The following is a 53,338-nucleotide window of genomic DNA, read 5'->3' as shown; positions in this document are numbered from 1 at the left end:
ACATCTGCCAGCACCGTCCCGGGGGGACACCCATGACAGCTCCAGCCGAACGCGGGTCGGCCGGGCCCGTGACCGCCCGCCCCGCCTCCGCCGACGCCCTCGCCGATGTCCCCGCCGATGTCCCCGCCGATGTCCTCGCTGACGCCTCCGATGCCTCCGACGGCACCGGCAAGGCCGGCGAGGCCACCGCCGGACGGCTCGGCGCCGGGGCGTGGACGGCGCTCGTGGTGGTCTACGTGGTGTGGGGCTCGACCTATCTGGCGATCCGGATCGCGGTGGAGACCATGCCGTCCTTCCTCTCCGCCGCCGCCCGCTTCCTCACCGCCGGCCTGCTGCTCGTCGGCTTCGTCGCCGTCCGCCACGGCCGGGCCGGACTCCGGGTGGACCTGCGGCAGCTGGGCTCCGCCGCCCTGGTCGGACTGCTGCTGCTGACCGGCGGCAACGGACTCGTGGTGCTCGGCGAGACCTCCGTCCCCTCCGGCCTGGCCGCGCTGCTGGTCGCGGCCGTGCCGCTCTGGATGGTGCTGCTGACGGCGGCCGGGGGCGAGCGGCCCAAGCGCGCCGAACTGGCCGGCGTGCTGCTCGGACTGGTGGGCCTGGCCGTGCTCTCCGCCCCCGCGATCGGGGGCTCGATAGCCCCCGCCGGGGTGGTCGCGATCATCTGCGCCACCCTCACCTGGGCGTTCGGCTCCTTCGCCAGCAAGCGGATCCCGATGCCCGGGAACGTCTTCGCGTCCAGCGCCTACCAGATGCTCGCCGGAGGGCTCGGCAATCTGCTGATCGGGCTGGCCCGGGGGGAGGAGCGCGGGCTGCGCCCCGGCGACGTGTCCACCCGGTCCTGGCTGGCGCTGGCCTTCCTGGTGGTGTTCGGGTCGCTGGTCGCCTTCACCGCGTACGCCTGGCTGCTGCGCTCCGCCCCGCTGACGCTGGTGGCCACCTACGCGTATGTGAACCCGGTGGTGGCCGTGCTGCTGGGCTGGCTGGTGCTGGCCGAGCCGCTGACCGGCCCCACCCTGCTGGGCGGGGCCGTCGTGGTCGCCGGCGTGTGCCTGGTGGTGAGCGTCAGCCGCGGCTCGGGACGGCCCTCGGCCCGGCGGTCCGCCCGGAAGGCCGTCCAGGAGGCAGCCCGGGAGGAAGCCGTCCGGGAGGAGTCCGTCCGGGAGGCCGGCCAGGAGTCCGCCCGGCGGTGAGGCCGGGCCCGGCACCGGCTCACCCGCACCAGGTGGCGAGCAGGGTGCTCAGGGTCACGCCCGGACCGAGCCCCAGCAGCAGGCCGCGGGCGCCGGCCGGCGGGGGTGTGCGGTGGGTGCGGGCGAGGACGGAGAACACGGTGGCCCCGCCCAGGTTGCCCTCCTCGGTGAGGACGTCCCGTGAGTGCCGCAGGAACGCCGCGTCCGCGTCGAGCAGTACCCCGAGCCGGTCCAGGATGGCCGGGCCGCCCGGGTGCAGCACGCCGAAGTCCAGCTCCCGTCCGCCGTGCCGGTCCAGCCAGTCGAGCAGCGCCGGGCCCAGGTCGGTGACCGAGCGGAGCGAGGCCCGGGTGGAGGCGAAGTGGTCGCCCCGGTGGTCCGTCAGCTTGCGGTAGCGGTCGGTGGTGTGCGGGATGGTGTACTCGAAACAGTGCTCCAGCCTGAGCCCGGGCGTGCGCTGCTCGGCCGTGACCACGGCCGCCGCCGCCGCGTCGCCCCAGAGGCCCTTGTAGATCTGGTCCTCCACCGAGGTGCGGGTGTTCTGGTAGAGCGAGGAGAGCGACTCGGCGGCGACCACCAGCACCACGGCGGCCGGGTTCCAGGCCAGGAACCGGCGGGCCGTGAGCAGCACATGGGCGCCGCCCGCGCAGGCCAGCTGGCTCATCGGCAGCCGGCTGATGTCGGGGCGCAGGCCCAGGTTCTGCTGGAGGTGGACGTCCAGCCCGGGCACGGCGTCGCCGGTCGCGCTGGAGACGATCACGCAGTCCACCTGCTCGGGCCGGACGCCCGCCGTCAGCATCGCCTCGGCGGCGGCGTGTTCGGCGGCGGCCAGCAGGTCGCCGAAGGTCGTGGCCTTGCGCTCGGCGGCGGTCCGCTCGGGGGAGGAGACCAGCTCGTAGGGCCGGAAGTAGCGGCGGGTGCCGGGCAGGTTGCCGAGGGCCAGCCGGACGGTCTGGGCCTGCCGGGCCGGGTAGTCGGGGTTGCGGTCGAGGATGTCCTCCCGGATCCGCTCGGCCGTCACGGTGTGGGGACCGAGGGCGAGGGCCGGGCGGGCGACGAAGGCGGGGGCGGACAGGGGGGTGGGGAGAGCGGGAGTGGGGGCCGTGCTGGGCATGCGGATGGTTCCTTGCGGCTGCGCGCGCCGCGTCCGGCCGGACGCGACGGCCGGTCCGGGCGGTCGTGGCGCGCCGCCCGACGGCGCGGCATCCGGCCGGCCCGGGGGCGGCCGGGACGCACCGACCCGTCGTGACAGCGTCCGACCCGTCCGGGCGCCGGCACCGCCACGCTACCCGCCGGACCACCCCGCCGCCGTCCCCGCCCCTGGCCCCGGCCGTCGACCGGGAGACCGCCGGTCACCTGCGCGGATGGTCCGATCGCGCGATCCGGCGGGGTCCCTCAGGGCGGACCGGTCGCGGTCCTTCCGGGCGGACCGGGCAGGGCCGCGTCAGACCGCGTACGGAGGACGCCCGGCCCACCAGTGTCCGGGGGCCTCGGCCTCGCGGCTGGTCCAGAACTCGATGATGCCGCCGACGAACTCCTCGGCCGAGAGCACGCCGTCGCCGTCCAGGTCCAGCCGGCGGAACGCCTCGTCGGCGTCGTCGCGGGAGAGGGCGGAGAAGTGGCCGCGCTGGAAGACGAAGAACTCGCCCGCGTCCACCGTTCCGCTGCCGTCCACGTCGGCGATCGCGAGGAAGGCCTCGGCCAGCGCGCCGAACACGGTCCGCGCGGCCACCGGGTCGTCGGCGAGCGAGCGGGTCGAGGCGACGAACTGGGCGCGGTCGATCGAGGTGGTGCCGACCGGCAGATGGGAGACGTGCAGGTCGCGCCAGATCGCGAGGTAGGCGTCGACGATGCGCTCCTCGGTGCCGGAGCCCTCCGCGTGCCCCAGCGAACGGGCCACCGCCCGGCCCATCAGCACATGGTCGTGCTCGGTCAGCCGGCCGTCCCCGTCGGCGTCGAGGTGGTCGAAGCCGTGGTGGATCCTCGCGAGCAGTTTTTCCTCGGACACGTTTCTCCCGGATCGAGCAGATGCCCTGTCGGACCGTCACAGCGGTCGTTCGCTGCACGCTAACCCGCCCGGTACCGGCCGCGCAGGCGAAGACCCGAACTGTCGGCCGACCGTGCGCGCCCCCGTGGACGGCGCCCCGGGAGCGCGATCCGCTCAGCGCGCGGCGGCCAGCAGCTCCCGGGTGTAGTCGGTGTGCGGGGCGGCGAACAGGCGGTCACGGTCGGTGGATTCGACCAGCCGGCCCCGGTGCATCACGGCCACCCGGTCGCAGAAGTGGCGGACCACCGCGAGGTCGTGGGAGACGAACAGGAAGGCGACGCCGAGCCGTTCGCGCAGTTCCATCAGCAGATTGAGGACCTGCGCCTGGACCGACACGTCCAGCGCGGACACCGGCTCGTCGGCGATGATCAGCCGGGGCTCGGCCGCGAGCGCGCGGGCGATCCCGATCCGCTGGCGCTGGCCGCCGGAGAACTCGTGCGGATAGCGGTCCAGGTGGTCGGCCGGCAGACCGACCTGCTCCAGCAGTTCGGCGGACCGCTGCCGTCGCTCGCCCGCGTCGAGCGCGGTGTGCAGGCGCAGCGGGGTCTCCAGGGTCTGCGCGACGGTGCGGCGCGGGTTGAGCGAGGCGTACGGGTCCTGGAAGACCAGCTGGACCTCCTTGGCGAGCCGCCGCCGCAGCGCCCGGTCGGGCCGGGTGGCGTCCAGGCCGTCGTACCGGACGGTGCCGGCGGTGGCGGGCTGGAGACCGGCCAGCACCCGCGAGGTGGTGGACTTGCCGGAGCCGGACTCGCCGACCAGGCCGAGCGTCTCGCCGGGGGCGATGCGCAGGCCGAGCCCCTCGACGGCCCGCACCGGCTCGGACCGCGTCCCGGGGAAGCGGCGGCGGCCGGGGAAGTGCACCGAGAGGTCCTCGACCTCGACCAGCCACCGCCCGGTAGTGGCCGTCGCCCCGGACCCGGCGGACGTCGCCGTCGCCCCGGAGCGGGAGGACGGCAGGGCGGTCGGCCGGGGCGCGGGCGAGGGGTCGTCGACCGTCGGCAGCGGCGTGCCCGGCACCGAGTCCAGCGTCAGCGCGGCGCCCACCAGGGCCCTGGTGTACGGCTCCCGGGGCGCGGCCAGCAGGGCCGGGGTGGGTGCGCTCTCCACCTCCCGGCCGCCGCGCAGCACGAGGGTGCGGTCGGTGCTGCCCGCGACCACCCCGAGGTCGTGGCTGACCAGCAGCACGGCGGTGCCGTGCTCGCGCTGCAACTCGCCCAGCAGGTCGAGCACCTGGTCCTGGACGCGGGCGTCGAGCGCGGTGGTGGGCTCGTCGGCGATCAGCACATCGGGGTTGTTCAGCAGCGCCATCGCGATCATCACCCGCTGCCGCATGCCGCCGGAGAAGCGGTGCGGGTGGTCGTCCGTCCGGGCGGCCGGGATGCCCACCCGGTCCAGCATCCCGGCGGCCTGCCGGCGGGCCTCGGCGCGGCCCGCGCCGGGGTGGTGCAGCCGGTACATCTCGGCGAGCTGCGCGCCGACGGTGTGGAAGGGGCTGAGGGAGGTCAGCGCGTCCTGGAAGACCAGGGCCACCCGGCCGCCGCGCACCCGTCGCAGCACCTGCTCCCCGGCGCCGACCAGCTCCTGCCCGTCCAGCCGGACCGAGCCGGTGACCGTGGTGGTGCGCGGGTCGTGCAGGCCGAGCACGGCGAGCCCGGTGGCGGACTTGCCGGAGCCGGACTCGCCGACCAGGCCGAGGACCTCGCCCCGGGCGAGGTCGAAGGACAGGCCCCGCACGGCGTGGACGGGTGCGCCGCCGCGCGGGTCGGCGAAGCTGACGGAGAGGTCGCGGACGCTGAGCACCGGCGGTTCGGCGGCGGGCGCGGGCGCGGCGGCGGCGGTCCCGGCGGTGGTGGTCCCGGCGGCAGTGGTCCCGGTCGCGGGGGAGGGGGTCATGGGGAGGCTCCAGGCGGGAGGGCGGCGGGGGTTCAGCCGAGACGGATGCGCGGATCGAGCCAGGCGATCACCAGATCGGCCAGCGCGACGAACAGCACGACGAAGCAGGCGGCGAGCAGCACGGCGCCGACCACGGCCGGCAGGTCCTGCCCCTCGACGGCCTCGGTGGCGAACCGGCCCACGCCGTTCAGCCCGAACACCGTCTCGGTGATCACCGCGCCGCCCAGCAGCGCGCCCGCCTCCAGGCCGAGCAGCTGCACCAGCGGTCCGGCGGCGCCGCGCGCGGTGTACTTGAGGTGCGCCCGGAGCCGGCCGAGGCCCTTGCCGCGGGCGGTGCGGACGTACTCCTCGTCCATCGTCTCCAGCAGCTGGGAGCGCGAGAGCCGGGCGAACACGGCCGAGTTGACGAAGCCGAGGACGATCCAGGGGAGCAGCATGCCGCCCGCCCAGGCGGCCGGGTCGGTGCCCGGCGGGGTGTAGGAGGGCAGCGGCAGCAGTCCAGTGGTATAGACCAGTCCCCATTGGGCGACATAGCCGAGGAAGTAGATCTGCACGCTGGCGCCGATCAGGGTGAAGCCGGAGAGCAGCCGGTCCGTCCGGGTGCCGTGCCGCAGCGCGGCGACGAAGCCGGTGCCGAGCCCGAACACCACCAGGACGGCCAGCGCGCCCGCCGCCAGCGAGACGGTCACCGGCAGGTGGTCGACCAGGGCCTCGGTGACCGGCTGGTGCAGCCGGTAGGAGTAGCCGAGGCAGGGCGCGTCGCAGTGCAGGGTGGAGCCGTCGACGTCCTGGACGTCACGGCCGGCCACGATCCCGGTCAGATAGTCGGTGTACTGGGTGAGCAGCGGCTGGTCCAGGCCCATGCTCGCGCGGACCGCCGCGACCTGACCGGTGTCGCAGCGCGGGCCGCAGGCGGCGCGGGCCGGGTCGGCGGGGGCGGCGTAGAAGAGGGCGAAGGCGGCGGCGGAGACCGCGGCCAGGACGGCGAGCGCCTGGAGGATCCGCCGCAGGGCGAAGGAGAGCATGGTGGCCGGTCCGGGGTCGGTGGGCGTCGGGGCGGTGGTCCCGCCGCGCGCCGCGCGGGGCGGGCGGCGGGACCACCGGGGGTGTGCGGGGTGTCAGGCCTTCAGGTAGAGCCAGGCGAGGCTGACGGACCCGTAGATCGGGTGGACGAACGCGCCGCCGACGTTGGAGCCGCGCAGCTGGTTGACGTTCGGGTAGGCGAACGGCAGCACCGGCAGGTCCTTCATCACCTTCTGCTCCAGCGCGTACAGCTCCTTGGCCTTGGCCCGGGGCTCGCCGATCTGGTTGATCCGGTCGATCTCCTTGTCCACCTCGCCGTTGTGGTAGCGGGCGGAGTTGAGGTCGCTGTTGGCGCGTCCGTCGAAGGAGAACGGGACCAGGGTGGAGGGCGTCGGCCAGTCGACCGAGCTGGTCTCCTCCCACAGGTCGTAGGGGGAGTCGGCGCGGTGCGCCTCGTCCAGCAGCGCCTTGGGGTCGATCGGCTTCGGCACCAGCGTGATGCCGGCCTTGGCGAAGCCGTCCACCAGCACCTGCGCCACCCGCTGGCCGTTCGGGGTGTTGGCGTACGCGTAGGTCAGCGAGGCGGGCGGCTGCGCGGCCTTGGCCAGTACGGCCTTCGCGGCGTCCGGGTCGCCCTCCGGCCTGGCCGGGTTCAGGTCGTACTTCTGCCAGTCGACCAGGGCGGGCGAGCTGAGGGTGCTGGCGAGCTCGCCGGCCCGGCTGCCGCCGAGGACCTGGCGGGCCTGCTGGCGCGGGTAGGCGAGGTTGAGGGCCTTGCGGACCTCGGGGTCGGTCACCCGCTCGTTGTTGATCATGAGGTAGGTGACGAAGGCACCCTGCCGCCCGGCGACGACCAGGTCCTTGGCCTTCGGGTCGGTGTCCACGGTCTGGTACAGCTCGGGGGAGAGCGGGGTCGACACCGTGGTGGCCTCCGCGCCGCCGTCGCGCCCGGAGAGGATCTCCTGGTTGATGTTGAGCGCCTCCTTCCCGAAGGTGAAGACGAACTTCTCCGGGTACTGGCTGCGGATCGGGTCGGTCTCCGCCTTCCAGTGCGGGTTGCGCTCCAGCACCAGCCGGGTGTTCTGGACGTGCTCGACGATCCGGTACGGGCCGGTGGAGAACGGCAGCCGGTCGTAGTCGGTGCCGGTGTCCTTGTCCTTGCGCACCGGCGAGGAGGAGGACTGCGCGGCCATGTACGGCACGTCGGCCTGCGGCTGCGGGAAGTGGAACACCAGGGTGCGGTCGTCCGGCGTCGCGATCGCGGCGAGGTCGCCGTCCTGCGGGCCGGCGTACTTCTTGCGGGCGTCCTCGTAGCTGGCCTCGCCGGTGAGCCACTGCGGCCAGTACGGCGGGCCGACCTCGTAGCCCTTGCCGAAGGAGCGCTCGATGCCGTACTTCACCTGCTGGGAGGTGATCGGCTGACCGTCCTCCCAGGCCACGCCCTCCTTCAGCCGGTAGGTCCAGGTGCGGCCGTCGTCGCTGGCGGTGCCGGTGTCGGTGGCGAGGTCGCCGACCAGCTTGGCCTTGCCGTCCACCACCTGGTACTGGGTCAGCTGGCGGCCCCACAGCAGCGAGGTGTTGTAGGCGGCGCCCGCGTACACCTTCTGCGGGTCGAGGTGGCGGAAGTCGGTGGTGTTGTAGACGTTCACCGTGCCGCCCGCGCGGGCACCGGGGACGGCGGGGGCCGGTCCGGCGCTCTCCTTCTCGGTGCCGAGCGCGGCGGTCAGCGGCGAGGCGTCCTTGGCCGCGCCGCCGGGGCCGGCCGTGGTGGTGGTGCCCGCGCCGGCCGAGCAGGACGTCGCCAGCAGGGCGGTCGCGACGACGGCGAGGGACGGTCTGATCCAGCGCATGGCGAATCTCTCCTTGCCCCGGGGTCTCCGGGGCGGTCGGGTGAACTCTCGGGTGAACAGCGGAAGGAAGGAAGGAAGGAAGGAAGGAAGGGCGGTCGGTCGGACCGCGGCCGGGGACGGCCTCAGCGGGCGGCCCGCGGGTCCAGGGCGTCCCGGACGGCGTCCCCGAGCAGGTTGAAGGCGAGCACGAAGAGCAGCAGCGCGACGCCGGGGAAGAACATGTACGTCGGATCGGCCCGGAACACCTCGGAGCCGCGGGAGATCATCCGGCCCCAGTCCGGGACCGGCTCGTTGATGCCCACGCCGAGGAAGGACAGCACCGCCTCCGAGGCGACGAACGCCGGCACCGCCATGGTGGCGTGCACCAGGAGCTGCGCCCGGACATTCGGCAGGAGTTCCCGGACGACGATGTGGAATCCACCGGCGCCCATCGCCCGGGCGGACTGCACGAAATCCCTTTCCCGGAGTGAGCGGACGGTGGCCCGCAGGGAAAGCGCGAGCGGAATCCAGCCGAACGCGGAGAACACCAGCACCAGTACCAGGAACTGCATCCACTCCGGCTCCGCGGTGCCCGGGTCCACCAGCCGGGACTGGATCACCGGGCTGAGCGCGAGCAGCAGGAGCAGGGTCGGGAACGCCAGCAGGACGTTGGAGAAGAAGCCGAACACCCGGTCGGTGATCCCGCCGAGGTAGCCCACCGCGACCCCGGCCAGCACCCCGAGGGCGGTGGTCACGGTGGCCGAGGCGAAGGCGATCAGCAGCGAGGTGCGGATGCCGTAGAGCAGCTGGGTGAACACGTCGCGGCCCAGGCCGGGCTCCAGGCCGAACCAGAACTCCCCGGAGATGCCGCCGTTCGGCGCGATCGGCAGGCCGCTGTCGCTGAGCAGGCCGGGCGCGTTCTGGCCGTAGTGCTCGGTCGGGTTCTTGCCGTACAGCGCGGCGATCAGCGGGGCCGCCAGGGCGAGCAGCAGGAAGAGTGCCACCACGCCGAGCGCGACGGCCCCGGTGCGGTCGCGGCAGACCCGGCGCAGCAGCCCCGGCGGGGCGGGCCGCACGGGCGGCGCGTCCGATGCGGCGACGTGTTCGACCACTGCCATGACAGGAGTACTCCCCGAATTCCGTGCCGCCCCATGGGTGTGGGTGCACCGACGTACATTTCCGGCGTCCTCCCGGGGGTTTCCCGGGGCGTCGCCGAGCGCCATCAGATCGGACACCGAGGACTTTCCGCAAATCATTCCGAAGGCCTCGGAGAAGCGGTTCCCGGGCTTTGTTTCGGGAATTGTGACGGCTTCATTCCGCCGCAATACAGCCGTAGCACAAGAACGGTCACAAGTGGACAAAAGGTATGCCATGTCCGCTGTCGTCCCGCATTCTGAGATCTCCGCCACAGGCCGTCCGGCGTTGGTACGATTCCGGCGGGCCGCGACTGGCGCGCACGGATGGAATCGACCATCGGGAAGCGGCCCCGTGCCGAATCACGACGCAGTTGCCGAGCGCCTGGGCCCCCGACCTCCCCTTCAGGAGACCGCCATGGCCCCGCAGCCGCACACGGCCGCCACCCCCGCCGCCAACACCGCCTTCCGCTCCGCCCTCGACGTGGTCCGCGAGGTCGAACCGCGGATCGCCGCCGCCATCGGCCAGGAGATCGACGACCAGCGCGCCTCGCTCAAGCTCATCGCCAGCGAGAACTACGCCTCCCCGGCCGTCCTGCTCACCATGGGCAACTGGCTCAGCGACAAGTACGCCGAGGGCACCGCCGGCCGCCGCTTCTACGCCGGCTGCCGCAACGTCGACACCGTCGAGAACATCGCCGCCGAGCACGCCCGCGCCCTCTTCGGCGCCGACCACGCCTACGTCCAGCCGCACTCCGGCATCGACGCCAACCTGACCGCCTTCTGGGCCGTCCTCTCCCAGCGGGTCGAGAGCCCCGCCCTGGAGCGCGCCAAGGTCCGCAACGTCAACGACCTCACCGAGGCCGACTGGGCCGAACTGCGCCGGGAGCTCGGCAACCAGCGCATGCTCGGCATGTCCCTGGACACCGGCGGCCACCTCACCCACGGCTTCCGCCCCAACATCTCCGGCAAGATGTTCGAGCAGCGCAGCTACGGCACCGACCCGGCCACCGGCCTGATCGACTACGACGCGCTGCGCGCCACCGCCCGGGAGTTCCGCCCGCTGATCCTGGTGGCCGGCTACTCCGCCTACCCGCGCCGGGTCGACTTCCGCCGGATGCGCGAGATCGCCGACGAGGTCGGCGCCACCCTGATGGTCGACATGGCCCACTTCGCGGGCCTGGTCGCCGGCAAGGTGTTCACCGGCGACGAGGACCCGGTGGCCCACGCCCACATCGTCACCACCACCACCCACAAGTCGCTGCGCGGCCCGCGCGGCGGCATGGTGCTCTGCACCGAGGAACTCGCCGAGCACGTAGACCGGGGCTGCCCGCTGGTGCTCGGCGGCCCGCTCTCGCACGTCATGGCCGCCAAGGCGGTCGCCTTCGCCGAGGCCCGTCGCCCCGAGTTCCGGGACTACGCCCAGCGGGTCGTCGACAACGCGCAGGCACTCGCCGAGGGGCTGCTGCGCCGCGGTGGCACCCTGGTCACCGGCGGCACCGACAACCACCTCGTGCTCGTCGACGTCTCCGGCCACGGCCTGACCGGCCGCCAGGCCGAGGCCGCGCTGCTGGACTCCGGCATCGTCACCAACCGCAACTCCGTGCCGGGTGACCCGAACGGCGCCTGGTACACCTCGGGTGTGCGGATCGGCACCCCGGCGCTCACCACCCGGGGCCTCGGCACCGCCGAGATGGACGAGATCGCCGGGCTGATCGACACCGTGCTGCGCGCCGCCACCCCGGCCACCACCGCCGCCGGCGCGCCGTCCAAGGCCCAGTACCTGCTGGACCCGGCGGTCGCCGAGGGCGTCGCCAAGCGCGCCGCCGACCTGCTCGCCGGCTTCCCGCTCTACCCGGGGGTCGACCTGGCCTGACCCGCGGCACCCGCCCGGCCGGGGCCACCCGCCCCGGCCGGGCCCGGCCCGGTTCCCCGCCCGCTCCCGGGGGCCGTGCTGATGACAATCGGGTGGTCGGACGGCACTATGGGACGAACCGTTCCCGCGTCGCGCAAGGGTCTCGGTCAACTCCGCGCACAAATTGCCGGGGCCCGAAATTCTTTGCTCCGAGCCCGCGCAACTCCGCTCCGTGGCGAGTAGATTGCAGCGAACTCGGGCACCCCGGACTACGGTCGGTGTCAGGCCGGGTTGCTCCCGTCTGCCCGCACTGCCCTCCGGGCCCGGCCGCGGACGCGGACCGCCCGGACCGTCGCAGGGCCGCAGCGGCCGACCCCGAGTCCGGAGATCGTGCCCAATGGTCGTTCGTACCTGTTAGGAGCCGCCTCGTGACCGACGCCGCACTCAGTTCCGACCAGCAGCGACCTGCTGAACCGGGGGTGCTCGACGACGTGCCCGGGTGGTTCTGGGACCAGGACCGTCACCTCTTCGACTGGTTCCTCGGCCGGCAGGAGAAGGCCGGCCGCTCCGGGGACCTCCTGGAGATGGGCGCCTACCTGGGTCGCAGCGCGATCGTCATCGGCTCGCACCTCCAGCCGGGGGAGGCCTTCACGGTCTGCGACCTCTTCGACTCCGACGCCCCGGACGACGAGAACGCCGCCGAGATGGACATGTCCTACCGCAGGACGCTGACCCGCACCGCCTTCGAGACCAACTACCTCGCCTTCAACGAGCGGCTGCCGGAGATCGTCCAGGCCCCGACCTCGACGCTGGCCGGCGGCCGGGTCGCGCCCGGCGCCTTCCGCTTCATCCACATCGACGCCTCGCACCTCTACGAGCACGTCGCCGAGGACATCCAGGTGGCCCGGACGGCGCTCGCCTCCGACGGCATCGTGGTCCTGGACGACTACCGCTCCGCCCACACCCCGGGCGTCGCCGCCGCCACCTGGGAGGCCGTGTTCAACCACGGACTGCGGCCGATCGTGCTGACCGACAGCAAGTTCTACGGCACCTGGGGCGACCCGGAGCCCGCCCAGCTCGACCTGCTGGCACGCCGCGGCACCCTGCCGCACTGCGACATCAGCAGCGAGTCGGTCGACGGACACCGGCTGGTCCGGATCAGCGGCAGCGACGCGGGGGCCGAACCGTTCCGGGTGTCCCGCCACCACGCCCGGCTGGCCGCCGAGGCTGAGCACCGCGCGGCCGAGGAGGCCTTCCGCGCCGCCGAGCGCGACCGCGAGACGGCCGACCGCGACCTCGCCGACCGCCGCGCCCGCGCCGCCGAACGCCGCCGCCCCGCCAACGTCGCCAAACGCGCCGTCGGCGACCTCCTCCCCCCGGTCGTCACCTCCGCCATCCGCCGCGCCCGCCGCGACTGACCGCCCGGGGCCGGGGCCTCAGGGAGCATCGCCGGGGGTCGCCGTGTCCGGCGCCTCCGGCAGGGGCACGTCCGGGCGCAGTCGGCTGTAGACCGTCCGGGCGACGGCGGCCGGGGGTTCGTGCTCCCAGAACCGCAGCACCGTCCAGCCGTCCTCGGCCAGGTGTCGGGTGGTGTCCAGGTCGCGGCTGACGTTGCGGTCCAGCTTGCCGCGCCACCACTCGGCGTTGGACTTCGGGCTGGTCGCGTGCTCGGGGCAGCCGTGCCAGAAGCAGCCGTCGAGGAAGACCGCGACCTTCGGCCCGGGGAACAGGATGTCCACGGTCCGCCGCGGCAGCCCCGGCACCTTGGCGTTCACGCGGTAGCGCAGCCCCCAGCGGAACAGCAGCCGCCGCACGGCCAGTTCCTGCGCGGTGTCGCGGGAGGCCTGGCGGCTCATGCGGGCCGCGACGGACGGGGAGGAAGCGGCGGGCGAGGACATGCGACCCAGTATTCCGCAGCCCCCCGACAGCGCCGGAGGGGCGCGGCCCCGGGAGCTCCCGGGGCCACGCCCCTTCTGACGTCCGGTGCCGGGCTCAGCCGCGCGGGGCTCCGGCGGGCTCCGCGTCGGCGGCCCGTCCGGTCCCGGCGGCGGTCCCGGCGGCCTCGTCCACAGCACCCGTCTCCGCGGCCAGCTCGAGCTTGACGGCGGCGAGGCTGGGGTTGGCCCAGGCGCTGCGGACGCCCCAGGCGTAGAAGGCGAGCGCGATCAGGGCGACGACCAGCAGGTCCCAGCCCTCGGGGAGATAGCCCTCGCCGCCGAAGTCGGTGGAGCCGGCCCAGGAGACACCGGCCATCACGAACAGGTAGGCGACCATCCAGGCACCGGCCTTGAGGTGCGGCTTCAGCTCGGCGAACGGCTTGCGCAGCTCGTACCAGGCCCAGATCGGCAGACCGGCGGCCATCAGCAGGATGACCTTGCCGGTGAGCGGCCAGCGGGCCCAGTAGAGGACGAGCGAGCCGAAGATCATCGCGATCGGGGCGATCACCGGCATCGCGCGCAGCCGGACCGGCCGGGGCAGCTCGGGCGCCAGGCGGCGCAGCGCCATCACGGCGACCGGTCCGGTGATGTAGGAGATCACGGTGGCCACCGAGACGATCTCGGCGAGCGAGCCCCAGCCGCGGAAGACCGCGAGGAAGCAGAAGGCGACGACCAGGTTGAGCACCAGCGCCGGGCGCGGGATGCCGGTCTTCGGGTCGACCCGGCCGAAGAGCTTCGGCAGGTGGCCGTTCTCCTGGACGCCGTGGATCATCCGGGAGGTGGTGGCGGCGTAGATCATGCCGGTGCCGCTGGGGGAGACGAAGGCGTCCGCGTACAGCAGCAGGGCGAGCCAGTTCAGGCCCCAGGCGATGGCCAGATCGGCCAGCGGCGAGGTGTAGCCGAGGCCGCCCCAGCCGTTGGCCAGGTCGGCGGTGGGAACGGCGCCGAGGAAGGCGATCTGCAGCGCGACGTAGATCACCAGGGCGATCAGGATCGAGCCGATCACGGCCTTGGGCAGCGACTTGCCGGGGTCACGGGCCTCGCCGGCCAGGTTGAGCGGCGACTGGAAGCCGTTGAAGGCCCAGACGATGCCGGAGACCGCCACCGCCGTGAACACCGCGCTCCAGCCGTTCGGCGCGAAGCCGCCGTGGTCGGTGAAGTGCGCGGTGTCGAAGTGCGCCAGCAGCAGGGCGCCCGCGGTGAGGGTGGGGACGACGACCTTGAACACCGTGATCGCCGTGTTGGTCTTGGCGAACAGCGTGATCGCGAACCAGTTCAGCGCGAAGTAGACGAGCAGCAGCACACTGGCCAAGGCCACGCCGCTGACGGACAGCTCCTGTCCGTCGAAGAGGCCCTTGGCCCAGCCGAAGTCCCAGGAGCTCATGTACTGCACCGAGGCGGTGGCCTCGCCGGGGATGACCGAGACGATCGCGATCCAGTTGGCCCAGGCGGCCAGGTACCCGGCCAGCGAGCCGTGCGAGTACTGGCCGTACCGGACCATGCCGCCGGCCTTGGGGAACATCGAACCGAGCTCGCTGTAGGTGAGCGCGATGGTCAGGGCGACGGCCGCGCCGATCACCCAGGCGACGATCGAGGCCGGTCCGGCCAGCCGGGCGGCCCGCTCGGCCCCGAAGAGCCAGCCGGAGCCGATGATCGATCCGAGTCCGACCGCGGTGAGGCTGATGGTGCCGAGCGAGCGGCGGTAGTGCTGATGGGATGCCGTCGTCGACTCGGGCTCACTCACCGTATCGGTCCTCTGTCTCGTCGTGTCACTTTGTTTTCCGGACAAACGGGAAGAGCCTAAGGGGCGAAATCGGGCGAAACCTCAGCTGGACCTCAGATTCACCGCAAAACACCCGATCGTTGCCATCTCGTGTCCGAACCTCTGACCTTCGGCGGGGGCGCGCGGAGACAACCGGCGGGGAGCACGCGGGGCGCCCGGGGGAGGCCCTCAAGGAGCGTCGGGGGAGGCCCTCAAGGGGTGCCGGGGCAAAAAGAAATTCCCCGTGGGAACTCTTGCGAGTTCCCACGGGGAATCGATGGTGTCCGAGGGGGGACTTGAACCCCCACGCCCGATAAAGGGCACTAGCACCTCAAGCTAGCGCGTCTGCCATTCCGCCACCCGGACGGGGTGTGTGCTTCGGGGGCTTTTTGCTCGCCCCCTCGGCGACAGAGAGAACATTACCAGGGTTTCGGAGTGCTTCTCACCTGCGTTTCCCCGGTCGGGATGGTGGGGGGCGGCGGTACGGATCGCTGCTGTGCGCGAACCGGTGGTTCAAGGACGGTAAACGGTCGAGTTGCGGTCGATGAACGATCGGTATCGCTCGGCTCTGGTCCGACACGGGCAAGTTGTCGACGCTGCCACAGCCCCGGGGGTGGCTCTCCTAGCCTCTGTGCACCGAGGGCGCCATGAGCGGAACGCCTGATTCCCGGGGTCGCGGACGAAGGGCGGCTGGACGTGGAGCGGATCAGCGAGGAAGAGACGGCGCCGACGGCGCCGGAGAAACGGGTGACCGCCGCGTCGGCAGTGGCGCGCGGCGGTCCTGTCGAGGGGGTGTGGCGTTTCACCGTGCCCGCCGAGCAGGCCTCGGTCCCACGCACCCGGCACGCCGTGCGGGACCGGCTGCTGGCCCAGGGCATGACGGAGATCCGCTACCAGGAGCTGGTGGACGACCTGCTGCTGATCGTCTCGGAGCTGGTCGGCAACGCGGTGACCCACGCCGCCGAGCTGTCGCCGGAGGTGACCACCGAGCTGGTGCTGCGGGGCGGCTGGGTGCGGGTCTCGGTCGAGGACGGCGACCCGTACCGGCCGAAGGCCCTGGCGGCCGACACCGGGCGGACCGGCGGGCGCGGGCTGCTGCTGGTCAAGAGCGTCACGCTGCAGGCCGGCGGCGTGTGCGACGTGGAGCAGGCCGGGCAGGGCGGCAAGGTCATCTGGGCCTCGCTGCCGCTCCCGCGCGAGGAGCCCTAGGGCGCCGACCCCGGCGGGCGGCAGCCGTCGGGCCGGGAGGCGGGGCCTCGGCGGCCCCGCCCGGAGTGCTCTACCAGTCCTTCCCGGCGATCTCGCGGATCCCCGGCAGCGCGGCCTCGAAGACGGTCCGGAACCACACCGAGAACGGCCGCTCCGCCTCCAGCGCGCGCAGCTCCTCGGCGGTCACGAAGGCGTAGTCGTCCACCTCGTCCGGGTTGGGCCGCACCGGCGCGGTGACCAGACCCACGAACAGGTGGTTCCACTCCCGCTCGATCAGGCCCGTGGCCTCGTCCGGCAGGTCGTAGCGGACCGTGCCCGCCTCGCAGAGCAGCGCCGGGGCGACGCCCAGCTCCTCCGCGGTGCGCCGGGCGGCGGCCACGAACGGCGGCTCGTCGGGGTACGGGTGGCCGCAGCAGGTGTTCGACCAGACCCCGGGGGAGTGGTACTTGCCCAGGGCCCGGCGCTGGAGCAGCATCCGGCCCTGCCGGTCGAAGAGGAAGACCGAGAACGCCCGGTGCAGCCGCCCGGGCTGCTGGTGCGCCCAGTGCTTCTCCGCGGTGCCGATGGTCACGCCCTCGTCGTCGACCAGCTCCAGCAGGATCTCCTCCGGAGTGCCGGCGGCGTCGACGTCCGTCTCGACGTCGAGGCCGGTGTCGAGGCCGGTGTCGAGCCCGGCGGGGGCGGTCGGATCGGTCGGCAGACTCTGGGGCATGAGGCCTCTTTCGGCAGCTTCGGGAGCACGGGGAGCAACCACGGCACGCACCGGTGGCGTCGCGCCCCAGTCTGCCGTACGGGTGGCACGGGCGCGGGGCCCGACGCACAACCCGGCGGCCGGGGGGCGCCCGGCGGCCCGGTACGGGTGTCGGAGTAGCAGAACTGTTCGGAATGTGTTCGATGTGTGTTCGAGCGTCCGGCCGCGTTCTGGCAGGTAGTCGTGGTCGCCTACCATCACATAGGACACCGCGGCCGCATCTCGCGGCCCCGGCGCGCCACCGCCGGTGACCCGGAAGACTCCCGGGGCCGGGCGCGGCCGCGCTCAGCACGACGGATCAGGAGACCCGCATGATCGGCCTCGTTCTGGCAGCCGGCGCCGGCCGCCGGCTGCGCCCGTACACCGACACCCTGCCCAAGGCGCTGGTGCCGGTCGACGGGGAGCGGACCGTCCTGGACCTCACCCTCGGCAACTTCGCCGAGGTCGGCCTGCGCGAGGCGGCGATCGTCGTCGGCTACCGCAAGGAGGCGGTCGAGGAGCGCAAGGAGGCGCTGGAGCGGAAGTACGGCGTCAAGCTCACCCTGGTCGAGAACGACAAGGCCGAGGAGTGGAACAACGCCTACTCGCTCTGGTGCGCCCGTGAGCTCTTCACCGAGGGCCTGCTGCTCGCCAACGGCGACACCGTCCACCCCGTCTCGGTCCAGCGCACCATGCTGGAGGGCAACGCCCGGCTGACCGCCGAGGGTCGCGCGCCCGGCATCCTGCTCGCCCTCGACACGGTGAAGAAGCTCGCCGACGAGGAGATGAAGGTGGTCGTCGACCCGGCCGCCGGCATGCGCCGCATCACCAAGCTGATGGACCCGGCGGAGGCCACCGGCGAGTACATCGGTGTCACCGTGATCAACCCGGCCGCGGCCGCCGACCTCGCCGACGCGCTGCGCGCCACCTACGAGCGCGACCCGCAGCTGTACTACGAGGACGGCTACCAGGAGATGGTGAACCGCGGCCTGCGGATCGACGTCCAGCCGATCGGCGAGGTCTCCTGGGTCGAGGTCGACAACCACGACGACCTGGCGAAGGCGCGGGAGATCGCGTGCCAGTACTGACCCGGCTGGTGCCGTCGCCGCTCTTCGTGGAGATCCGCCCGGGCGCGCTGGACGCGCTCGGCGGCATCCTCGCCGACCAGCGGCTGTCCGCCTCGGGCCGGATCGCGGTGGCGATCAGCAACGGCTCGGGTTCGGTGCTGCGGGCCCGGCTGGAGCCGGCCCTGCCCGGCGCCGACTGGTACAGCGTGGCGGACGGCAGCCTCGACAGCGCGGTACGGCTGGCGGACGAGATCCGCGGCGGTGTGCGCGGCGGCCACTACGACACCATCGTCGCCCTGGGCGGCGGCAAGATCATCGACGCGGCCAAGTACGCCGCCGCGCGACTCGGCCTGCCGCTGGTCTCGGTCCCGACCAACCTGGCCCACGACGGCATCTGCTCGCCGGTCTCCACCCTTGACAACGACGCCGGGCGCGGCTCCTACGGGGTGCCGAGCCCGATCGGCATCGTGATCGACCTGGACGTGATCCAGGGTGCCCCGCCGCGCTTCGTCGCGGCCGGCATCGGCGACATCGTCTCCAACATCTCGGCCTGCGCCGACTGGGAGTTGTCGCACGCCGAGACCGGTGAACCGGTGGACGGACTGGCCGTCGCGATGGCCCGTTCGGCGGGCGAGAACCTGCTGCGGCACCCAGGAAACCTTCAGGATCAGGGCTTCCTCACCGCCCTCGCCGAGGCACTGGTACTGTCCGGCATCGCGATGAACATCGCGGGCAGCACCCGGCCCTCGTCGGGCGCCTGCCACGAGATCTCGCATGCCCTGGACGTGCTGTATCCCAAGCGGTCCGCCCAGCACGGCGAACAGGTCGGCCTCGGCGCCGCCTTCGCCAGCTTCCTGCGGGGCGAGCGCGAGCTGACCGGTCTGATCGTGGAGCGCCTGGCGCACCACGGGCTGCCGGTGACCGCCGCTCAGATCGGCTTCACCGAAGCGGAGTTCACCGAGGCGGTGCACTACGCTCCGAATACCCGGCCGGGCCGTTTCACCATCCTCGAACACCTCGACCTCTCCCCTTCCGCAATCAGGGACGCGTACGCCGACTATGTCCAAGCCGTCAACAGCTGACCGTTCCGCCGCCGGGTCCACGCCGCCGGTCGACCTGACCCGCCGCCCCTCGATCGAGGAACTGCGCGCGGTCATCCACCCGGAGGGCATGCTCCAGCGCCGCAGTGCCGAGCACTGGGCCGGCCGGCTCTACATGCGGCGGATCTCGCTGCGGATCACCCGGGTGCTCTCCACGGTCACGGTGATCACGCCCAACGGCCTGACCTATCTGATGATGCTCACGGGCATCCTGGCCGGCGCCGCGCTGATCGTCCCCGGGATCACCGGCGCGGTGCTGGCGGCCCTGCTGATCCAGCTCTACCTGCTGCTGGACTGCGTGGACGGCGAGGTCGCCCGCTGGCGCCGGCAGACCTCGCTCACCGGCGTCTACCTGGACCGGGTCGGCCACTACATGTCCGAGGCGGCCCTGCTGACCGGCCTCGGCCTGCGCGCCACCGACCTGCTGCACCGCGAGGGCAGCACCTCGCAGTGGGAGTGGGCCTTCCTCGGCACCCTGGCCGCGCTCGGCGCGATCCTGATCAAGTCGGAGACCGACCTGGTCGACGTGGCCCGCGCCCGCAGCGGTCTGACGGCGGTCGAGGACAGCGCCTCGGTGCCGCGCTCGGCCGGTGTCGCCAAGGCCCGCCGGGCGGCCTCGGTCCTCAAGTTCCACCGGCTGGTCGGCGCGGTCGAGGCCTCGCTGTTCATCCTCGCCGCCGGTGTCGCCGACCTGGTGCACGGCGGCCTCTTCTTCACCCGGATCGCGGTGGTGGTGCTGGCCGCGATCGCGATGCTGCAGACCGTGCTGCACCTGCTGAGCATCGTCCTGTCGAGCAGGCTCCGGTGAGCGGCGTGACGGAGACGGGCAGGACGGAGAACGCCGCCACCGCGGACACCGCCGCTGCTACCGGCGCCGACACCTTCCGGCTCGGCGCGGTGATCATCACCATGGGCAACCGCCCGGACGAGCTGACCGCCCTGATCGAGTCGGTCCGCGCCCAGCAGGGCCCGGCCGTCGAGCTGGCCGTGGTCGCCAACGGCGCCCCGCTGCCGCCGCTCCCGTCCGGTGTGCGCTCCGTCGAGCTGCCGGAGAACCTCGGCATCCCGGGCGGCCGCAACGTCGGCATCGAGCTGTTCGGCCGCGACGGCCGGGACGTCGACGCGGTGCTGTTCCTGGACGACGACGGCAGCCTGCCCGGCACCGACTCGGCCCGGCTGCTGCGCGAGGCCTTCACGGCCGACCCGGAGCTCGGCATCGTGAGCTTCCGGATCGCCGACCCGGAGACCGGCGTCACCCAGCGCCGGCACGTGCCCCGGCTGCGCGCCAGCGACCCGCTGCGCTCCTCCCGGGTGACCACCTTCCTCGGCGGGGCGAGCGCGGTGCGCTGCGCGGTGTTCGAGAACGCCGGCCAGCTGCCCGCCGAGTTCTTCTACGCCCACGAGGAGACCGACCTCGCCTGGCGCGCGCTGGACGCGGGCTGGGCCATCGACTACCGGGCCGACGTGGTGCTGCACCACCCCACCACCTCGCCCGCCCGGCACGCCTCGTACTTCCACAACGTGGCCCGGAACAGGGTCTGGCTCGCCAGACGGAACCTTCCGGCCCCTTTGGTGCCTCTATACCTGGGAACCTGGTTCCTGCTCACGCTGGCCCGCCGACCCTCCCCCGAGGCGTTCAAGGCCTGGTGGGGCGGGTTCCGGGCGGGCTGGCGCGAACCCTGCGGTACGCGGCGGCCCATGCGATGGCGTACCGTTTGGCGACTGACCAGGCTGGGCCGACCGCCGGTCATCTGATCCGTCCGGTGGCCGTCCGGTGACTTCCGGTCACCGGACGGCAGGTCGGTCGCCGGGCCGGTGACCACACACCGGCCGCACTCCCCCCGAGATCCGAGTGGATCCCCATCGGCGCAAGGCCGGCGGACCCCCGTCGACCGGCCCGCCCCGACGATCCCGCGCGAAGGATGAATGTGTCGACAGTGAGTGAACCCGTCAGCCTCTCAGCCCCGAGGGGGGCGGACGCGGGCCTGACCCCCAAGCAGCTCGCGGAAAAGTACGGCCTGACGGTGAGCGGCAGAAGGCCCGGCCTGTTCGCCTACTCCAAGCAGCTCTGGGCCCGGCGTCACTTCATCTGGGCCTTCGCCACCGCGCGCCTGGTGGCCCAGTACACCGACGCCAAGCTCGGGCAGGTCTGGCAGGTCGTGACGCCGCTGCTGAACTGCGCGGTGTTCTACCTGGTCTTCGGCGAGATCCTGAAGAACAAGGACGACAACCCGTACTACGTCGCCTGGCTCTGCATCGGCGTCTTCATCTTCCAGTTCACCCAGAACGCGGTGCAGTCGGGCACCCGGGCGATCTCGGACAACCTCGGGCTGATCCGGGCGCTGCACTTCCCGCGCGCCTCGCTGCCGATCGCGTTCACCGTGATCCAGCTCCAGCAGCTGCTGATCTCGATGGTCGTGCTGTTCGCCGTCGTCCTCCTGAACGGCATCGAACCGGGCCGGACCTGGGTCCTGGTGATCCCCGCCCTGCTGCTGCAGTCGATGTTCAACACCGGTGTCGCCCTGATCTTCTCCCGGATCGGTGCCAAGACCAGCGACATCTCCCAGCTGATCCCGTTCGCGATGCGCGCCTGGCTGTTCCTCTCCGGCGTCATGTACAGCATCTCCGACAAGATCAAGGACTGGCCGCCGTTCTGGCAGAAGGTGATGGAGCTCAACCCTGCCTCGGTCTACATCGACCTGGTCCGGCACGCGTTGGCGCCGATCATCTACAACAAGCACGAGAAGGTCTTCCTGGAGTTCCCGCCGCACCAGTGGAAGTACGCGATCGCCTGGGGCGTGGGCATGCTGGTCATCGGATACGTCTTCTTCTGGAAGGCTGAGGAGGAGTACGGCCGTGGCTGACACCGATGTTCGAGGGGCCGACCTGCGCAAGGACCTGGAGGACGCCGTCCCCCGCCGCAAGGTGTTCGACGCCGACGTGGCCCGCGACCCCACCGTGGTGGTCGACGACGTGCACATCGTCTACCGGGTGCACGGGGCGGGCTCCGGCAAGGGCAGTGCCACCTCCGCGCTGAGCCGGATCATCAGCCGCAAGCGGTCGTCCGGCGTCCGCGAGGTGCACGCGGTGAAGGGCGTCAGCTTCACCGCGTACAAGGGTGAGGCGATCGGCCTGATCGGCTCCAACGGCTCCGGCAAGTCCACCATGCTGGCGGCCATCGCCGGTCTGCTGCCGACCGAGAAGGGCGGCATCTACACCAACGGCCAGCCCTCGCTGCTCGGCGTCAACGCCGCGCTGATGAACGAGCTGACCGGTGAGCGCAACGTCGTCCTCGGCTGCCTCGCCATGGGCATGTCGCCGGCCGACGTGCGCCGCCGCTACCAGGAGATCGTCGAGTTCTCGGGCATCAACGAGAAGGGCGACTTCATCTCGCTGCCGATGCGCACCTACTCCTCCGGCATGGGTGCCCGGCTGCGCTTCGCGATCGCCGCCGCCAAGACCCACGACGTGCTGCTCATCGACGAGGCGCTGGCCACCGGTGACCAGGCCTTCCAGGCCCGCAGCAAGAAGCGGATCGAGGAGCTGCGCGCGGAGGCCGGTACGGTCTTCCTGGTCAGCCACGACAACGCGTCGATCCGCGAGACCTGCGAGCGGACCATCTGGATCGAGGCCGGCGAGCTGGTCATGGACGGCCCGACCGAGGAGGTCGTCCGCGCCTACGAGCGCGGCGAGCGCCCGTAGCACCGCACCGGTCCGCGCGACGGGGCCGGCCCCGGGCGGAGACCCGGGGCCGGCCCCTGTCCGTTCGTGCGCCCCGCCCTGGCCCCGTCGTGCCCCGGGTGGCCCGCCCCCGCCCGGGTGAGCGCCCCGTGCGCCGGGTGAGGCGCTCTTCTCCGGCGCGGGCGTCGGTGTCAGGCTGTAGGCGCGGGGGTGGTGTGCCGGACGTGACTCCCGTGATCGGACGCGTGTCCGACTCGGGCCGATCACTTGAGCGGTGTAGAACGGGGGAGTGACAGCAGTGTCGGCTTCGGCCCAGCCCAGTAGTGAGTCCCCGCCCGGAGGCGGCCGCCCGGAACCCGGCCCCGCGGGAGCGGCGACCCTGGCGAAGGCGAGCGCGGAGAACTTCCCGGTCGCCCCGTTCTTCCTGCCCGCCGCGTGGCGCGACGACCTCATGACGGTCTACGGCTTCGCCCGGCTGGTGGACGACGCCGGCGACGGCGACCTCGCCGACCCGGCCGGCACCGCCGCACTGCTCGGCGTCCCCGCGCCGCCGGAGCCGTCCGAGGCCCCCGGACTCACCCCTTCGGCCCAGTCCGGCCCGCCCGCTCCCGACCGGCCCTCCCCGGCCGAAACGGCGTTCCGCCTCGCGCTGCTGGACGGCCTGGAGCGCGACCTCGACCGGGTCTTCGAGACCGCCCTCGACCCCGCCCGCGGCGAGGCCCCCCGGCACCCGCTGCTGCGCCCGCTGGTCCCCCTGGTCGACCGCCGCGGGCTCACCCCGGAGCCGTTCCGCCGGCTGATCGAGGCCAACCGGGTCGACCAGACCACCACCCGGTACCGGGACTACGACGAACTCATCGCCTACTGCACGCTCTCCGCCGACCCGGTCGGCCGCCTGGTCCTGGCCATCGCCGGCTTCGGCACCCCCGAGCGGATCGCGATGTCCGACGACATCTGCCGGGCCCTGCAGATCGTCGAGCACCTCCAGGACGTCGCCGAGGACCTCGCCCGGGGCCGGATCTACCTGCCCGCCGAGGACCTCGAACGCTTCGGCGTCACCGAGGCCGACCTCGCCGCGCCGAGCGCCGGCGCACCCGTCCGCGAGCTGATCCGCTTCGAGGCGGACCGTGCCCGCACCCTGCTCGACCGAGGTGCGCCATTGGTAGGTACGGTTCGGGGGAGGCTTCGACTGCTCCTCGCGGGATTCACCGCGGGCGGGTACGCGGCCCTGGCGGCCGTCGAGGGCGCCGGGTACGACGTACTCGCCCAGCAGGCGAAGCCGGACAAGCGCCGCCTCGCAGCGAAGGCGGCGGCCATCTTCGCGAAGGGAAGGTGAACGCCCGCGTGGCGGCATCACCACTGGCGTCGGCTCCGGTCATGGCGGCCTACCGGTACTGCGAGGCAGTGACCGGACTGCAGGCCCGCAACTTCAGCTACGGCATCAGGCTGCTGCCCGAGCCGAAGCGGCTGGCCATGTCGGCCCTGTACGCGCTGGCGCGCCGGGTGGACGACATCGGCGACGGCGAGCTCCCGGCCGACCGCAAGGCGGAGGCGCTGCTGCGCACCCGCGAACTGCTCGACGAGATCCGGGCCGGCTCCGTCGCGGAGGACGACACCGACCCGATCAAGGTCGCGCTCGCGGACAGCGCCCGGCGCTTCCCGATCGACCTCGGCGGCTTCGACGAGCTGATCGACGGCGTCGAGATGGACCTCAAGGGCGCCGAGTACCAGACCTACGAGGAGCTCAAGGTCTACTGCCGGTGCGTCGCCGGGGCCATCGGCCGGCTGTCGCTCGGCGTCTACGGCTGCGACGACCCCGAGCGCGGCGCCCGGTACGCCGACACCCTCGGGCTGGCGCTCCAGCTCACCAACATCCTGCGCGACCTGCGCGAGGACGCCCTCAACGGCCGCACCTACCTGCCGATGGAGGACCTCGTCCGGTTCGGCTGCCAGGAGGGCTTCGCCCACCCCAGGCCCCCGGTCGGGGCCGACTTCGCCGGGCTGGTCTCCTTCGAGGCGGCCCGCGCCCAGGCGGCCTTCGAGGAGGGCCTGCGGCTGCTGCCGATGCTCGACCGCCGAAGCCGGGCCTGCACCGCCGCCATGGCGGGCATCTACCACCGGCTGCTCGGCCGGATCGCCGCCGACCCGGAGTCGGTGCTGCGCGGCCGGGTGTCGCTGCCGGGCTGGGAGAAGGCGTACGTGGCGCTTTCCGGGCTCGCCGGGGGGCGTTCTTGATTCTTGCCACAGTTCTGTCACGCTGTGTCAGCGGGGAATCACTTATGGGTAGAGCCCTGTTGACCGTTGGGTCGGGCCCGGCCGCACTGACCGCGGATCCGACGGCACTGACCACGGGCGCCCCGGTCACGACCGGACCGGGCGCCGGACGCGAGGGGGAGGTCGGATGACCGGGCGAGCCGACGCCGCGCGCCCGGCCGCCGTCGTGGTCGGCGGCGGCCTCGCGGGCATCACCGCCGCGCTGCGGCTGGCGGAGGCGGGCCACCGGGTCACCCTCGCCGAGGGCCGGCCCCGCCTCGGCGGCCTGGCCTTCTCCTTCCGCCGCGGGGAGCTGACCGTCGACAACGGCCAGCACGTGTACCTGCGCTGCTGCACCGCCTACCGGGGCCTGCTGGAGCGTCTCGGCGCCAACCGGCTGGTCCACCTCCAGGAGCGGCTGGACGTGCCCGTCCTGGGCGTCTCCGGGCCCGCCGACGCGCCGGTCCGCACCCTGGGCCGGCTCGGACGCGCCGCGCTGCCGGTGCCGCTGCACCTCGCGGGCAGCCTGGCCCGCTACCCGCACCTCGGCCCGGCCGACCGGGCCCGGGTGGTCCGCGGCGCGCTCGCGCTGCGCCGGCTGGACCTCGCCGACCCGACCCTGGACGCCGTCTCCTTCGGCGACTGGCTGCGCCGGCAGGGCCAGAACGAGCGGACCGTCGCCGCGCTGTGGGACCTCGTCGGCGTGGCCACCCTGAACGCCAGGGCCGACCGGGTGTCGCTGGCACTGGCCGCGATGGTGTTCAAGACCGGCCTGCTCTCCGACCCCGGGGCCTCCGACATCGGCATGGCCGCCGTCCCGCTCGGCACCATCCACCACGACCGGGCGCTCGCCGAGCTGGAGCGCGCAGGCGTGAAGGTGCTGCTGCGCGCCCGGGTGACCGAACTCAAGCCGGCCGTCCCGCAGCACACCGTCCGACTGGAGGGCGGCGGCGAGCCGCTCACCGCCGAGACGGTGGTCCTGGCCGGCGCCCAGGACACCGCGGCGGAGCTGCTGCCGCCCGACGCGGTGGCCCGCCAGGACCGGCTCGCCCGCTTCGGCACCTCGCCGATCCTCAACGTCCACGTGGTCTACGACCGCAAGGTGCTGCGCCGGCCGTTCTTCGCCGCGCTCGGCTCGCCCGTGCAGTGGGTCTTCGACCGCACCGCGCACTCCGGGCTGGCCGGCACCTCGCTCGGCGCGGCCCACCCCGACGCCCAGTACCTGGCGCTCTCGCAGTCCGCCGTGGAGGACGAGATCGACCTTCCGGTCGCCGAACTGCGCCGCCGCTACCTGCCGGAGCTGGCCCGGCTGCTGCCCGCCGCCGGCGGGGCCGGGGTACTGGACTTCTTCGTCACCCGCGAGCGCACCGCCACCTTCGACCCGGCCCCGGGCACCGCCGCGCTGCGCCCCGGCCCGCGCACCGCCGTCCCCGGCCTGCTGCTGGCCGGCGCGTGGACGGCCACCGGCTGGCCCGCGACCATGGAGGGGGCCGTGCGCAGCGGTCACGCCGCCGCCGACGCGGTACCGGCCGCCGACGGCCGGCCCCGGCCGACCGACCGCGGCGACGGGAGGTGGCCGAGGTGACCGGCACCGCCCTCGCCGGGGACCTCGGCGAGCCCGCCAGAGCGGGTGCCCACCCGCTCGGCCCCGGCGGCGCCACCGCCACCGCCACCGGCCGCGTCGAGCCCGGCCGCACCATCACCGCCAGCCTCGGGCCGTCCCACGCGGCCAGGCACCACCAGGGAGAGGGAACGTACGTGGAGTCACGCACCGGCACCGCCGGCGGAGCCACGGCACATGCCGGACCGGTCTCGGTGCCGGAACTGCTCAACCGCACCCGCGCGCTCTGCACCCCGCCGCTGAGGGCCGCTGTCGCCCGGCTGGCCGCACCCATGGACACCGTCGCGGCGTACCACTTCGGCTGGATCGACCGGGACGGCATGCCGGTCGTGGGGGACGGCGGCAAGGCCGTGCGCCCCACCCTGGCGCTGCTCTCGGCCCAGGCCGCCGGTGCTCCGGCGGAAGCCGGGGTGCCAGGTGGGGTCGCTGTTGAACTGGTGCACAACTTCTCCCTGCTCCATGATGATCTGATGGACGGTGACGAGACCCGGCGCCACCGGGCCACCGCCTGGACGGTCTTCGGTCCGGCCCAGGCGATCCTGGTCGGTGACGCCCTGGCCACGCTCGGTACGGAGGTGCTGCTCGACGCCGCGACCGCGGGCGGCGCGAGCGCCACCGACGCCGCGCGCGCCGTACGGCTGCTCAACACCGCCAGCCGTCGGCTGATCGACGGGCAGGCGATGGACGTCGCCTTCGAACAGCGGGACACCGTCACCGTCGCCGAGTGCCTGGAGATGGAGGGCGGCAAGACCGCCGCCCTGCTCTCCGCCGGTGCCGCGCTCGGCGCCGTCCTGGCCGGGGCCGACGACCGGGTCTCGGACTCGCTCCAGCGCTTCGGCGACCACCTGGGCCTGGCCTTCCAGGCGGTGGACGACCTGCTCGGCATCTGGGGGGCCACCGAGGTCACCGGGAAGCCGCACTGGGGCGACCTGCGCCAGCGCAAGAAGTCCCTGCCGGTCGCCGCGGCGCTCGCCGAGGGCGGCCCGGCCTCCCGCGAACTGGCCGAACAGCTCGCCGACCCCAAGGGGCGCGGCGAGGAGAGCGAGACCGAGCTGGCCGCCCGCGCCCTGCTGATCGAGCAGGCCGGCGGTCGCGCCTGGACCCAGGAGGAGGCCCGCCGCCAGCACACGACTGCCCTCGCCGCTCTGGACGAGGTGCCCATGCCCGATGTGGTGCGCGAGCACTTCGTCGCACTCGCCGAATTCGTGGTGGTACGAGAGAGGTGACGTTACGTTGACAGCAACCGCGGACGGCCGGCTCGACCCTGAGTACGATCCCGAGCCGGTCGCGGTGGGCGGCCTCGCCCCGGCGCTCCTGGGCGCCGGGGAGTGGCAGCCCGAGGGGGCCGCCGCCGCGTCGGCCGACCGGACCGAGAAATCGCAGAACGGGGCCGCCTCCGCCGAGGAGGCACTGGCCCGCGCCACCACCCACCTGCTCTCCCTGCAGAGTTCCGAGGGGTGGTGGAAGGGCGATCTGGAGACCAACGTCACCATGGACGCGGAGGACTTACTGCTCCGGCAGTTCCTCGGGATCCGGACCGAGGAGCAGACCAAGGCCACCGCCGAATGGATCCGCTCCCACCAGCGCGAGGACGGCACCTGGTCCACCTTCCACGGCGGACCGGCCGAGCTCTCCACCACTGTCGAGGCGTACGTCGCCCTCAAGCTCGCCGGCGACGATCCGGGCGCCCCGCACATGATGGCCGCCGCGCGCTGGATCCGGTCGGCCGGCGGGATCGCCGCCGCCCGGGTCTTCACCCGGATTTGGCTCGCGCTGTTCGGCTGGTGGCCGTGGGAACGGCTGCCGGAGATGCCGCCCGAGATCATGTTCCTGCCGAGGTGGCTGCCCCTCAACATCTATGCCTTCGGCTGCTGGGCCCGGCAGACCATCGTCCCGCTGACCGTGGTCTCCGCGCACCGGCCGGTCCGCCCGGCGCCGTTCGCGCTGACCGAGCTGCACACCGACCCGGACGACCCCTTCCCGGTCCGGCCGCTCGCCCCGGCCACCAGCTGGGACGGCCTGTTCGAACGCCTGGACAAGGCCCTGCACGCCTACCACCACCGAGCCCTGCGCCCGCTGCGCCGGCTCGCCGTCTCCCAGGCCTGCCGCTGGATCGTCGAGCGCCAGGAGGCCGACGGCTGCTGGGGCGGCATCCAGCCGCCCGCCGTCTACTCGCTGATCGCCCTGCACCTGGAGGGCTACGAGCTCGACCACCCGGTGATGCGGGCCGGGCTCGCCTCCTTCGACCGCTTCACCGTGCACACCCCGGACGGCCGGCGCTGGCTGGAGGCCTGCCAGTCACCGGTCTGGGACACCTGCCTGGCCACCGTCGCCCTGGTCGACGCCGGACTCCCGGCCGACCACCCCGCGCTGGTCTCCGCCGTCGACTGGATGCTCGGCGAGGAGATCACCAAGCGCGGCGACTGGTCCGTCCAGCGCCCCTCGCTCGCCCCCGGCGGCTGGGCGTTCGAGTTCGAGAACGACACCTACCCCGACATCGACGACACCGCCGAGGTGGTGCTCGCGCTCTGCCGGGTCGCCCACCCGGACCCGGCCAAGGTCGCCGGCTCCGTCGACCGGGCCGTGCGGTGGAACCTCGGCATGCAGTCCAAGAACGGCGCCTGGGGTGCCTTCGACGTCGACAACACCAGCACCCTGCCGAACAAGCTGCCGTTCTGCGACTTCGGCGAGGTCGTCGACCCGCCCTCGGCGGACGTCACCGCCCACGTCGTGGAGATGCTGGCCGAGGTCGGCAAGGCCCGCGACCCGCGCACCCGGCGCGGCGTCGAGTGGCTGCTGCGCAACCAGGAGGCCGACGGCTCCTGGTTCGGCCGCTGGGGCACCAACTACATCTACGGCACCGGATCGGTGCTCCCCGCCCTGGTCGCCGTCGGCGTGCCCGCCGAGCACCCGGCGATCCGCCGCGCCGTCCGCTGGCTGGAGGACCGCCAGAACACCGACGGCGGGTGGGGCGAGGACATGCGCTCCTACGAGGACCCGGCGCGCTGGGCCGGGCGCGGCGAGTCCACCGCCTCGCAGACCGCCTGGGCGCTGATGGCATTGCTCGCGGCCGGGGAGGGGCCGGACGGCCGGGCCAACCCCGCCGTCGAGCGCGGCGTCGACTGGCTGGTGCGCACCCAGCTGCCCGAGGGCACTTGGGACGAGCCCCAGTTCACCGGCACCGGCTTCCCGTGGGACTTCTCCATCAACTACCACCTGTACCGGCTGGTCTTCCCGGTCACCGCGCTCGGCCGCTACCTGCACGGCGGCCCCGCGGCCGGCCGGCCGGCCACCGGTACCGCGCCGATCGGGGCGTCCCGGTGACCGCTGCCCCGCTGCTGGTCCTCTGCGCGCTCGGCCCCGAGGTGTGGGCCCTGCGCGGCGGGGACTGGCGCGGCGCGGCCGGCGGCCCGCCCGTCGTGGTGCGGACCGGCGTCGGCCGGCGGCGGGCCTCGCTCACCGTCAGACGGCTGCTGACCGCCGCCCCCGGCGGCTACGGGGCGCTCGTGGTGGCCGGCTTCGGCGCCTCCGTCGCGCCGGGCATCACGCCCGGCGACGTGATCGTCGCGAACGGGGTCCGCGACGCCGAGGGCAACCACTTCACCGTCGGCTCGGGGCTCGGGCTCACCCGGGCCCTGACCGCGCGCGGCCTGACCGCGCACACAGGCGTGCACCACACCGCCGACCACGTGGTGCGCGGCCTGGAACGGCGCGCCCTGCACCTGCAGGGCGCGCTCGCCGTCGACATGGAGGCCGCCGCCGTGCTGGCGGCCCTCCGCGAGCTGCGGCCCGGCCTGCCCGCGGCCGTGCTGCGGGTCGTCGTCGACACCCCCGAGCGGGAACTTCTGCGCCCGGGGACCCTTCCGGCCGGCGTCCGCGCCTGGCGGACGCTCCGCGCCACGGTGCCCGCCCTGGTCGACTGGCACCTGCGGAACGACCGGGCGGGCCGGGACCGGCCCCCGCCCGCCACCCTCGACCACCACCCCACATCCTCGACGCTCCCTCAGGAGGCGAGCTAGCCATGGCCATGCCGTTGCGCCAGACCGTGCGGGTCGGCACCTACCTCATGCAGCAGAAGCTCAAGCGACGCGACAAGTTCCCGCTGATCGTCGAACTGGAACCGCTCTTCGCCTGCAACCTGGCCTGCGAGGGGTGCGGCAAGATCCAGCACCCGGCCGGGGTGCTGAAGCAGCGGATGCCGGTCGCCCAGGCAGTCGGCGCGGTCCTGGAGTCGGGCGCCCCGATGGTCTCGATCGCGGGCGGCGAGCCGTTGATGCACCCGCAGATCGACGAGATCGTCCGGCAGCTGGTCGAGCGCCGCAAGTACGTGTTCCTCTGCACCAACGCGCTGCTGATGCGCAAGAAGCTGGACAAGTTCAAGCCCTCGCCGTACTTCACCTTCACCGTGCACATCGACGGGCTGCGCGAGCGGCACGACGCCTCGGTGGCCAAGGAGGGCACCTTCGACGAGGCGGTGGAGGCGATCAAGGAGGCCAAGCGGCGCGGCTTCCGGGTGACCACCAACTCCACCTTCTTCAACACCGACACCCCGCAGACCATCATCGACGTGCTCGACTACCTCAACGACGACCTCCAGGTCGACGAGATGATGATCTCCCCGGCCTTCGCCTACGAGAAGGCACCCGACCAGGAGCACTTCCTCGGCGTCGAACAGACCCGCGAGCTGTTCCGCAAGACCTTCGCCGGCGGCAACCGGCGGCGCTGGCGCCTCAACCACAGCCCGCTCTTCCTGGACTTCCTGGAGGGCAAGGTCGACTTCGAGTGCACCGCCTGGGGCATCCCCAACTACTCGCTCTTCGGCTGGCAGCGGCCCTGCTACCTGATGGCCGACGGCTATGTGCCGACCTACCGCGAGCTGATCGAGAAGACCGACTGGGACAAGTACGGACGCGGCAAGGACGCCCGCTGCTCCAACTGCATGGCGCACTGCGGCTACGAGCCGACCGCCGTCCTCGCCACCATGGGCTCCCTGAAGGAGTCGCTGCGGGCGCTCACCGAGACCGTCGGCTCCAACCGGGGCCGCTGACCGCACCCGTCGGCGGACGGCCCACCGGCCGTCCGCCCCGTCCGGCCCGGGGCCCGCACCCGGGCCGGACCCCCCACCCCGCGAGGCCGCGGCCCGACCGCGGCGGTACCACCGCACCGCTCCGAGTCGTGAGGTGAAAGCCATGTCACTGCTCTCCAGCGTCACATCCCCGGCGGACCTGAGAGCCCTCCCGGCCGCCGAGCTGCCCCGGCTGGCCGGCGAGATCCGGGAGTTCCTGATCGACGCCGTCACCCGGACCGGCGGACATCTCGGCCCCAACCTCGGTGTGGTCGAGCTGACCATCGCCCTGCACCGGGTTTTCGACTCCCCGCACGACCGGATCGTCTGGGACACCGGCCACCAGAGCTACGTCCACAAGCTGCTCACCGGCCGCCAGGACTTCTCGGGGCTGCGGACGAAGGGCGGGCTGTCCGGCTACCCCTCGCGCGCCGAGTCCGAACACGACCTGGTCGAGAACTCGCACGCCTCCACCGCGCTCTCCTACGCCGACGGCCTGGCCAAGGCCGCCCAGCTGCTCGGCCAGCACGACCGGCACACCGTCGCGGTGATCGGCGACGGCGCGCTCACCGGCGGCCTCGCCTGGGAGGCGCTCAACAACATCGCCGCCGCCAAGGACCGGCCGCTGGTCATCGTCGTCAACGACAACGAGCGCTCCTACGCCCGCACCATCGGCGGCCTCGCCAACCACCTCGCCACCCTGCGCACCACCCAGGGCTACGAGCGTTTCCTGTCCTGGGGCAAGGGCACCCTGAAGCGCACCCCGGTGGTCGGCCAGCCGATCTTCGAGGCGCTGCACGGCGCCAAGAAGGGCTTCAAGGACGCCTTCGCGCCCCAGGGCATGTTCGAGGACCTCGGGCTCAAGTACCTCGGCCCGATCGACGGCCACGACCTCGCCGCGCTGGAGTCCGCGCTCGGCAAGGCGCGCGGCTTCGGCGGCCCGGTGATCGTGCACTGCCTCACCGTCAAGGGCCGCGGCTACCGGCCCGCCGAACAGGACGAGGCGGACCGCTTCCACGCCGTCAACCCGATCGACCCCTACACCTGCCTGCCGATCTCGCCCAGCACCGGCGTCTCCTGGACCTCGGTGTTCGGCGACGAGCTGCTGGCCGTCGGCGCCGAACGCCCGGACGTGGTGGCGATCACCGCCGCCATGCTGCAGCCGGTGGGACTGGCGAAGTTCGCCAAGGCGTACCCGGAGCGCACCTTCGACGTCGGCATCGCCGAGCAGCACGCCGTCACCAGCGCGGCCGGCCTGGCCACCGGCGGACTGCACCCTGTGGTGGCGGTCTACGCGACCTTCCTCAACCGGGCCTTCGACCAGGTGCTGATGGACGTCGCCCTGCACCGGCTGGGCGTCACCTTCGTACTGGACCGCTCCGGGGTGACCGGCCCGGACGGTGCCTCGCACAACGGCATGTGGGACATGTCGATCCTCCAGGTCGTCCCCGGGCTGCGGCTCGCCGCCCCGCGCGACGCCGACGAACTGCGCGCCCAGCTGCGCGAGGCGGTGGACGTCGCCGACGCCCCGACCGTGGTGCGCTTCCCCAAGGCGACCATCGGCCCGGCCGTCCCCGCGATCGAGCGGGTCGGCGGCGTGGACGTGCTGCTGCGCACCGGGGAGCTGCCGGAGATCCTGCTGGTCACCGTCGGCACCACGGCCGCCGCCGGGCTGGACGCGGCCCGGCTGCTGCTCGCCGAGGGGTTCACCGCGACCGTGGTCGACCCGCGCTGGGTCAAGCCGGTCGACCCGGCCCTGCCGGAGCTCGCCGCCCGGCACCGGCTGGTGGTCACGGTCGAGGACAACGGCCGTGCCGGCGGCGTCGGCGCGGCGATCGCCCAGGCGCTGCGGGACGCCGACGTGGACGTCCCGGTGCGGGTGCTGGGCCTGCCGCAGGAGTTCCTCGGGCACGCCGCGCGCGGGGAGATCCTGGAGGAGACCGGGCTGACCGGTACCGGGGTCGCCGCCCAGACCGCCGCCTTCGCCAAGCACCTGCTTCCGGCCGGTGGACTGCCGGACCGGGGGCGTTCCGACCGGGGGCGTTCCGACCGGGACCTTCCGAACCGGGACCTTCCGAACCGAGGAGCGAACCAGCGCCATGCCGGCTGACCCCGACGATCGCACCGCTCAGCGTCCCGACCGCGCCGCACCGGGCTTCGACCTGGCCGCCCTGCTCGCCGAGCGGGGCAAGGAGCGGTACGAGCTGCAGAGCCGCTACCTGAATCCGCAGCTGGCCCGGATGCTGCACACCATCGGCTTCGACAAGTACTACGAGCGGGCCCGGGGCCAGTACTTCTACGACGCCGAGGGCAACGAGTACCTCGACATGCTGGCCGGCTTCGGCATCTTCGCGCTGGGGCGCCACCACCCGGTGGTCCGCTCGGCCGTCCAGCAGGTGATGGACCTCGACCTGCCGGACCTGGTCCGCTTCGACTGCTCGCCGCTGCCCGGCCTGCTCGCCGAGCGGCTGCTGTCGTACACGCCGGGGCTGGACCGGGTGTTCTTCGGCAACAGCGGCACCGAGGCGGTCGAGACGGCGCTGAAGTTCGCCCGGTACGCCACCGGCCGCCGCCGGATCCTGTACGCGGACCACGCCTTCCACGGGCTGACCACCGGCTCCCTGTCGGTGAACGGCGAGAACGGGTTCCGCAAGGGCTTCGACCCGCTGCTGCCGGACACCGCGATCCCGCTCGGCGATCTCGGGGCGCTGGCCAAGGAGCTGAAGCGCGGTGACGTCGCGGCGCTGATCGTCGAGCCGATCCAGGGCAAGGGTGTGCAGGCGCCGCCGCCCGGCTGGCTGCGGGCCGCCCAGGACCTGCTGCACGAGCACAAGGCGCTGCTGATCTGCGACGAGGTGCAGACCGGGATCGGGCGCACCGGCGAGTTCTTCGCCTACCAGGACGAGGATGGCGTGCTGCCGGACCTGGTGTGCGCGGCCAAGGCGCTCTCCGGCGGTTATGTGCCGGTGGGGGCGACCCTCGGCAAGGGCTGGATCTTCGAGAAGGTGTACTCCTCGATGGACCGGGTGCTGGTGCACTCGGCCAGCTTCGGTTCCAACGCGCAGGCGATGGCGGCCGGGCTGGCGACCCTGGAGGTGATCCGGGACGAGCAGGTGGTGGAGAACGCCCGCAAGGTGGGCGACTACTTCCGGGCGCGGCTGACCGCGCTGGTCGACCGGTACGAGCTGCTCGCCGAGGTGCGGGGGCGCGGGCTGATGATCGGGATCGAGTTCGGGCGGCCGAAGTCGTTGAAGCTGCGGACCGGCTGGACGGCCCTGCAGGCGGCCCGCAAGGGGCTGTTCGCCCAGATGGTGGTGGTGCCGCTGCTGCAACGGCACCGGATCCTCACCCAGGTGTCCGGGGACCATCTGGAGGTGATCAAGCTGATTCCGCCGCTGATCATCACCGAGCGGGACGTGGACCGGTTCGTGGAGGCGTTCACCGAGGTGATGGAGGACGCGCACCGGGGGAGCGGTCTGATGTGGGACTTCGGGCGGACGCTGGTGAAGCAGGCGGTCGGCGGCCGCTGAGTTCGCGCGGACGCGTTTCGCGGGTTTCGCGGGGTGGGGGCGGGGCGCCCGGGGCGCCGGCTCACAGGGTCGCCGGGTCGCCGGGTTCCCACCCCGCGGGAGACCGCGGGTCAGAGCTCGGTCCGGCGGCGCCGGACCACGATGACGAGATCGACGGCGGCGAACAGGGTGAGGATCCCGCAGGCCACGGCGAAGCCGGTGAGGGTGCCCTGGCTCGGCGCACCCATTTCGGGGGCGTTCGCGGCCCAGACCGCGAACCCCGCGGTGGCCAGCGCGAACAGCGGGGTGAAGGTCAGCGAGAGCAGGTAGCGCAGCTTGAGGTCGCTGCGGGCGGTGGCGGGTTCGGTGCCGCTGTGCCACCGCCGCGGGGTCGTGGCGGGCATCCGCGGTCACCTCCCGGTCCTTGCCGGTTCGTACGGGCGGTCCTCGTACAGGCGGTCTACGATTCCAGCGTACGTCCGCTGGGCGAGCCGGGGAGGGGCGATGACGGACACGGACGCGGAGGGTTACGCGGGGCTGCGGATCGAACGGGCCGAGGAGCTGGCCCGTCGGCACGGGTGGGCCTCGGTGCGGGTGCTGCCGCAGGGCGCGGCGATGACGATGGACCACCGGGAGGGGCGGCTCAACCTCGCGGTGCGGGACGGGGTGGTGGTGCGTAGCTGGGAAGGCTAGGGCGTGTCTGTCCTGTGTCCTTCACTGTCCTTCACTGTCCTTCGCGGTCGTTCGCGGTCGTTCGACGGATGGTCGGGCGGTAACCCCACAAATGGCCCCGAGGGCATTACCGGAGGCATTCTGAATTCCGCCGCAAAGGCGTTCTCCGATCATTCGAGGCCGCTACGGGACGCTCTGGAGACGTTTTCGGATCGAATGTCCGTATGGTGTTCGTGTGCCTCTTCCCAAATCCAGGCAAAAAAACACGGGGCGGGAGACCGGCCGAGCCGGTTCCCACCCCGTGGTAACCCTGCGTAGGTTCGCCGGTTCAGTCGAGGGGGCCGCCGGCCACGTAGACCACCTGACCGGAGACGAAGCCCGCGCCCTCGCCGGCGAAGAAGGCGATGGTGTTGGCCACGTCCTCCGGCTCGCCCACGCGCCGCACCGGGATCTGGGTGGCGGCGGCGGCCTTGAACTCCTCGAAGTCCATGCCCACTCGGGCCGCGGTGGCGGCCGTCATGTCGGTGGCGATGAAGCCGGGGGCGACCGCGTTGGCGGTGATGCCGAACTTGCCGAGCTCGATGGCCAGGGTCTTGGTGAAGCCCTGCAGACCCGCCTTGGCGGCCGAGTAGTTGGCCTGGCCCCGGTTGCCCTGGGCCGAGGAGGAGGAGAGGTTGACGATCCGTCCGAAACCGGCGTCGACCATGTACTTCTGGACCGCCCGGGTCATCAGGAACGCGCCGCGGAGATGCACGTTCATGACCGTGTCCCAGTCGGATTCGGTCATCTTGAAGATCAGGTTGTCCCGCAGCACGCCCGCGTTGTTCACGAGCACGACCGGGGCGCCGAGCTCGGCGACGATCCGGTCGACCGCGGCCTGCACCTGGGCGGCGTCGGAGACGTCCGCGCCGACCGCGAGGGCCCGGCCGCCCGCGGCGGTGATCCGCTCGACGGTCTCCCGGCCGGCCGACTCCTCCAGGTCGAGCACGGCGACGGCGTAACCGTCGGCGGCCAGGCGGACGGCGGTGGCGGCGCCCAGGCCGCGGGCGGCGCCGGTGACGACGGCGACCCGCGGGGAGGTGGTCTGCTCGGTCATGCTCGGTCTCGTCTCTCTCGGAGGTCCGCGGACGTCGGAGCGAGTCCGCGGATGTCGCTCGGGTGTCGACCGGGGATCGCCCCGGTGACCGGTCGGACGCGGTTCCGTTCCGGAACGCGGTACTCAGGGAACTCCCAGGAACCGTACGGCGGGCTCTCGGGTTCCGCCGGGCCGATCCGGAGGGCGGATCCGTCCGGGTGGCCATACCCTACCGGCGGGTAGGGAGCGCGGCCAGGGCGAAGGCGCAGGTGACCGAGGGTAAGGACCGACCGGTCGGCTTTCTCCTGCGAACGGGTTACCGGCGGGTCGGCACGACGAGTAAATATGCCAATGTTGCCGAACCTGCGTCTACTATCCGCCCCTGCCTGCCAGCGAGGGCCTGCCGTTTGTATAGTGTCCGCCAGCAGCCACCGGCTGCACGGCTGGAGCGCCCTCCCTCACAGCGGGACGCCCACTCGCCGTTACTGCCCCACCCGGGTGTCCCACACACACCGGGTGTGACATCGGGACGGATACATGGTGCTGGGGGAGATCCCGACGACCCGCGTGTCCGCGCGACTGCAGCAGTCGCCCGGACACCTCATCCGCGTTGCACAGCAGGTCCACACTCGACTGTGGTCCGAACATGTCGGGGCCGATCTCACGGCCCCGCAGTTCGCGGTCCTGTTGGTTCTCGCCCTCGAACCGGGCGCCGACCAGAGGACCGTCGGCGAGCGTGCCTCGCTCGACAAGGCCACAATGGCCGAGATGGTCGCCCGGCTGGTCCGGCGCGGCCTGGTGCTGCGGCGCCGAGACCCGGCCGACGGCCGGCGCAAGCTGCTCGCTCTCTCGCAGAGCGGTGCCCAGGCTGTTCGCGAGGCCACCGGCGGAGTGGTCCGTGTGCAGCGCACGCTCTTCGAGCCGCTCACTTCGGAGGAGCAGCTGGAGATTGTCCGTGTGATGGCCAAGATAGCCAGACTGGAGCCGGCCCAGGTCGCCGTCCTGACGGACGCGCGACCGATGCTGGACGCCCAGAGGGCGATCGGCTACCTGATCAGGGTGAGCCAGCAGGTGCACACCAAGCTCTGGTCGGAGCACGTCGGTTCGGAGCTGACGGCGCCGCAGTACGCGGTGCTGGACGCGCTCGAGCTGGAGCCGGGCGCCGACCAGCGCACGGTGGGCGAGCTCGCTTCGCTGGACAAGGCCACGATGGCGGAGATGGTCAGCCGGCTGGTCCGGCGCGGCCTGGTCCAGCGTCGCCGCGACCCCTCGGACGGGCGGCGCAACCTGCTGTCGCTCTCGCCGGCGGGTCAGGACCTGCTGCACCGCTCGTCCGCGGGCGTGGCCCAGGTCCAGCGGTTGCTGCTGGCTCCGCTGGAGGAGCACGAGCACGAGGCGGCGCTCGCGCTGATCGCCAAGGCGGCGCGGCTGTAGGCGAACGCCTCGGCCGTCCGGCAAAACGATTCGCCATCCGGTCGCTCCGCGGTCGTCCGTCGCTCACCCGTCGGCCGACCGTCCTCGACCGTGGGCCGTCGGCCCCGGACCGGTGACGGTTCGCGGGTCAACACGGCGAAGGCCGCCCTCCCCGATGCGGGAGGGCGGCCTTCGCCGTTGACGCGCGGGCGGTGCCGCCGGTCCGGTCAGTTCCAGTCGAATCCCTGCGGGTCCGGGCCGATCCGGGTGCCGGTGGTGACGCCGGCGATCGCGGCGAGGTCCTCGGCGTCCAGCTCGAAGCCGGCGACGTCGAGGTTCTCCTTGATCCGCGAGGGGGTGACCGACTTCGGGATCGCGATGATGCCGCTCTGCAGGTGCCAGCGGAGCACCACCTGGGCGACGGTGCGGCCGTGCTTCTCGGCGATCCGGACCAGGGCCGGCTCGGCGAGGAGGTCCTTGCCCTGGCCGAGCGGGCTCCACGCCTCGGTGGCGATGCCGTGCTCGGCGTGGAAGGCGCGCAGCTCCTCCTGCGGGAAGTACGGGTGCAGCTCGACCTGGTTCAGCACCGGGACGAGCGAGGACTCCTCGGCCAACCGGGTGAGCTGCTCGGTGCCGAAGTTGGAGACGCCGACCGACTTGACCCGGCCGTCGGCGCGCAGCTGCTCCAGGGCCTTCCACACATTGGCGTAGCTGCCGTGCATCGGGCGCGGCCAGTGGATCAGGTAGAGGTCGAGGTACTCCAGGCCGAGCCGCTCCAGGGAGGCGTCGAACTCGCGCAGCACCGCGTCGCGGCCCTGCTCGCCGGACCAGTCGCGGGTGCCGGAGTTCCACAGCTTGGTGGTGATGTAGAGGTCCTCGCGGGCGATGCCGCCGGACAGCGCATCGGCGACGGCCTTGCCGGTGCCGGTCTCGTTCTCGTAGATCGCGGCGGTGTCGATGGAGCGGTAGCCCGCCTCGATCGCGGCGCGGACGGCGGCGGTGGCCTCCGCGTCCGGCACCTGCCAGACCCCGAAGCCGAGCTGGGGGATGAGGTTGCCGTCGTTGAGCTCGAGGCTCGGGATGTTGCTCACGGAAGGAGTGCCCTCTCCTGGTCGTCCACGGTTCCTAGGGGGCAACCGGCGGGGGTGCCGGATTTGTTCCCCGGTCCCGGAGAAATTTTCCGACGCGCGCTACCGGCGCTTGCAGCAGCCTACGGGGTGGGTCCGACGGGCGGAAAACCTGTTGCGCAGATCACATCCGGGTTGGCAGTCTCGCTGCCATGACCTCCTGACCGACCCACGGCCGTGACCCTACCGGCCTCCCCCCTCGCCCTCCGCCCGCGCCGCCTCCAACGGAGCGTCATGCTGCTCAAAACCCTCCCGCTGGCCGACCCCGGCCGTCCGGAACTCTCCTCACCGCTCGGGTTCCTGCGCTGGCTCCAGCGCGGCCAGCGGCGCGGGCAGGTGCTCGCCACCTGCTGGTCGCTGCTGGAGATGGGCTGCCAGGCGGCCCTGCCGCTGCCGGTCGGCCTCGGTGTCCAGGCCGTCGTCGACGGGGACTCCGGCGCCCTGTGGCGGGCCGGCGTGCTCGCCCTGGTGCTGGCGGCGGTCTCCGCGGTCGGCACCGTCCTGCTGCACCGTCAGGCGGTCTGGAACTGGATCCACGCCGCCTGCCAGGTCCGGCAGCTGGTGGCCCGTCAGGCCTCCCACCTCGGCTCCGGGCTGTCCCGGCGGATCGCCACCGGCGAGATCGTCGCGGTCGGCAGCGGGGACGTCGAGAAGATCGGCTGGTACGTCGAGCTGGTCGCCCGGCTGCGCGGGGCGATCGTGGTCTGGCTCGGGGTGAGCGCCGCGGTGCTGGCCACCGAACCGGTGCTCGGGCTGGCCGTGCTGCTCGGGGTGCCGGTGCTCGCGGCCTCGGTCTGGCCGCTGCTGGGGCCGTTCGAGCGCCGCTACACCGAGCAGCGCGCGCTCGGCGGCAAGGCGACCGAGCTGGCCGCCGACACGGTGGCCGGACTCCGGGTGCTGCGCGGCATCGGCGGCGAGGAGCTCTTCCTCGACCGCTACCGGGCGGCCTCCCAGAAGGTCCGCGCGGCCGCCGTCCGCTCGGCCCGGATCTGGTCCCTGATGCAGGCCCAGCAAGTGCTGCTGCCCGGGCTGTTCGTGGTCGGGATCACCTGGTACGGCGCCCGGCAGGCGGCCGAGGGGCGGATCTCGATCGGCACCCTGGTCGCGGTCTACGGCGCCACGGCCTTCCTGGCCGCGCCGCTGCGGATCCTCGGCGAGGCGGCGCACGCCTGGAGCGTCGCCAGGGTCTCGGCCGGGCGGGCCGTCCGGGTGCTCTCGCTCACCCGGACCGACGGCGCCGGGACGAGCGGGCTCGCCGATCCGGCGCGCTCCGACCTGTACGACCCGGTCACCGGGCTGACCGCCCGGGCCGGGGAGCTGACCGCGGTGGTCTGCGGCGACCCGGACTTCGCCGGGGCGCTGGCCGAGCGGCTCGGCGGGCACGTCCCGGTGGCCGAGGGCGGGCAGCCGGAGCCCTCGGTCCGGCTCGGCGGCGTCGAGCTGGACACCGTCCCGCTGGCCGAGGCGCGGGCCGCCGTACTGGTGCACGACAAGGAGCCGGTGCTGCTCTCCGGCACCCTCGCGGCGCTGTTCGACATCCCCGCCTCCGGCCGGGTCGAGCCCGCCGAGGCGCTCGCCGCCGCCCGCGCGGAGGACGTGCTCGACGCCCTGGTGGACGGCTCGGCGGGCCTGACCGGCCGCGGCGAGGCGATGCGGGCGGAGATCACCGAGCGGGGCCGCTCGCTGTCCGGCGGGCAGCGCCAGCGGCTGGCGCTGGCCCGGGCGCTGCTGGCCGACCCGCCGGTCCTGGTGCTGGACGAGCCGACCAGTGCGGTCGACGCGCACACCGAGTCCCGGATCGCCGCCGGGCTGCGGAAGAACCGCGAGGGGCGCACCACGGTGGTCCTCGCGACCAGCCCGCTGCTGCTCGACCGGGCGGACCGGGTGGTGCTGGTCCGGGACGGCCGGGTGGCCGCGAGCGGCTCGCACCGCGAGCTGATGCGCGGCGAGCCGGCCTACCGGGCGGTGGTGACCCGCGAGGAGGAGCCCGCGTGGGTCGGGCCGGGGGCCGAGGTGCCGGCGCGGGTGGGGGAGCGGTCATGAGGCGCCGCCGCCCGGCCGGGGTGCGCCCCGACGCCGCGTCCCGGTGGAACCGTCCGATCCCGTCCGAGCCGAGGAGTGACGCATGAAGCCCCCCGTCCAGCAGGAGCAGGGGCCGGCCACCACGCTGCCGGTCGGCTCACCGGCCGCCGTGCGCGGCTACCTCCGGGTGCTGGCCCGGCGCCACCGCGGGGCGTTCTCGGCGGTGGTCGGGCTGCACACGGTGGCCACCGTGGCCGGGCTGGTCGGGCCGTGGGTGCTCGGCACGCTGGTCGAGTCGCTGGCCACCGGCACCGCCGGGTCCACCATCACGGTGGCCGTGGCCTGGTACCTGCTCGCGCTGGCGGTGCAGTCCGCGTTCACCTGGTGGTCGCGGCTGCGCGGCGCCGTGCTCGGCGAGCGGGTGCTGGCCGACCTCCGGGAGGACTTCCTGGTCCGCTCGGTGGCGCTGCCGACCGGTGTGCTGGAGCGGGCCGGGACGGGTGACCTGGTCTCCCGCGGCACCACCGACATCGACCGGCTGGACAAGTCGGTGCGCGAGGCGGTGCCGGAGCTGGCGGTGGCGATCGTCTCGCTGCTGCTGGTCCTCGGCGCCCTGGTGGTCACCTCGCCGCTGCTCGCGCTCACCTCGCTGCTCGGCCTGCCCCTGCTGCTGGCCTCCTCCCGCTGGTACTTCCGGCGTGCCCCGCAGTCCTACCGGAACGAGTCCGCCGGGTACGCGGCGGTGAACTCCGTGCTGGCCGAGACGGTGGACGCGGGCCGGACGGTGGAGTCGCTGCGGCTCGGCGAGCAGCGGGTCCGGCTGACCGACCGCAAGCTGGCGGAGTGGATCGCCTGGGAGCGGTACACCCTCTGGCTGCGCTCGGCGTGGTTCCCGACCATCGACGCGGTGTACACCCTGGCGGTGCTCGGTCCGCTGCTGCTCGGCGGGCTGTTCGCGCTGCGGGGCTGGATCTCCGTGGGCCAGCTGACCACCGGGGTGCTGTACGCGCAGGCGCTGGTGGCCCCGGTCGACCTGATCCTGCGGTGGTACGACGAGCTGCAGATCGGGCAGGCCTCGCTGGCCCGGCTGGTCGGCGTGCACGAGGTGCCGATGGCGGAGAACGACGACGAGGCCCGGCCGAGCGGGCGGCGGGTCGAGGCGCGGGACGTGCGCTTCGGCTACCGGGAGGGCGCCGATGTGCTGCACGGCATCAGCCTGGACGTCGCGCCGGGCAGCCGGGTGGCCCTGGTCGGGCCGTCCGGGGCCGGGAAGTCCACGCTGGGCCGGTTGCTGGCCGGGATCTACGCCCCGGGCCGGGGCAGTGTGACCCTCGGCGGGGCGGCGCTGTCCCGGATGCCGGCCGAGCGGGTGCGCTCCGAGGTGGCGCTGGTCAACCAGGAGCACCATGTGTTCGTCGGGACGCTCCGGGACAACCTGCTGCTGGCCGCGCCCGGGGCGGACGACGCCGAGCTGCGCGGGGCGCTGGACGCGGTGGACGCCGGGGAGTGGGTGGACGCGCTTTCGGCCGGTCTCGACACCGAGGTCGGCTCCGGCGGCGCCGCGCTGACGCCGCCGCAGGCCCAGCAGCTGGCGCTGGCCCGGCTGGTGCTGGCGGATCCGCACACCCTGGTGCTGGACGAGGCCACCTCGCTGCTGGACCCGCGGGCCGCCCGGCACCTGGAGCGTTCGCTCTCCCGGGTGCTGGAGGGCCGTACGGTGATCGCCATCGCGCACCGGCTGCACACCGCGCACGACGCGGACGTGATCGCGGTGGTCGAGGACGGGCGGATCAGCGAGTACGGCAGCCACCCGGAGCTGGTGGCGGCCGGCGGTCCGTACGCGGCGCTGTGGCGGTCCTGGCGGGACGAGGGGTGAGACCGCACCGCCGACGGAGCACGGTCGGCGGCGCATGACGGAGAATCACGGAGCGTGACGAGAGGTGACCCGGCGCGGGGCGGGGTTGCCCCGTGCGGGTTACTCCCGGGCGCGTGGCCGGGCAAACCCTCCCATTCGCCCGCAGACTGCACGGGTGACCAAGATTTCGGACGGCGCCTCCGGCACCAAGCGCAGTGAGATCGGTGGGATTCCCACCCGGTACATCGGGATCGGCGTCATCGTCGTCCTCGCGGTGTGGTTCCTGTTCGCCAACCTCGACAAGGTGCAGATCCAGTTCTGGGTGTTCACCGTGACCGCTCCGCTCTGGATCGCCCTGCTGGGCACCCTGATCGCCGGCGGGGCCCTCGGCTGGCTGCTGAAGGGGCGGCGCGGACGGTGAGCACCGCCGAGCCGCCACCCGGGCCCGGACCGGCTTCCGGCCCCGGGCCCGGCGGCTTCACCCCGCTGATCGAGATGCGCGGGGTCAACAAGCACTTCGGTGCGCTGCACGTGCTCCAGGACATCGAGCTGACGATCGGCCGCGGCGAGGTCGTGGTGGTGATCGGGCCGTCCGGCTCCGGGAAGTCCACGCTCTGCCGGGCCGTCAACCGGCTGGAGCCGATCGAGTCCGGCACCATCCTGATCGACGGCCGGCCGCTGCCCGAGGAAGGCAAGGGGCTGGCCCGGCTGCGGGCCGACGTCGGGATGGTGTTCCAGTCCTTCAACCTGTTCGCGCACCGGACCGTGCTGCAGAACGTCTCGCTGGCGCAGATCAAGGTGCGCGGACGGGCCAGGGCCGAGGCGGACGCCAAGTCCAGGGCGCTGCTGGAGCGGGTCGGGCTGGCCGACCAGGCGGACAAGTACCCGGCCCAGCTCTCCGGGGGCCAGCAGCAGCGGGTGGCGATCGCCCGGGCGCTGGCGATGGACCCGAAGGCGCTGCTCTTCGACGAGCCGACCTCGGCCCTGGACCCCGAGATGATCAACGAGGTGCTGGACGTGATGCGCCTGCTGGCGCACGAGGGCATGACCATGGTCGTGGTGACCCACGAGATGGGCTTCGCCCGCTCCGCCGCCAACCGGGTGGTCTTCATGGCGGACGGCCGGATCGTCGAGGACCGCGCGCCGGAGGATTTCTTCGGAGCCCCGGAGAGCGAGCGCGCCCGGGACTTCCTCTCCAAGATCCTGAAGCACTGAGGCCCGGCCCGTGAAGAAGACCGTCACCCTGCTGGCCGCGGCCCTGCTGCTGGCCGGCTGCGGCAAACCCGGCACCCCGCCGCCCAAGGGGCCGCAGCCCAGCGCGCTGCCCAGCTACCAGGTGGCGACCGGGAACCCGGTCACCGGCTCCCCGACCCTGGACGGCGCCCGGGCCCGGGGGCACCTGGTGGTCGGTGCCAAGGAGGACCAGCCCTACCTCGGCCAGAAGAACCCGGCCACCGGCGTGTACTCCGGCTTCGACATCGAGATCGCCAAGATGGTCGGCGCCGACCTGGGCTTCGGCCCGGACCGGATCGAGTTCCGCACCATCGCCTCGGCCAACCGCGAGACCGCGCTGCAGAACGGCCAGGTCGACTACTACGTCGGCACCTACACCATCAACGACAACCGCAAGAAGCTGGTCGGCTTCGCCGGGCCGTACTACCTGGCCGGGCAGTCGCTGCTGGTGCGCAAGAACAACAAGGACATCAACGGACCGCAGGACCTGGACGGCAAGAAGGTCTGCTCGGCGGCCGGCTCCACCCCGTACCAGCGGATCCAGAAGCAGTACCCGAAGGCGGAGCTGATCGGCTACGACACCTACTCGGCCTGCGTGGACAACCTGATCACCTCCCAGGTGGACGCCGTCACCACGGACAACACCATCCTGATGGGCTACGCGGCCAAGGTGCCGGACGAGCTCAAGGTGGTCGGCCCGCTGTTCTCCCAGGAGCCGTACGGGATCGGCACGCCCAAGAACGACACCGTGCTGCGCGGCGCGCTCAACGACGCGCTGGCGCGCCACGAGGAGAACGGCGACTGGAAGAAGGCGTACGACGCGACCCTCGGCCTGTCCGGGATCCCCGCGCCCACCCCGCCGCCGATCGACCGGTACTGAGGGAGGGCCGGGCTGTGAAAACGCTGACCGACAACTGGTCGACCTACTGGGAGGGCTTCCTCGGGACGCTCTCGCTGTTCGCGGTGAGCGCGGTGCTGGCCCTGGTGCTCGGGGTGCTGATCGCGAGTTTCCGGGTCTCGCCGGTGAAGCCGCTGCGGGTGTTCGGCACCACCTGGGTGACGCTGCTGCGCAACACCCCGCTCACCCTGCTGTTCTTCATCGTGGTGCTGGGCCTGCCGCGCTTCGACATCACCCTGCCGTTCTTCACCTTCGCGGTGCTCGCGCTCGGCTGCTACACCTCGGCCTTCGTCTGCGAGGCGATGCGCGCGGGCGTGAACACCGTGCCGGTCGGCCAGGGCGAGGCGGCGCGCAGCCTGGGCATGACCTTCGGCCAGACGATGGGGCTGGTGGTGCTGCCGCAGGCGTACCGGTCGGTGGTGGCCCCGATCGGCAGTGTGATGATCGCGCTGGCGAAGAACACCGCGATCGCGGGCTCGTTCAGCGTCACCGAGCTGCTCGGCACCTACCGGACCATCAACGAGCTGGGCTACAGCATCGTCTGGACCTTCGTCTGGATCGCCGTCGGCTACCTGATCATCACCCTGGCCGTCAGTGTCGTGTTCAACCTGCTGGAACGACGAGTGGCGGTGTCGCGATGACGGTGGAATCCTCGGCGCTCTACGACATCCCGGGCCCGAAGGCGCTCGCCCGGCACCGGCTGTACGGCGGGATCGCGCTGCTGGTGATCGCCGCGCTGCTCGGCTGGATCGTCTACATGCTCTTCCACACCCAGCAGTTCACCGAGTCCAAGTGGATGGCCTTCGAGTACAAGGGCGTCCAGGAGCTGCTGCTGCGCGGGCTCGGCAACACCCTCAAGGCCTTCGGCTGGACGGTGCTGTTCGCGCTGCCGTTCGGCGCGCTGTTCGCCGCCGGGCGGCTCTCCGACCACCGCGCGGTGCGGATGCTGTCCACGCTGGTGGTGGAGTTCTTCCGGGCCATGCCGCTGCTGGTGATGATCTTCTTCATCTTCGTCGCGCTCAAGGTCGCGCCGCTCTGGGCACTGGTGGCGGGACTGGTGCTCTACAACGGCTCGGTGCTGGCCGAGGTGTTCCGGGCCGGGGTGCTGGCGGTGCCCAAGGGGCAGAAGGAGGCGGCCTACGCGCTCGGCATGCGCAAGACCCAGGTCATGGCCTACGTCCTGGTGCCGCAGGCCAACCGGGCGATGCTGCCGGCCATCATCAGCCAGCTGGTGGTGGCGCTCAAGGACACCTCGCTGGGTTTCCTGATCACCTACGAGGAGTTCCTGCACGCGGGCAAGCTGATCGCCACCAACCTGGACTACGACCTGCCGTTCATCCCGGTGGTGATGGTGATCGCGCCGATCTACATCGGCATGTGTCTGCTGCTGTCCTGGTTCGCGCGCTGGGTCGAGCGGCAGAGCCGGCGCCGGCCGAGCATGCGGGGCGGGGCGCCGGTGGCCAGTGCCGAGGTGGCGATGGGGCTGCCGCCGGCCGCGCAGGGGTGACCGCGCGGCCCGATCGCCGGGGGCGCGAGGGGTGTCCGTTCCCGGAGTGAACCATAGGTACGAACGGGGGTCGGCTCGATACCTCCAAACTCTGCTTATGATTGCCGGGCAGTGGCACGGCGGCCGGGCGGAGGCACAGTGGAGCCGGTATTCGACTCACGGCACATCCGGACCTTCCACGAGGTCGTCCGGGCCGGCTCCTACTCGGCGGCGGCCCGCGAACTCGGCTACACCCAGCCCGCCATCACCCAGCAGATGAAGGCCCTGGAACGCAGCGTCGGCCTGCCGCTGTTCACCCGGGCCGGGCGCGGGCTGCGGCTCACCGAGGCGGGCGAGGCGCTCTCCCGGCACGCCGAGCAGATCCTCGGCAGCCTCTCCGCCGCCCAGCAGCAGCTGGCCGCACTGGCCCGGCTGCGCGCCGGACGCGTCCGGGTCTGCGCGTTCCCGAGCGCCAACGCCACTCTGATACCCGAGACCATGGCCCGGCTGCTCGCCGAGCACCCGGGCGTCCGGGTCGAACTGCTGGAGGCCGAGCCGCCCGACTCCGTGCAGCGGCTGCTGCGCGGCGAGTGCGACATCGCGCTGGCCTTCCGCTATCCCGGCGCGCCCGCCGAGGTGCCGCCGGAGCTGGACGAGATCCCGCTGATGGAGGACCTGCTGACGGTGCTGCTGCCGGTCGGCCACCCGCTCGGCCGCCGGCACGCCGTCCGGCTCGCCGATCTCGACGGCGAGCGGTGGATCGCCGGCTGCCCGCGCTGCCGGGCCAACCTGCTGCACGTCTGCGCGGAGGAGGGGTTCGCGCCGGACATCGTGTTCTCCACCGACGACAATCTCGCGGTGCAGAGCCTGGTCGCCGCCGGGGTCGGGATCGCGCTGATGCCCGCGCTGGTGCTCTCCTTCATGTGCCACCGCAAGGTCACCGGCCGGGCCGTGGAGCCGCATCTGCGGCGGCAGGTCAGTGCGTACGTGCTCCGCGAGCACCGGCGGATCCCCGCCACCGCGCTGGTGCTCGACCAACTGCGGCAGGCGGCGGCGGCCCGCGTCGGGTGCTGATCCGGGGGGCCGGGCGTCGAACCCGGGCCGATCGGCCCCGGACTGATCGAGCCTGGCCCGATTGATCCTGGCCTGATCGGTCCCGGCCCGATCGATAAGCAATGGTTGGGGGAGGGTGAAAGAACCCTCCTTGGACGTGATAGGTCGCGCGGGGCGACGCTACCGCCATGACAACGTCAGCCACGGTCGGCAGCGGCCGGCTCACCGAGCGTATGACCGCCCTCGTCGGCGAGATCCGCGCCGTGGTGGACCGCGGCCTGCCACCGGAACTCACCGCCTACCTGGTCGGCGAGCGCCTCGCCCCGCACCTCGGCGACAGCGAGCTGCTCTCCGCCGAGCAGCGCGAGGGCGACCCGGACCGCTACCGCCAGCACGTCCTCCACGCCGAGGAGGACGGCTCCTTCTCGGTCGTCGCGCTGGTCTGGCTGCCCGGCCAGCGGACCCCGATCCACGACCACGTCTCCTGGTGCGTGGCCGGCGTCCACCAGGGCCAGGAGAGCGAGACCCGCTACCGGCTGGTGTCCGACGGACGCACCGCCCACCTGGTGGAGACCGAGCACGTGGTCGGCCCGGCCGGCACCGTGGCCGCGTTCGCCCCGCCCGGCGACATCCACCTGGTCCGCAACGCGTGCGGCTCCACCGCCATCTCCGTCCACGTGTACGGCGCCGACGTGGCCAAGCTCGGCACCAGCATCCGGCGCGTCTACCGGCTGCCCGCCGGCGAACAGCGGTGAGCCCCGTATGGCCCTGACCCTCCGGGACCGCCGGGTGCGGCCGGTCCGCACCCGCGTCCTGCCCCCGCTCGGCGGCGACGCCCCCGGCCTGCTGCTCGCGGTGCTCGGCGTGGCCGCCGCGATCGCCGTCCACCAGGCCGTTCCCGCCGTGCCCAAGCTCACCGCCGCCGTCGTGCTCGGCATCGCCGCCGCCCACCTGCCCGGGCTGCGACCGGTGGTCCGCGGCGTCGCCCGGCCCGGGCTCTCGATGGCCGGCAAGCGGCTGATGCGGATCGGCATCGTGCTGCTCGGCCTCAAACTGAGCCTCGACGACGTGCTCGGCCTCGGCTGGGCCACTGTCGCCATGGTGCTCACCGTGGTCGGGGCCACCTTCGCCGGCACGCTCTGGCTCGGGCGGCGGCTCGGGCTGCCCGGCGACCAGCCGCTGCTGGTCGCCACCGGCTACTCGATCTGCGGCGCCTCGGCGATCGGCGCGGTCAGCCAGGCCGCCGGCAGCGAGGAGGAGGACGTCGCCGCCTCCGTCGCCCTGGTCACCCTCTGCGGGACCCTGGCGATCGCCGTCCTGCCGCTGCTCCAGCAGCCGCTCGGGCTCGACCCCAGCGGCTTCGGGCGCTGGGTCGGCGCCAGCGTCCACGACGTCGGGCAGGTGGTCGCCACCGCGCAGACCGGCGGCGCCGGCGCGCTGCGCGAAGCGGTGCTGGTCAAACTGATGCGGGTGGTCCTGCTGGCGCCGCTGGTCGCCGGGGTCGCGGTGGCCGTCCGGCGCTCGCACCGGCGGGCCGGCACCGCGCCGACCGCCGGCAAGCGTCCGCCGCTGCTGCCGCTGTTCGTCGCCGGGTTCCTGGCCATGATCGTGCTGCGCACCACCGGGGTACTGCCCGAGCGGGCCCTCGCGCTCGCCGGGGACACCCAGGAGCTGCTGCTCGCGGCCGCCCTGTTCGGGCTCGGCAGCGCCGTCCATCTGCCGACCATGGTGCGCACCGGCGGCCGGATCGCGCTGCTCGGGCTCGGCTCCTGGCTGGTGGTGGCGGGGGTGTCGTACGCCGGAGTGCTGATCACCACGTAACCACCGGAGTGCTGATCACCACGTAAATCGGGCGCCCGCCGGGGCCGGCTCGGCTATCGTCGGGCGGGTGGTCCGGCCCTCGGAGGTCGTCCCGCGTGCCCGTGCCCCCGACTCCGCGGAGGAACCCGCCGCATGTACAGCGCACTGCCCGAACGGGACGGCTCCGCCGCCGTCGTCACGCTGGACCGGCGCGAGGGTCCGTTCGGGGAAGTGGCGCTGCGCCGGCGCGGGCAGGACTACGAGATCATCGCCAACGGCTGCTTCCTGATGGACACCGCCGACGGGCGCTCCGAGCGGTTGCTGATCGGGGTGGCGCTGGAGGAGCTCGACCGGACCGGGCCGGTGGCGCGGCCGTCCCTGCTGATCGGCGGGCTCGGGGTGGGATTCTCGTTGGCGCACGCGGCGGCCGAGCCGCGCTGGGGCCGGATCGCGGTGGTGGAGCGCGAGAGCGCGATCATCGACTGGCACCGCAGTGGACCGCTGGCCGCGTTCTCGGCCGGGGCGCTGGAGGACGAGCGGGTCGAGGTGCTGCACACCGACCTGCTGGAGTACCTGGCCGGGGCCGACGGCGCCCGCTACGACGCGCTGTGCCTGGACATCGACAACGGGCCGGACTGGACCGTCACCGACGGCAACGCCGGGCTGTACGGCGCGGACGGACTGGCGGTGCTGCGCCACCGGCTGGAGCCGGGCGGGGTGCTGGCGGTCTGGAGCGCCCGGCCGTCGCCGGACTTCGAGGAGGAGCTGCGGGCGGCCGGCTTCTCCGACGTGGTGACCCATGAGATCGAGGTCGCCCGGGGTGTGCCCGACGTCGTGCACCTGGCCCGCCGCGCGCGGTGAGCAGGCTCGACCGCTCGCCGCTCTCCCACACTTTGCAAAGTCTGCACTTTGCAAAGTGTGGGAGGCGGCCGTCGGGGCGGGCCAGGGCCTGACGGCCGGAGAGTGACGGTCAGGGCATGGACGGACGGGGTGTCAACGGTCGGGGTGTCAACGGACGGGGCTACTTGAGGCCGTTGTCCACCGCGGCCATCAGCTCGCCGTTCGGGGTGTCACCGTCGAAGGCCCAGATCATCGCGCCGGCCAGCCCCTGGGACTTGATCCAGGCGGTCTTGCGGGCGATCTCGGTCGGGTCGTCGTAGGAGTAGAACACCGTGCCGTTGTAGATGTAGGCGTACCCGGCGACCGGGTCCCGGTAGATGGTGTAACCACCGCCGGTGGCCATCTGCTTGAGCTTCTTGTAGTCCTCGAAGCCGGCCTCGTAGGTGCCCGGGCCGGGGCCCGTCGCGGTCTGGAAGAGGCCGTTGGTGGTGCCGCGCGGGACGCCCGTCCAGCCTCGGCCGTAGAACGGGATGCCCAGCGTGAGCTTGCTCTTCGGGGCACCGCCGGAGACGTACGCGCCGATCGCGACCTCGGAGCTGAACTGCCGGGCCGGCGGGTTCGGGTCGCCCGCCGCGACCTTGATCGCGGACTGCTGGTTGGTGACCATCTCCCAGCCGCCGTGGTAGTCGTAGCCCTGGATGGTGGCGAAGTCGAAGGCGCCGAACAGGCCGGGGATGTCGATGCCGGCGGCGACCTTCGCCGGGTCGGCCGGGAGGAATGCGCTCAGCGTGTAGTGCTTGCCGGTGGTGGCGCCGAGGGCGTCCAGCTGGCGGCGGAACTCCTGGGCCAGCAGGGTGTAGTTGGCCTTGTCGGCGGGCCGGAAGATGTTCCCGGTGTGCCCGTCGGAGTTCGGCCACTCCCAGTCGAGGTCGATGCCCTCGAAGATGCCCGCCGCGCTGCCCGCGCCGCCGCGGCCGTCGATCACCGGCAGATTGCCCTTGATGTACATGTCGATGCAGGAGCTGACCAGCGCCTTGCGGGAGGCGTCGGTGGCCGCCGCGTCGGAGAACCACTTGCTGTACGACCAACCGCCCAGCGAGATCTGGATCTTGAGGTTGGGGTACTTGGCCTTGAGCTGCTTCAGCTGGTTGAAGTTGCCAGCCAGCTTCTGGTCCCAGGTGTCGGTGGTCCCGGCCACCGAGCTGCCCGCGTCCCAGCCCTTGCCGAAGTCGGCCCAGGCGTCACCGGCGCCGTCGCCCGCGTTCGGGTCGTTGTCCGGACCGGCCGCCTTGTTGGTGATGAAGCACTGCTTGGTGCTCGGGTGGATGTTGGCGAAGGCGTAGTTGAGCGTGGTGAGCCGGCCGGCCGAGCCCGAGGTGTCGAGCTGCTTCACGCTGTAGCCGCGGGCGTAGATGCTCCACTGGGTGAAGTAGCCGATCTTCAGCGCGGCCGGGTTGCTGCCGCCGGGCTTGGTCTTCCCGGTCACCGGGCCGGAGGCGGGCGAGACGTTGCCGGCCGCGTCCCGGGCCTTGACGGTGAAGGTGTACGAGGTGTCCGGCGCCAGGCTGCCGACGGTCGCGGCGGGCGTGGTCACGGTCGCGGCCAGCGCGGTGCCGTTGTACACGTCGTAGGCGGTGACGCCGACGTTGTCGGTGCTCGGGGCCCAGCTCAGCGAGACGGAGCTGGCGTCCGAGCCGGTCACGGCGGGGGTGCCCGGCGTGCTGGGCGCCTCGCGGTCCTCGACCGGGGGACTGGTGGTGGCGCTCACCGGGCCGGCCGCCGCGGAGCGGTTGCCCGCCGCGTCGAAGGCCTGGACGGTGAACTGGTAGGCGGTGCCGGCGGTCAGGCCCTGCACGGTGACACCGGTGGTGGCGCCGTCGGCGGTGGCCACCTTGGTGCCGCCCTGGAACACGTCGTAGCCGGTGACGGCCACGTTGTCGGTGCTGGCGGTCCAGGACAGGTCGACCGAGGTCTGGGTGACGGTGCCGGTCCTGAGGTTGCCGGGGACGGTCGGCGCGGTCTGGTCGCCGCCGCTGTTGCCGTCGCAGGGCTGGCCGTTGACCTTGCAGTTCTTCAGCGGCTGGTAGCTGCCGGAGTAGGCGATGTTGAAGCCGACGTTGTAGGTGCCGCCGGCCGGCAGAGTCGCGGCCCAGCCGGGGTTCTTCACCGTGACGTGGGAGGCCGAGGTGGTGTAGCTGGCGTTCCAGAGGCCCGCCACGGTGTTGCCGGTCGGGAGGTCGAACTCCAGGGTCCAGCCGTTGACCGGGGCGCTGGAGCCGTTGGTGATGGTGTAACTGCCCTCGTAGCCGGTGCTCCAGTCGCTGCCCTTGGCGAAGGCCGCGGTGACGGACCCGGCGGCGGCCTCGGCGGCCGAGGTGGCGGCACGCTCGGCCGCGGCGCTGGCCAGGGTGGCGGGGAGGGCGGCGGCGAGAACCGGGACAAGCAGGGTCCCGGCTGCCAGTAGCGGCAGGCTGATCCGACGTCTGCGCATGGATGTGGCTCCTGTCCTGGGGTCCCGGGGCAGGCCCGGACGCCCCGTTACCCGTGGGGAGGTGTCAGGTGCGTGGAGCGGTGTGCTCCGGGCCATGGGGGCGGCGCGGAACCGGTCCTCGGGCCGTCGGGGTGCCACGGAGGATCCTGTGCCGAGGGTAGGGAGCGGACCGGCAACTGGCAATAGGTCTGTACCAGTTGACGGTCGTGGGCATGACGGACGGCGCGCACCCGCCCGGTCCGCCGGTGGAAGGGCGGGCCGGGCGGGTGCGCGCGGGTCGGGCCGGGGTGGCGGGGCGCGGTTCGGCTCAGCCGAAGGGGTCGCGCTCCGGCGCGGGGACGCTCGGCGGGGCGGTCGGCGGCGGCGGGACGGACTGCGGGCCGGGCACGGTCGTGCCGAACGGGTCGGCGGCCCGCTCGGCGGCGGTCACCGTACCGAAGGGGTCGGGGGCGGCCACGGCCTGGTGCGC

The 53,338-nt window shown here is 72.9% G+C and carries 45 protein-coding genes, 1 tRNA gene and 1 riboswitch; of the genes, 32 read left to right on the top strand and 14 right to left on the bottom strand.

Annotated elements, in window-relative coordinates; genetic code table 11:
• Positions 1–32: 32 nt before the first annotated feature.
• On the top strand, positions 33–1,190 hold the full coding sequence (locus tag ADK60_RS26075; RefSeq protein ID WP_079008692.1) for an EamA family transporter: 1,158 nt from the start codon (positions 33–35) through the stop codon (positions 1,188–1,190).
• 19 nt (positions 1,191–1,209) lie between these two features.
• Here the strand turns inward: ADK60_RS26075 and ADK60_RS26070 are convergent, their stop codons facing one another.
• From ADK60_RS26070 to ADK60_RS26045, 6 genes are all read right to left on the bottom strand, one after another.
• Positions 1,210–2,304, bottom strand: a complete 1,095-nt coding sequence (locus tag ADK60_RS26070; protein ID WP_053649222.1) for a beta-ketoacyl-[acyl-carrier-protein] synthase family protein — start codon at positions 2,302–2,304, stop codon at positions 1,210–1,212.
• Positions 2,305–2,634: 330 nt separating this feature from the next.
• The gene (locus ADK60_RS26065; protein WP_045939966.1) at positions 2,635–3,198 is read right to left on the bottom strand and encodes an EF-hand domain-containing protein; all 564 of its coding nucleotides are present in this window, start codon (positions 3,196–3,198) and stop codon (positions 2,635–2,637) included.
• A 153-nt stretch (positions 3,199–3,351) separates the two neighbouring features.
• Positions 3,352–5,130 (bottom strand): dipeptide ABC transporter ATP-binding protein, encoded by a 1,779-nt coding sequence (locus ADK60_RS26060; protein WP_079008689.1) that lies wholly within the window; start codon positions 5,128–5,130, stop codon positions 3,352–3,354.
• Positions 5,131–5,162: 32 nt separating this feature from the next.
• A complete protein-coding gene (locus ADK60_RS26055) occupies positions 5,163–6,155 on the bottom strand; it encodes an ABC transporter permease (protein ID WP_053649220.1) in 993 nt (330 codons plus the stop codon).
• Positions 6,156–6,248: 93 nt separating this feature from the next.
• A complete protein-coding gene (locus tag ADK60_RS26050) occupies positions 6,249–8,003 on the bottom strand; it encodes an ABC transporter substrate-binding protein (protein WP_053649218.1) in 1,755 nt (584 codons plus the stop codon).
• A 122-nt stretch (positions 8,004–8,125) separates the two neighbouring features.
• Complete coding sequence (locus ADK60_RS26045; protein WP_053649216.1) at positions 8,126–9,100, bottom strand: ABC transporter permease; 975 nt, start codon at positions 9,098–9,100, stop codon at positions 8,126–8,128.
• Between the two features lie 315 nt (positions 9,101–9,415).
• Positions 9,416–9,513, top strand: a riboswitch (ZMP/ZTP riboswitch).
• Positions 9,514–9,533: 20 nt separating this feature from the next.
• Between ADK60_RS26045 and ADK60_RS26040 the strand changes: the two genes are divergently transcribed.
• On the top strand, positions 9,534–10,991 hold the full coding sequence (locus ADK60_RS26040; protein WP_053649214.1) for a glycine hydroxymethyltransferase: 1,458 nt from the start codon (positions 9,534–9,536) through the stop codon (positions 10,989–10,991).
• A 407-nt stretch (positions 10,992–11,398) separates the two neighbouring features.
• On the top strand, positions 11,399–12,388 hold the full coding sequence (locus ADK60_RS26035; protein WP_107094719.1) for a class I SAM-dependent methyltransferase: 990 nt from the start codon (positions 11,399–11,401) through the stop codon (positions 12,386–12,388).
• Between the two features lie 18 nt (positions 12,389–12,406).
• Here the strand turns inward: ADK60_RS26035 and ADK60_RS26030 are convergent, their stop codons facing one another.
• The 3 genes from ADK60_RS26030 to ADK60_RS26020 form a co-directional block, all read right to left on the bottom strand.
• A complete protein-coding gene (locus ADK60_RS26030; protein WP_234371247.1) occupies positions 12,407–12,868 on the bottom strand; it encodes a very short patch repair endonuclease in 462 nt (153 codons plus the stop codon).
• Positions 12,869–12,962: 94 nt separating this feature from the next.
• Positions 12,963–14,651, bottom strand: coding sequence for an APC family permease (locus ADK60_RS26025; RefSeq protein ID WP_053649212.1), 1,689 nt, complete (start codon positions 14,649–14,651; stop codon positions 12,963–12,965).
• Between the two features lie 296 nt (positions 14,652–14,947).
• Positions 14,948–15,035, bottom strand: a tRNA-Leu gene (locus ADK60_RS26020).
• Between the two features lie 381 nt (positions 15,036–15,416).
• Here ADK60_RS26020 and ADK60_RS26015 point away from each other — a divergent pair.
• Entirely contained in the window at positions 15,417–15,878 is a 462-nt protein-coding gene (locus ADK60_RS26015) for an ATP-binding protein (protein ID WP_045939949.1), read from the top strand.
• A 70-nt stretch (positions 15,879–15,948) separates the two neighbouring features.
• On the opposite strand, the gene idi is transcribed toward ADK60_RS26015, so the two are convergent.
• Positions 15,949–16,590 (bottom strand): isopentenyl-diphosphate Delta-isomerase, encoded by a 642-nt coding sequence (gene idi / locus ADK60_RS26010; protein WP_079008688.1) that lies wholly within the window; start codon positions 16,588–16,590, stop codon positions 15,949–15,951.
• 350 nt (positions 16,591–16,940) lie between these two features.
• Between idi and ADK60_RS26005 the strand changes: the two genes are divergently transcribed.
• The 15 genes from ADK60_RS26005 to ADK60_RS25935 all read left to right on the top strand — a co-directional run bounded on the left by ADK60_RS26005 (position 16,941) and on the right by ADK60_RS25935 (position 34,925).
• On the top strand, positions 16,941–17,696 hold the full coding sequence (locus tag ADK60_RS26005; RefSeq protein WP_053649210.1) for a phosphocholine cytidylyltransferase family protein: 756 nt from the start codon (positions 16,941–16,943) through the stop codon (positions 17,694–17,696).
• Positions 17,684–18,757, top strand: a complete 1,074-nt coding sequence (locus tag ADK60_RS26000) for an iron-containing alcohol dehydrogenase family protein (protein ID WP_053649208.1) — start codon at positions 17,684–17,686, stop codon at positions 18,755–18,757. The genes ADK60_RS26005 and ADK60_RS26000 overlap by 13 nt, the downstream gene beginning before the upstream one ends.
• 88 nt (positions 18,758–18,845) lie before the next feature.
• Entirely contained in the window at positions 18,846–19,583 is a 738-nt protein-coding gene (locus ADK60_RS25995) for a CDP-alcohol phosphatidyltransferase family protein (protein WP_063783270.1), read from the top strand.
• Between the two features lie 101 nt (positions 19,584–19,684).
• Positions 19,685–20,530 carry a glycosyltransferase family 2 protein gene (locus tag ADK60_RS25990; protein ID WP_053649232.1) on the top strand — a complete coding sequence of 282 codons (846 nt, stop codon included), beginning with the start codon at positions 19,685–19,687 and terminating at the stop codon, positions 20,528–20,530.
• Between the two features lie 167 nt (positions 20,531–20,697).
• On the top strand, positions 20,698–21,639 hold the full coding sequence (locus tag ADK60_RS25985) for an ABC transporter permease (protein ID WP_045939941.1): 942 nt from the start codon (positions 20,698–20,700) through the stop codon (positions 21,637–21,639).
• Positions 21,640–21,673: 34 nt separating this feature from the next.
• Positions 21,674–22,477, top strand: coding sequence for an ABC transporter ATP-binding protein (locus ADK60_RS25980; RefSeq protein WP_199839757.1), 804 nt, complete (start codon positions 21,674–21,676; stop codon positions 22,475–22,477).
• Between the two features lie 358 nt (positions 22,478–22,835).
• Positions 22,836–23,792: a squalene synthase HpnC gene (gene hpnC / locus ADK60_RS25975; protein WP_045939946.1), complete on the top strand. Its 957-nt coding sequence runs from the start codon at positions 22,836–22,838 to the stop codon at positions 23,790–23,792.
• Positions 23,793–23,833: 41 nt separating this feature from the next.
• A complete protein-coding gene (hpnD, locus tag ADK60_RS25970) occupies positions 23,834–24,691 on the top strand; it encodes a presqualene diphosphate synthase HpnD (protein WP_045939940.1) in 858 nt (285 codons plus the stop codon).
• A gap of 166 nt (positions 24,692–24,857) precedes the next feature.
• Positions 24,858–26,294: a hydroxysqualene dehydroxylase HpnE gene (hpnE, locus tag ADK60_RS25965; protein WP_053649206.1), complete on the top strand. Its 1,437-nt coding sequence runs from the start codon at positions 24,858–24,860 to the stop codon at positions 26,292–26,294.
• Between the two features lie 173 nt (positions 26,295–26,467).
• The gene (locus ADK60_RS25960; RefSeq protein WP_053649230.1) at positions 26,468–27,556 is read left to right on the top strand and encodes a polyprenyl synthetase family protein; all 1,089 of its coding nucleotides are present in this window, start codon (positions 26,468–26,470) and stop codon (positions 27,554–27,556) included.
• A gap of 7 nt (positions 27,557–27,563) precedes the next feature.
• Positions 27,564–29,654, top strand: coding sequence for a squalene--hopene cyclase (gene shc, locus ADK60_RS25955; protein ID WP_234325963.1), 2,091 nt, complete (start codon positions 27,564–27,566; stop codon positions 29,652–29,654).
• Positions 29,651–30,349, top strand: coding sequence for a 5'-methylthioadenosine/S-adenosylhomocysteine nucleosidase family protein (locus ADK60_RS25950; protein WP_063783267.1), 699 nt, complete (start codon positions 29,651–29,653; stop codon positions 30,347–30,349). The genes shc and ADK60_RS25950 overlap by 4 nt, the downstream gene beginning before the upstream one ends.
• A gap of 2 nt (positions 30,350–30,351) precedes the next feature.
• Positions 30,352–31,377 carry an adenosyl-hopene transferase HpnH gene (gene hpnH / locus ADK60_RS25945; RefSeq protein ID WP_045939934.1) on the top strand — a complete coding sequence of 342 codons (1,026 nt, stop codon included), beginning with the start codon at positions 30,352–30,354 and terminating at the stop codon, positions 31,375–31,377.
• A 142-nt stretch (positions 31,378–31,519) separates the two neighbouring features.
• A complete protein-coding gene (gene dxs / locus ADK60_RS25940) occupies positions 31,520–33,505 on the top strand; it encodes a 1-deoxy-D-xylulose-5-phosphate synthase (protein ID WP_079008687.1) in 1,986 nt (661 codons plus the stop codon).
• Positions 33,495–34,925, top strand: a complete 1,431-nt coding sequence (locus tag ADK60_RS25935) for an aspartate aminotransferase family protein (protein ID WP_053649205.1) — start codon at positions 33,495–33,497, stop codon at positions 34,923–34,925. Before dxs ends, ADK60_RS25935 begins: the two co-directional genes overlap by 11 nt.
• A gap of 110 nt (positions 34,926–35,035) precedes the next feature.
• Here the strand turns inward: ADK60_RS25935 and ADK60_RS25930 are convergent, their stop codons facing one another.
• Entirely contained in the window at positions 35,036–35,308 is a 273-nt protein-coding gene (locus ADK60_RS25930; protein WP_045943763.1) for a DUF6343 family protein, read from the bottom strand.
• Between the two features lie 100 nt (positions 35,309–35,408).
• Here ADK60_RS25930 and ADK60_RS25925 point away from each other — a divergent pair, with 100 nt between their 5' ends.
• A complete protein-coding gene (locus ADK60_RS25925; protein WP_053649203.1) occupies positions 35,409–35,597 on the top strand; it encodes an I78 family peptidase inhibitor in 189 nt (62 codons plus the stop codon).
• Positions 35,598–35,904: 307 nt separating this feature from the next.
• On the opposite strand, the gene fabG is transcribed toward ADK60_RS25925, so the two are convergent.
• Positions 35,905–36,672, bottom strand: coding sequence for a 3-oxoacyl-ACP reductase FabG (fabG, locus tag ADK60_RS25920; RefSeq protein ID WP_053649201.1), 768 nt, complete (start codon positions 36,670–36,672; stop codon positions 35,905–35,907).
• 516 nt (positions 36,673–37,188) lie between these two features.
• On the opposite strand from fabG, the gene ADK60_RS46955 reads away from it, so the two are divergent.
• Positions 37,189–38,085, top strand: coding sequence for a MarR family winged helix-turn-helix transcriptional regulator (locus tag ADK60_RS46955; RefSeq protein ID WP_051742929.1), 897 nt, complete (start codon positions 37,189–37,191; stop codon positions 38,083–38,085).
• Between the two features lie 206 nt (positions 38,086–38,291).
• Here the strand turns inward: ADK60_RS46955 and ADK60_RS25910 are convergent, their stop codons facing one another.
• Positions 38,292–39,155, bottom strand: coding sequence for an aldo/keto reductase (locus ADK60_RS25910; protein ID WP_053649199.1), 864 nt, complete (start codon positions 39,153–39,155; stop codon positions 38,292–38,294).
• Between the two features lie 270 nt (positions 39,156–39,425).
• Between ADK60_RS25910 and ADK60_RS25905 the strand changes: the two genes are divergently transcribed.
• The 11 genes from ADK60_RS25905 to ADK60_RS25855 all read left to right on the top strand — a co-directional run bounded on the left by ADK60_RS25905 (position 39,426) and on the right by ADK60_RS25855 (position 50,399).
• Complete coding sequence (locus ADK60_RS25905; protein ID WP_053649197.1) at positions 39,426–41,234, top strand: ABC transporter transmembrane domain-containing protein; 1,809 nt, start codon at positions 39,426–39,428, stop codon at positions 41,232–41,234.
• Between the two features lie 82 nt (positions 41,235–41,316).
• The gene (locus ADK60_RS25900; RefSeq protein WP_053649194.1) at positions 41,317–43,089 is read left to right on the top strand and encodes an ABC transporter ATP-binding protein; all 1,773 of its coding nucleotides are present in this window, start codon (positions 41,317–41,319) and stop codon (positions 43,087–43,089) included.
• A 154-nt stretch (positions 43,090–43,243) separates the two neighbouring features.
• Complete coding sequence (locus ADK60_RS25895) at positions 43,244–43,489, top strand: LapA family protein (RefSeq protein WP_052709591.1); 246 nt, start codon at positions 43,244–43,246, stop codon at positions 43,487–43,489.
• Between the two features lie 65 nt (positions 43,490–43,554).
• Positions 43,555–44,283 carry an amino acid ABC transporter ATP-binding protein gene (locus tag ADK60_RS25890; RefSeq protein WP_234371248.1) on the top strand — a complete coding sequence of 243 codons (729 nt, stop codon included), beginning with the start codon at positions 43,555–43,557 and terminating at the stop codon, positions 44,281–44,283.
• A gap of 10 nt (positions 44,284–44,293) precedes the next feature.
• Complete coding sequence (locus ADK60_RS25885) at positions 44,294–45,181, top strand: glutamate ABC transporter substrate-binding protein (protein WP_053649192.1); 888 nt, start codon at positions 44,294–44,296, stop codon at positions 45,179–45,181.
• A gap of 14 nt (positions 45,182–45,195) precedes the next feature.
• Positions 45,196–45,840, top strand: a complete 645-nt coding sequence (locus ADK60_RS25880) for an amino acid ABC transporter permease (RefSeq protein ID WP_045943774.1) — start codon at positions 45,196–45,198, stop codon at positions 45,838–45,840.
• The gene (locus tag ADK60_RS25875; protein WP_053649191.1) at positions 45,837–46,706 is read left to right on the top strand and encodes an amino acid ABC transporter permease; all 870 of its coding nucleotides are present in this window, start codon (positions 45,837–45,839) and stop codon (positions 46,704–46,706) included. Before ADK60_RS25880 ends, ADK60_RS25875 begins: the two co-directional genes overlap by 4 nt.
• Before the next feature lie 138 nt (positions 46,707–46,844).
• A complete protein-coding gene (locus ADK60_RS25870) occupies positions 46,845–47,759 on the top strand; it encodes a LysR family transcriptional regulator (RefSeq protein WP_045943776.1) in 915 nt (304 codons plus the stop codon).
• A 167-nt stretch (positions 47,760–47,926) separates the two neighbouring features.
• Positions 47,927–48,493 carry a cysteine dioxygenase family protein gene (locus tag ADK60_RS25865; RefSeq protein ID WP_053649189.1) on the top strand — a complete coding sequence of 189 codons (567 nt, stop codon included), beginning with the start codon at positions 47,927–47,929 and terminating at the stop codon, positions 48,491–48,493.
• A gap of 7 nt (positions 48,494–48,500) precedes the next feature.
• Positions 48,501–49,559: a YeiH family protein gene (locus tag ADK60_RS25860; RefSeq protein ID WP_079008686.1), complete on the top strand. Its 1,059-nt coding sequence runs from the start codon at positions 48,501–48,503 to the stop codon at positions 49,557–49,559.
• 132 nt (positions 49,560–49,691) lie between these two features.
• Positions 49,692–50,399, top strand: a complete 708-nt coding sequence (locus tag ADK60_RS25855) for a spermidine synthase family protein (RefSeq protein ID WP_053649187.1) — start codon at positions 49,692–49,694, stop codon at positions 50,397–50,399.
• Between the two features lie 160 nt (positions 50,400–50,559).
• On the opposite strand, the gene ADK60_RS25850 is transcribed toward ADK60_RS25855, so the two are convergent.
• Positions 50,560–52,869: a glycosyl hydrolase family 18 protein gene (locus tag ADK60_RS25850; protein ID WP_079008685.1), complete on the bottom strand. Its 2,310-nt coding sequence runs from the start codon at positions 52,867–52,869 to the stop codon at positions 50,560–50,562.
• Positions 52,870–53,338 lie beyond the last annotated feature (469 nt).

It is taken from the genome of Streptomyces sp. XY431 (genome assembly GCF_001279805.1).
In the GTDB taxonomy this organism is placed as follows: Bacteria; Actinomycetota; Actinomycetes; order Streptomycetales; family Streptomycetaceae; genus Kitasatospora; species Kitasatospora purpeofusca.
The sequence above is the reverse complement of the archived record's forward strand: the minus strand, read 5'-3'. Positions and strand labels throughout refer to the sequence as shown.

Bases quoted from the DNA above. Each gene is read 5' to 3' on its own strand.
- ADK60_RS26075 (WP_079008692.1), top strand. From the start codon at position 33: ATGACAGCTCCAGCCGAACGCGGGTCGGCCGGGCCCGTGACCGCCCGC.
- ADK60_RS26070 (WP_053649222.1), bottom strand. From the start codon at position 2,304: ATGCCCAGCACGGCCCCCACTCCCGCTCTCCCCACCCCCCTGTCCGCC.
- ADK60_RS26060 (WP_079008689.1), bottom strand. From the start codon at position 5,130: ATGACCCCCTCCCCCGCGACCGGGACCACTGCCGCCGGGACCACCACC.
- ADK60_RS26055 (WP_053649220.1), bottom strand. From the start codon at position 6,155: ATGCTCTCCTTCGCCCTGCGGCGGATCCTCCAGGCGCTCGCCGTCCTG.
- ADK60_RS26050 (WP_053649218.1), bottom strand. From the start codon at position 8,003: ATGCGCTGGATCAGACCGTCCCTCGCCGTCGTCGCGACCGCCCTGCTG.
- ADK60_RS26045 (WP_053649216.1), bottom strand. From the start codon at position 9,100: ATGGCAGTGGTCGAACACGTCGCCGCATCGGACGCGCCGCCCGTGCGG.
- ADK60_RS26040 (WP_053649214.1), top strand. From the start codon at position 9,534: ATGGCCCCGCAGCCGCACACGGCCGCCACCCCCGCCGCCAACACCGCC.
- ADK60_RS26030 (WP_234371247.1), bottom strand. From the start codon at position 12,868: ATGTCCTCGCCCGCCGCTTCCTCCCCGTCCGTCGCGGCCCGCATGAGC.
- idi (WP_079008688.1), bottom strand. From the start codon at position 16,590: ATGCCCCAGAGTCTGCCGACCGATCCGACCGCCCCCGCCGGGCTCGAC.
- ADK60_RS26005 (WP_053649210.1), top strand. From the start codon at position 16,941: ATGATCGGCCTCGTTCTGGCAGCCGGCGCCGGCCGCCGGCTGCGCCCG.
- ADK60_RS25995 (WP_063783270.1), top strand. From the start codon at position 18,846: ATGCTCCAGCGCCGCAGTGCCGAGCACTGGGCCGGCCGGCTCTACATG.
- ADK60_RS25990 (WP_053649232.1), top strand. From the start codon at position 19,685: ATGGGCAACCGCCCGGACGAGCTGACCGCCCTGATCGAGTCGGTCCGC.
- ADK60_RS25985 (WP_045939941.1), top strand. From the start codon at position 20,698: ATGAATGTGTCGACAGTGAGTGAACCCGTCAGCCTCTCAGCCCCGAGG.
- hpnD (WP_045939940.1), top strand. From the start codon at position 23,834: ATGGCGGCCTACCGGTACTGCGAGGCAGTGACCGGACTGCAGGCCCGC.
- hpnE (WP_053649206.1), top strand. From the start codon at position 24,858: ATGACCGGGCGAGCCGACGCCGCGCGCCCGGCCGCCGTCGTGGTCGGC.
- hpnH (WP_045939934.1), top strand. From the start codon at position 30,352: ATGGCCATGCCGTTGCGCCAGACCGTGCGGGTCGGCACCTACCTCATG.
- dxs (WP_079008687.1), top strand. From the start codon at position 31,520: ATGTCACTGCTCTCCAGCGTCACATCCCCGGCGGACCTGAGAGCCCTC.
- ADK60_RS25935 (WP_053649205.1), top strand. From the start codon at position 33,495: ATGCCGGCTGACCCCGACGATCGCACCGCTCAGCGTCCCGACCGCGCC.
- ADK60_RS25930 (WP_045943763.1), bottom strand. From the start codon at position 35,308: ATGCCCGCCACGACCCCGCGGCGGTGGCACAGCGGCACCGAACCCGCC.
- ADK60_RS25925 (WP_053649203.1), top strand. From the start codon at position 35,409: ATGACGGACACGGACGCGGAGGGTTACGCGGGGCTGCGGATCGAACGG.
- fabG (WP_053649201.1), bottom strand. From the start codon at position 36,672: ATGACCGAGCAGACCACCTCCCCGCGGGTCGCCGTCGTCACCGGCGCC.
- ADK60_RS46955 (WP_051742929.1), top strand. From the start codon at position 37,189: ATGGTGCTGGGGGAGATCCCGACGACCCGCGTGTCCGCGCGACTGCAG.
- ADK60_RS25905 (WP_053649197.1), top strand. From the start codon at position 39,426: ATGCTGCTCAAAACCCTCCCGCTGGCCGACCCCGGCCGTCCGGAACTC.
- ADK60_RS25900 (WP_053649194.1), top strand. From the start codon at position 41,317: ATGAAGCCCCCCGTCCAGCAGGAGCAGGGGCCGGCCACCACGCTGCCG.
- ADK60_RS25875 (WP_053649191.1), top strand. From the start codon at position 45,837: ATGACGGTGGAATCCTCGGCGCTCTACGACATCCCGGGCCCGAAGGCG.
- ADK60_RS25865 (WP_053649189.1), top strand. From the start codon at position 47,927: ATGACAACGTCAGCCACGGTCGGCAGCGGCCGGCTCACCGAGCGTATG.
- ADK60_RS25860 (WP_079008686.1), top strand. From the start codon at position 48,501: ATGGCCCTGACCCTCCGGGACCGCCGGGTGCGGCCGGTCCGCACCCGC.
- ADK60_RS25855 (WP_053649187.1), top strand. From the start codon at position 49,692: ATGTACAGCGCACTGCCCGAACGGGACGGCTCCGCCGCCGTCGTCACG.
- ADK60_RS25850 (WP_079008685.1), bottom strand. From the start codon at position 52,869: ATGCGCAGACGTCGGATCAGCCTGCCGCTACTGGCAGCCGGGACCCTG.